This window comes from Microbacterium foliorum, assembly GCF_003367705.1.
Lineage (GTDB): Bacteria > Actinomycetota > Actinomycetes > Actinomycetales > Microbacteriaceae > Microbacterium > Microbacterium foliorum.
The window spans coordinates 2774461-2830803 of the sequence record NZ_CP031425.1 but is presented as its reverse complement, the minus strand read 5'-3'; the positions used below and the strand labels follow the sequence as shown (position 1 = coordinate 2830803).

General features: G+C 67.5%; 57 protein-coding genes (1 of these 57 only partly in view). 46 read left to right on the top strand and 11 right to left on the bottom strand.

Annotation, left to right across the window (positions count from 1 at the left end; translation table 11 throughout):
* Positions 1-9 precede the first annotated feature (9 nt).
* Entirely contained in the window at positions 10-2091 is a 2082-nt protein-coding gene (locus DXT68_RS13465; RefSeq protein ID WP_045253930.1) for a bifunctional lysylphosphatidylglycerol flippase/synthetase MprF, read from the bottom strand.
* 85 nt (positions 2092-2176) lie between these two features.
* Here DXT68_RS13465 and DXT68_RS13460 point away from each other — a divergent pair, with 85 nt between their 5' ends.
* Positions 2177-3274, top strand: coding sequence for a PQQ-dependent sugar dehydrogenase (locus tag DXT68_RS13460; RefSeq protein ID WP_045253879.1), 1098 nt, complete (start codon positions 2177-2179; stop codon positions 3272-3274).
* Positions 3275-3296: 22 nt separating this feature from the next.
* Here the strand turns inward: DXT68_RS13460 and DXT68_RS13455 are convergent, their stop codons facing one another.
* The gene (locus DXT68_RS13455) at positions 3297-4277 is read right to left on the bottom strand and encodes an oxidoreductase (protein ID WP_115760504.1); all 981 of its coding nucleotides are present in this window, start codon (positions 4275-4277) and stop codon (positions 3297-3299) included.
* 191 nt (positions 4278-4468) lie between these two features.
* On the opposite strand from DXT68_RS13455, the gene DXT68_RS13450 reads away from it, so the two are divergent.
* The 3 genes from DXT68_RS13450 to DXT68_RS13440 are packed head-to-tail and all read left to right on the top strand — an operon-like array spanning position 4469 to position 7395.
* A complete protein-coding gene (locus tag DXT68_RS13450; protein WP_045253878.1) occupies positions 4469-4837 on the top strand; it encodes a PLD nuclease N-terminal domain-containing protein in 369 nt (122 codons plus the stop codon).
* A gap of 14 nt (positions 4838-4851) precedes the next feature.
* Positions 4852-6510, top strand: a complete 1659-nt coding sequence (gene menD, locus DXT68_RS13445; RefSeq protein WP_052677692.1) for a 2-succinyl-5-enolpyruvyl-6-hydroxy-3-cyclohexene-1-carboxylic-acid synthase — start codon at positions 4852-4854, stop codon at positions 6508-6510.
* Positions 6511-6552: 42 nt separating this feature from the next.
* Positions 6553-7395, top strand: a complete 843-nt coding sequence (locus DXT68_RS13440) for a polyphosphate kinase 2 family protein (protein WP_045253876.1) — start codon at positions 6553-6555, stop codon at positions 7393-7395.
* A 115-nt stretch (positions 7396-7510) separates the two neighbouring features.
* Here the strand turns inward: DXT68_RS13440 and DXT68_RS13435 are convergent, their stop codons facing one another.
* On the bottom strand, positions 7511-8767 hold the full coding sequence (locus DXT68_RS13435) for an isochorismate synthase (RefSeq protein WP_045253875.1): 1257 nt from the start codon (positions 8765-8767) through the stop codon (positions 7511-7513).
* A gap of 59 nt (positions 8768-8826) precedes the next feature.
* Between DXT68_RS13435 and DXT68_RS13430 the strand changes: the two genes are divergently transcribed.
* The 6 genes from DXT68_RS13430 (at position 8827) to DXT68_RS13405 (ending at position 14777) form a co-directional block, all read left to right on the top strand.
* The gene (locus DXT68_RS13430; RefSeq protein WP_045253874.1) at positions 8827-9390 is read left to right on the top strand and encodes a DUF402 domain-containing protein; all 564 of its coding nucleotides are present in this window, start codon (positions 8827-8829) and stop codon (positions 9388-9390) included.
* A 56-nt stretch (positions 9391-9446) separates the two neighbouring features.
* Positions 9447-10106 carry a class I SAM-dependent methyltransferase gene (locus DXT68_RS13425; protein ID WP_244268170.1) on the top strand — a complete coding sequence of 220 codons (660 nt, stop codon included), beginning with the start codon at positions 9447-9449 and terminating at the stop codon, positions 10104-10106.
* Positions 10107-10151: 45 nt separating this feature from the next.
* On the top strand, positions 10152-11213 hold the full coding sequence (locus tag DXT68_RS13420) for a polyprenyl synthetase family protein (protein ID WP_045253872.1): 1062 nt from the start codon (positions 10152-10154) through the stop codon (positions 11211-11213).
* 55 nt (positions 11214-11268) lie between these two features.
* Positions 11269-12642: an FAD-dependent oxidoreductase gene (locus DXT68_RS13415; protein WP_045253871.1), complete on the top strand. Its 1374-nt coding sequence runs from the start codon at positions 11269-11271 to the stop codon at positions 12640-12642.
* Between the two features lie 62 nt (positions 12643-12704).
* Positions 12705-13742, top strand: coding sequence for a hypothetical protein (locus DXT68_RS16985; protein ID WP_045253870.1), 1038 nt, complete (start codon positions 12705-12707; stop codon positions 13740-13742).
* A gap of 27 nt (positions 13743-13769) precedes the next feature.
* A complete protein-coding gene (locus DXT68_RS13405; RefSeq protein WP_045253869.1) occupies positions 13770-14777 on the top strand; it encodes an alpha/beta hydrolase in 1008 nt (335 codons plus the stop codon).
* 43 nt (positions 14778-14820) lie between these two features.
* Here DXT68_RS13405 and DXT68_RS13400 read toward each other — a convergent pair whose 3' ends face one another.
* The 3 genes from DXT68_RS13400 to DXT68_RS13390 all read right to left on the bottom strand — a co-directional run bounded on the left by DXT68_RS13400 (position 14821) and on the right by DXT68_RS13390 (position 17257).
* On the bottom strand, positions 14821-15435 hold the full coding sequence (locus DXT68_RS13400; protein ID WP_235564187.1) for a GntR family transcriptional regulator: 615 nt from the start codon (positions 15433-15435) through the stop codon (positions 14821-14823).
* A 767-nt stretch (positions 15436-16202) separates the two neighbouring features.
* Positions 16203-16835 (bottom strand): hypothetical protein, encoded by a 633-nt coding sequence (locus tag DXT68_RS13395; RefSeq protein WP_045253867.1) that lies wholly within the window; start codon positions 16833-16835, stop codon positions 16203-16205.
* Positions 16836-16972: 137 nt separating this feature from the next.
* Positions 16973-17257 (bottom strand): helix-turn-helix domain-containing protein, encoded by a 285-nt coding sequence (locus DXT68_RS13390; RefSeq protein ID WP_156149283.1) that lies wholly within the window; start codon positions 17255-17257, stop codon positions 16973-16975.
* Between the two features lie 579 nt (positions 17258-17836).
* Here DXT68_RS13390 and DXT68_RS13385 point away from each other — a divergent pair.
* On the top strand, positions 17837-18472 hold the full coding sequence (locus DXT68_RS13385) for a hypothetical protein (protein WP_045253865.1): 636 nt from the start codon (positions 17837-17839) through the stop codon (positions 18470-18472).
* Positions 18473-18494: 22 nt separating this feature from the next.
* Here the strand turns inward: DXT68_RS13385 and DXT68_RS13380 are convergent, their stop codons facing one another.
* Entirely contained in the window at positions 18495-18800 is a 306-nt protein-coding gene (locus DXT68_RS13380; RefSeq protein WP_052677691.1) for a BRO-N domain-containing protein, read from the bottom strand.
* A 33-nt stretch (positions 18801-18833) separates the two neighbouring features.
* Between DXT68_RS13380 and DXT68_RS13375 the strand changes: the two genes are divergently transcribed.
* From DXT68_RS13375 to DXT68_RS13365, 5 genes are all read left to right on the top strand, one after another.
* A complete protein-coding gene (locus DXT68_RS13375) occupies positions 18834-19157 on the top strand; it encodes a hypothetical protein (RefSeq protein WP_045253864.1) in 324 nt (107 codons plus the stop codon).
* Positions 19158-19233: 76 nt separating this feature from the next.
* A complete protein-coding gene (locus DXT68_RS16980) occupies positions 19234-19398 on the top strand; it encodes a hypothetical protein (protein ID WP_156149282.1) in 165 nt (54 codons plus the stop codon).
* Between the two features lie 9 nt (positions 19399-19407).
* Positions 19408-19893, top strand: coding sequence for a hypothetical protein (locus DXT68_RS13370; protein WP_052677690.1), 486 nt, complete (start codon positions 19408-19410; stop codon positions 19891-19893).
* A gap of 133 nt (positions 19894-20026) precedes the next feature.
* On the top strand, positions 20027-20191 hold the full coding sequence (locus DXT68_RS16975) for a hypothetical protein (RefSeq protein WP_156149281.1): 165 nt from the start codon (positions 20027-20029) through the stop codon (positions 20189-20191).
* Positions 20192-20267: 76 nt separating this feature from the next.
* Positions 20268-20969, top strand: coding sequence for a hypothetical protein (locus tag DXT68_RS13365; RefSeq protein WP_156149280.1), 702 nt, complete (start codon positions 20268-20270; stop codon positions 20967-20969).
* A gap of 445 nt (positions 20970-21414) precedes the next feature.
* On the opposite strand, the gene DXT68_RS13360 is transcribed toward DXT68_RS13365, so the two are convergent.
* The gene (locus DXT68_RS13360) at positions 21415-21903 is read right to left on the bottom strand and encodes a YajQ family cyclic di-GMP-binding protein (protein WP_045253862.1); all 489 of its coding nucleotides are present in this window, start codon (positions 21901-21903) and stop codon (positions 21415-21417) included.
* Between the two features lie 78 nt (positions 21904-21981).
* Between DXT68_RS13360 and DXT68_RS17090 the strand changes: the two genes are divergently transcribed.
* The 15 genes from DXT68_RS17090 (at position 21982) to DXT68_RS13290 (ending at position 39281) form a co-directional block, all read left to right on the top strand.
* On the top strand, positions 21982-22134 hold the full coding sequence (locus DXT68_RS17090) for a hypothetical protein (protein ID WP_167541591.1): 153 nt from the start codon (positions 21982-21984) through the stop codon (positions 22132-22134).
* A gap of 133 nt (positions 22135-22267) precedes the next feature.
* Positions 22268-23290 carry an ABC transporter gene (locus tag DXT68_RS13355; RefSeq protein ID WP_045253861.1) on the top strand — a complete coding sequence of 341 codons (1023 nt, stop codon included), beginning with the start codon at positions 22268-22270 and terminating at the stop codon, positions 23288-23290.
* A gap of 8 nt (positions 23291-23298) precedes the next feature.
* Positions 23299-23790 (top strand): DUF6121 family protein, encoded by a 492-nt coding sequence (locus DXT68_RS13350; protein WP_045253860.1) that lies wholly within the window; start codon positions 23299-23301, stop codon positions 23788-23790.
* 59 nt (positions 23791-23849) lie between these two features.
* Positions 23850-24497, top strand: a complete 648-nt coding sequence (locus DXT68_RS13345; protein ID WP_045253859.1) for a hypothetical protein — start codon at positions 23850-23852, stop codon at positions 24495-24497.
* Positions 24498-24648: 151 nt separating this feature from the next.
* Positions 24649-25125 (top strand): DUF2975 domain-containing protein, encoded by a 477-nt coding sequence (locus DXT68_RS13340; protein WP_045253858.1) that lies wholly within the window; start codon positions 24649-24651, stop codon positions 25123-25125.
* Positions 25125-25346, top strand: coding sequence for a helix-turn-helix domain-containing protein (locus tag DXT68_RS13335; RefSeq protein WP_045253857.1), 222 nt, complete (start codon positions 25125-25127; stop codon positions 25344-25346). The genes DXT68_RS13340 and DXT68_RS13335 overlap by 1 nt, the downstream gene beginning before the upstream one ends.
* Positions 25343-29047 carry an SCO7613 C-terminal domain-containing membrane protein gene (locus tag DXT68_RS13330; RefSeq protein ID WP_045253856.1) on the top strand — a complete coding sequence of 1235 codons (3705 nt, stop codon included), beginning with the start codon at positions 25343-25345 and terminating at the stop codon, positions 29045-29047. Before DXT68_RS13335 ends, DXT68_RS13330 begins: the two co-directional genes overlap by 4 nt.
* Positions 29048-29269: 222 nt before the next feature.
* Entirely contained in the window at positions 29270-29638 is a 369-nt protein-coding gene (gene rpsL, locus DXT68_RS13325; protein ID WP_017201609.1) for a 30S ribosomal protein S12, read from the top strand.
* Between the two features lie 5 nt (positions 29639-29643).
* A complete protein-coding gene (gene rpsG / locus DXT68_RS13320) occupies positions 29644-30114 on the top strand; it encodes a 30S ribosomal protein S7 (RefSeq protein WP_042538706.1) in 471 nt (156 codons plus the stop codon).
* An 84-nt stretch (positions 30115-30198) separates the two neighbouring features.
* Entirely contained in the window at positions 30199-32316 is a 2118-nt protein-coding gene (fusA, locus tag DXT68_RS13315) for an elongation factor G (protein ID WP_045253855.1), read from the top strand.
* A gap of 147 nt (positions 32317-32463) precedes the next feature.
* Complete coding sequence (gene tuf / locus DXT68_RS13310) at positions 32464-33654, top strand: elongation factor Tu (RefSeq protein WP_045253854.1); 1191 nt, start codon at positions 32464-32466, stop codon at positions 33652-33654.
* Between the two features lie 108 nt (positions 33655-33762).
* Positions 33763-34431, top strand: coding sequence for a VanZ family protein (locus tag DXT68_RS13305; RefSeq protein WP_052677689.1), 669 nt, complete (start codon positions 33763-33765; stop codon positions 34429-34431).
* A 49-nt stretch (positions 34432-34480) separates the two neighbouring features.
* A complete protein-coding gene (locus tag DXT68_RS13300; protein ID WP_162829125.1) occupies positions 34481-36679 on the top strand; it encodes a glycosyl hydrolase in 2199 nt (732 codons plus the stop codon).
* 116 nt (positions 36680-36795) lie between these two features.
* Positions 36796-37971 carry a glycosyltransferase WbsX family protein gene (locus DXT68_RS13295; RefSeq protein WP_052677688.1) on the top strand — a complete coding sequence of 392 codons (1176 nt, stop codon included), beginning with the start codon at positions 36796-36798 and terminating at the stop codon, positions 37969-37971.
* Between the two features lie 59 nt (positions 37972-38030).
* Positions 38031-39281 (top strand): hypothetical protein, encoded by a 1251-nt coding sequence (locus DXT68_RS13290; protein ID WP_156149279.1) that lies wholly within the window; start codon positions 38031-38033, stop codon positions 39279-39281.
* On the opposite strand, the gene DXT68_RS13285 is transcribed toward DXT68_RS13290, so the two are convergent.
* A complete protein-coding gene (locus DXT68_RS13285) occupies positions 39235-40434 on the bottom strand; it encodes a hypothetical protein (protein ID WP_156149278.1) in 1200 nt (399 codons plus the stop codon). The genes DXT68_RS13290 and DXT68_RS13285 overlap by 47 nt on opposite strands.
* 196 nt (positions 40435-40630) lie before the next feature.
* Here DXT68_RS13285 and DXT68_RS13280 point away from each other — a divergent pair, with 196 nt between their 5' ends.
* Positions 40631-41821, top strand: coding sequence for a polysaccharide pyruvyl transferase family protein (locus DXT68_RS13280; RefSeq protein WP_045253850.1), 1191 nt, complete (start codon positions 40631-40633; stop codon positions 41819-41821).
* A gap of 54 nt (positions 41822-41875) precedes the next feature.
* On the opposite strand, the gene DXT68_RS13275 is transcribed toward DXT68_RS13280, so the two are convergent.
* Positions 41876-42688, bottom strand: a complete 813-nt coding sequence (locus DXT68_RS13275) for a glycosyltransferase (RefSeq protein WP_045253924.1) — start codon at positions 42686-42688, stop codon at positions 41876-41878.
* Positions 42689-42736: 48 nt separating this feature from the next.
* Between DXT68_RS13275 and DXT68_RS13270 the strand changes: the two genes are divergently transcribed.
* From DXT68_RS13270 to DXT68_RS13245, 6 genes are all read left to right on the top strand, one after another.
* Complete coding sequence (locus DXT68_RS13270; protein ID WP_052677687.1) at positions 42737-43717, top strand: glycosyltransferase; 981 nt, start codon at positions 42737-42739, stop codon at positions 43715-43717.
* A 51-nt stretch (positions 43718-43768) separates the two neighbouring features.
* Entirely contained in the window at positions 43769-45556 is a 1788-nt protein-coding gene (locus DXT68_RS13265; RefSeq protein WP_045253849.1) for a DUF4012 domain-containing protein, read from the top strand.
* A 158-nt stretch (positions 45557-45714) separates the two neighbouring features.
* Complete coding sequence (locus DXT68_RS13260) at positions 45715-47178, top strand: sugar transferase (protein WP_045253848.1); 1464 nt, start codon at positions 45715-45717, stop codon at positions 47176-47178.
* A 78-nt stretch (positions 47179-47256) separates the two neighbouring features.
* Positions 47257-47769 carry a hypothetical protein gene (locus DXT68_RS13255; protein ID WP_156149277.1) on the top strand — a complete coding sequence of 171 codons (513 nt, stop codon included), beginning with the start codon at positions 47257-47259 and terminating at the stop codon, positions 47767-47769.
* A 68-nt stretch (positions 47770-47837) separates the two neighbouring features.
* Positions 47838-48788, top strand: a complete 951-nt coding sequence (locus DXT68_RS13250) for a M23 family metallopeptidase (RefSeq protein ID WP_162829124.1) — start codon at positions 47838-47840, stop codon at positions 48786-48788.
* A 99-nt stretch (positions 48789-48887) separates the two neighbouring features.
* Complete coding sequence (locus DXT68_RS13245) at positions 48888-49100, top strand: hypothetical protein (RefSeq protein ID WP_045253846.1); 213 nt, start codon at positions 48888-48890, stop codon at positions 49098-49100.
* A gap of 101 nt (positions 49101-49201) precedes the next feature.
* On the opposite strand, the gene DXT68_RS13240 is transcribed toward DXT68_RS13245, so the two are convergent.
* A complete protein-coding gene (locus tag DXT68_RS13240; RefSeq protein ID WP_045253845.1) occupies positions 49202-51283 on the bottom strand; it encodes an acyltransferase family protein in 2082 nt (693 codons plus the stop codon).
* Positions 51284-52187: 904 nt separating this feature from the next.
* Here DXT68_RS13240 and rpsJ point away from each other — a divergent pair.
* The 8 genes in view from rpsJ to rpsC are tightly spaced (at most 20 nt apart) and all read left to right on the top strand, a layout consistent with a single transcriptional unit that may run on beyond the window.
* The gene (gene rpsJ / locus DXT68_RS13235) at positions 52188-52496 is read left to right on the top strand and encodes a 30S ribosomal protein S10 (protein WP_030147986.1); all 309 of its coding nucleotides are present in this window, start codon (positions 52188-52190) and stop codon (positions 52494-52496) included.
* A gap of 8 nt (positions 52497-52504) precedes the next feature.
* Positions 52505-53164 carry a 50S ribosomal protein L3 gene (gene rplC, locus DXT68_RS13230; RefSeq protein WP_045253844.1) on the top strand — a complete coding sequence of 220 codons (660 nt, stop codon included), beginning with the start codon at positions 52505-52507 and terminating at the stop codon, positions 53162-53164.
* Between the two features lie 2 nt (positions 53165-53166).
* Entirely contained in the window at positions 53167-53829 is a 663-nt protein-coding gene (gene rplD, locus DXT68_RS13225) for a 50S ribosomal protein L4 (RefSeq protein WP_045253843.1), read from the top strand.
* Positions 53826-54149 carry a 50S ribosomal protein L23 gene (rplW, locus tag DXT68_RS13220; protein ID WP_017829206.1) on the top strand — a complete coding sequence of 108 codons (324 nt, stop codon included), beginning with the start codon at positions 53826-53828 and terminating at the stop codon, positions 54147-54149. Before rplD ends, rplW begins: the two co-directional genes overlap by 4 nt.
* A 20-nt stretch (positions 54150-54169) precedes the next feature.
* Entirely contained in the window at positions 54170-55009 is an 840-nt protein-coding gene (gene rplB, locus DXT68_RS13215) for a 50S ribosomal protein L2 (protein ID WP_045253842.1), read from the top strand.
* A gap of 12 nt (positions 55010-55021) precedes the next feature.
* A complete protein-coding gene (gene rpsS / locus DXT68_RS13210) occupies positions 55022-55303 on the top strand; it encodes a 30S ribosomal protein S19 (protein ID WP_017829205.1) in 282 nt (93 codons plus the stop codon).
* Positions 55303-55701 carry a 50S ribosomal protein L22 gene (gene rplV / locus DXT68_RS13205; protein ID WP_045253841.1) on the top strand — a complete coding sequence of 133 codons (399 nt, stop codon included), beginning with the start codon at positions 55303-55305 and terminating at the stop codon, positions 55699-55701. Before rpsS ends, rplV begins: the two co-directional genes overlap by 1 nt.
* Positions 55701-56343: the 5' portion of a 30S ribosomal protein S3 gene (rpsC, locus tag DXT68_RS13200; RefSeq protein WP_017201587.1), read on the top strand. It continues 113 nt past the right edge of the window; only the first 643 of its 756 coding nucleotides appear in the window; the start codon lies at positions 55701-55703; its stop codon lies beyond the right edge, outside the window. The genes rplV and rpsC overlap by 1 nt, the downstream gene beginning before the upstream one ends.

Below are 56343 nucleotides of genomic sequence, written 5' to 3'. Positions count from 1 at the left end.
CCGCGGGGGTCAGTCCTTGTCGTCGCCGGTGCCGCGCACCAGCTCGAGCCCTGCGCCGGCGAACTGGCGCAGAGTCGCATCGGGCAGGAATGCTCGGGTGAGGCCGCGGCCGATCGCAGCGAGGTCGACCTCGTCGCGATACAGCAGGTACATGGTCTCGTAGCGCGGGTGGAACTTCTGCTTGAAGCGGTGCAGCGAGCCGAAGCCGTACACGGGTTCGAGCGCCTCGGCCAGACGGTCGCTGAGAGCCGCGATCATGCCCGCGTCCGGCGGATAGTCGTGGGCGAGCGGGGCACCCGAGAGCGACATGATCTCGGCGCCCTCCTCCGAGAACTGCCGCGCCGACGACCCGATCAGGTACTCCATCACAGGGCCGAAGCCGCCCTCGCGGCGGCGCATGAGATCGAGCGTCCATCCGCGCACGGCACCGCCCTCGCCGTACACCGGCAGCCACGACAGGAACCCGTCGACGTCGCCGTTCGGTGCGAGGGCGAGTGCGAGGCGCACCGCGGGATCCTCCGCCTCATCGAGCGTGCCGAGGGTGAACCGCATCTCCGGGAGGTCCTTGTCGCCGACCCAGGCCTCGGAGATCGCCCGCAGCTGCTGCTGCACGCCCCACGACTCGGCCTTGAGGTGCGTCATCCGGAACGTCATCTCATCGCGGCCCGCCCTGTTCAGCGAGGTCCGCACGGAGTTCCAGCGCTTGCCGGTGAACTCCAGGCCGGGCAGATCGACGATCGTGTCGTCGGCGACCACCATGCTGCGCCAGGTCGGGGGTACCGCCCTGCGGGTGGCGTCGTCGGCGCTGAAGAAGCACGGCACGAGCCCGGCGTTCTCGGCCGCACGGATGAAGGAGGCGACGGCCCCGGCGCGCGCCTGCGCCGGGCCGATCGGATCCGCGAGCGCGAGGGCGACCCCGGCCCGACGCTGATAGGCGACAAGCCCGCCGGGGACGCGGGCGTAGCTGTTGCCCTCCCACGTCGACATCCACGACAGGGTGCCGCCGCCGTGCTCCCGCAGCGCCGCCTTCACCTCGTCGACGGTCGGAGCGGGCTGCGTCCCCAGCAGCGATCTCCGCTTCGCGCGGAACGCCCGACGCACCGCGACCAGATACGCGAGCATGATCACCCAGAGCACGGCGTTCGCGAGAGCGAGCTCGGTGTCGCCGTCCCAGCGCAGGTCGATGTCAGCCTGCGAGAACACCGTGATGAGCACGAGCACGAGGGCTCCGACCAGGATGTTGAAGAGCCCGAGCAGCATCACGAGCACCCACGCCCAGCGTCGCCCGCGGCGCAGGCCGGTGACCAGCACCATGATCACGACGAGGTCGAGCGCGAGGTCGATGAATCCGCCCGACGCGGGATCGGTCTGACCGAACGGACCGTCGGTGGCCACCAGGGTGGTGATGATCTCGACCGCGCCGAGGATCAGCAGGGAGACGACGGCGACGAGGCGCTGCTCCCGCACGGTCGTGCGCTGGACGCGCAGGGTGCGGTCGGCGAACAGGATCAGCAGCACTGCGAGCAGGTGCTCGAGGTCGGCGACCTTGCCCCAGAACAGCATCGAGATGAACACGAACCCCAGCAGCACGAGCCAGCCCCGCACCCGCCACGGCGGGCGGAAGAGTCCCACAGCGGCGGCGATGCACGCCATCGTCCCGCCGGATGCTCCGACGTCGAGCGCCTGCGCCTGGGTGGCGGCCCACGCCCAGGGCAGCTGCGAGGCGAGCAGCAGCACGAGGGCGGTCCCGAACATCGCGAACAGCTGGCCGATCCAGTAGTAGGCGAGAGCGACCCGGCTGCCCCGGCGGAACTCGAGGTACGCCATGCCCCAGAAGCCCGAGATGGTGAAGAGATAGACCCAGGGGGCGTTGACGAAGAACGTCCCGGTCAGCGGCGTCCACCACTTGCCGGCGAGGAAGTTCGGCAGCCCGTAGGCCACGCTCTCGAACAACGGGGTGCTCTCGAAGGGGCGCCACAGTCCCTGCCAGGCCACGCCGACGAGGAGGATCAGCAGCACCATCGTCAGGGTCGCCGGGATCCGCCTCACCACGGCGAGCACGGGATGCGCGGCGGATCGCGTCTCGGTCATGCGCTCAGCGTACCGACGGCCGCGGTGCGGTGACAGCATCCGATCCGACCTGTCGCCGGCCGCCGCCACCGCGTTGAATGGAGTCATGCCCCTGCATCCTGTGGACACCTCGCCGCACTCGCCGACCTCCGGACACCGTCGAGCGTCGGCGCTCGCCGCCGCATCCGTGTCGGCGGTCCTGCTGCTGACGGCCTGCACGTCGGAGTCGGCGACGGAGACCGCACCGGCCTCGGCGCCGGCCCCCGAGTCGTTCACCGAGGGGCTCGAGGCACCCTGGTCGATCGCCTTCCACGGCGAGGTCGCGCTGGTGAGCGAGCGCGACAGCGGGCGGGTTCTCGAGATCGCCGACGACGGCACGGCGCGCGAGGTGGCCGTGATCGACGGCGTCTCGGCGCGGGGCGAGGGAGGTCTGCTGGGGCTGGCCGTGCACGAGGACCAGCTCTTCACCTACATCACCGCGGCGGACGAGAACCGTGTCGAGCGGCGGGACATCCGCGGTGAGCCGGGTGACCTGTCCCTCGGGCTGCCGACGACGGTGATCGACGGCATCCCCGCCGCGGGCAACCACAACGGCGGGCGCCTCGGATTCGGACCCGACGGGATGCTGTACATCACGACCGGGGATGCGGGAGATCGCGATGCGGCCCAGGATCTCGACGCGCTCGCGGGCAAGATCCTGCGGCTCACGCCAGAGGGAGAGGTGCCGGACGACAACCCGTTCGACGGGTCGCCGGTATACAGCTACGGGCACCGCAATCCGCAGGGGATCGCGTGGGATGCCGACGGGGCGATGTACGCGAGCGAATTCGGACAGGACACCTGGGACGAACTCAACGTGATCGAACCAGGGGGCAACTACGGCTGGCCCGAGGCCGAGGGGATCGCCGGAGACGACGACTACATCGACCCCGTGCAGCAGTGGGCGCCGGACTCGGCGAGTCCGAGCGGGATCGCGGTCACCGGATCCGACATCGTCATCGCCAACCTGCGGGGCGAACGCCTGCGGCTCGTGCCGCTCGACGACCTGAGCCGCAGCACCGAGCAGTACGTCGGCGAGTTCGGCCGCCTGCGCGACATCGTCGTCGGCGAGGGCGGCACGTTCTGGATGCTCACCGCCAACACCGACGGCCGCGGGAGTCCGGCGCAGGGCGACGACCGCATCCTCCGGCTGGGCAGGGATTGAGTCGCCACCCCGACCGTCGTTCTCAGGCGAACGCGTCGATGCCGGTCGCCGCCACCGACAGCGCCCACAGGCGCTCGGCGGCATCCGTGTCGATCGCCCACTCCTTCACACCGCCGGTGGTCATGTCGGTGTGATCCGCCGGCACGATGCCCTTGATCGCGCAGTCCTCGCAGTACGCGCCGCTGCGGGAGACGAGCTCCGTCGCGGTCGCCGCCCACAGCCCGGTCGACGCGCCCTGGGCGGGGGTCTTGAACCGCGGGTTGGGTGTGCCGTCGGCGTCGATCCAGCCGCGCGAGAGCAGCTCCTCGCGCGGTACGTGCCGCTGCAGCTCGGTCATGATGCCGCCCGGGTGCACGGAGAACGCGAGGATGCCGCGGTCGGCGCCCCGACGCGCCAGCCCGACCGCGAACAGCGCGTTCGCGGACTTCGACTGCCCGTAGGCGATCCAGGGGTCATAGGGCGTCGTCTCGAAGTCGAGGTCGTCGAAGCGCACCGGCGAGCGGTAGTGGCCCCCCGAGGAATACGAGATGACCCGCGCGCGGTCCGTCAGCAGATCGGCCACACCGCCCACGAGGGCGAAGTGACCCAGGTGGTTGGTGCCGAACTGCGACTCGAAGCCCTGAGCGGTGTGCTCGAAGGGCGTCGCCATGATCCCGGCCACGTCGAGCACCAGATCGATGGGCCGGCCGTCGCGCCGAACAGACTCCGTGAACGCGGCGACCGAGTCGAGGTCGCCCAGGTCGGCCGCGCGCACCTCGGTGCCACCGACCCCGTCGAGGGCCTGTCGAGCAGCGTCGGGACGACGCGCCGGGACGATCACGTGCACACCGGCGTCCGACAGGGCGCGCACCGTCTCGAGGCCCAGCCCGGAATACCCGCCGCTGACGATCGCCGTGCGGCCGGAGAGGTCGATGCCGGCGATCACCTCGGCCGCAGTGGAGCGGTAGCCGAACTCCGAGTCGAGCGGCTGCTGGCGGGCGATCATGTCGAGGGGATCTGTCATGAGACGACCGTACGCCTGTGTGCTCGCTGCGGGCTGTGCGGCTCTCAGCGTCGTCCGCCGAGCCGCCGTCCGCCGAGCCGTCGTCCGCCGAGCCGTCGTCCGGACTGCGCGATCTCACGATCCGGCATCGGTGAGGGCGAGGACCGGGGCAGGGCAGAGCCGCCGCCCGTATGCCCGCCTAGACTGAAGGGGTGGCGAGACTGTTGATCGTGGGCGGGTTCCTGGCAGCCATCTTCTGGGTGTACAGCATCGTCGACTGCGCCGTCCAGCCGCAGACACGGCACCGTGGCGTGAGCAAGGGCATCTGGATCGCGATCGTGGCCCTGGTCCCGGTGATCGGCGGCATCCTGTGGTTCACGCTCGGCCGACGCCGCGCGAACGACGACGGCGGCGCCATCCGCATCGTCGCTCCGGATGATGACCCCCAGTTCCTCCGCAGCATCAGCAAGAGCGAGCAGGATGCCCGCATCCGCCGTCTCGAGGAGGAGCTCGCGCGGCTCGACGACGAGACCGACGACGGCCCCGCATCGGACAGCACGGCGCCGGACGCGCGTCCGTGACCTCGTCGCCTGCCATGGACGCGGCCGCGTCCCTCATCGCCGAGCTCATCGGCCACGGAGTGCGCGACCTCGTGCTCTCGCCAGGCTCCCGATCGCAGGCGCTCGCGCTCGCCGCGGTGCGCGCCGCCAACGACGGACACCTGCGTCTGCACGTGCGCATCGACGAGCGGGTGGCGGGGTTCACCGCCCTCGGGCTCTCCCGCGAGACGGGGGTGCCCGCCGCCGTCCTGTGCACCTCGGGCACGGCCGTCGCGAATCTGCTGCCCGCGACCATGGAGGCGTTCCACTCGGGCGTGCCGCTGCTGCTGCTCACGGCCGACCGCCCGCCGGAGCTGCGGGGCGTCGGCGCGAATCAGGCGACTCTCCAACCGGGGATGTTCGCCGCCTGGGCGCGGGAGCAGATCGATGCCCCGGTGCCGGGCCGCGGCGACGGTGACGGCGACTGGTCGGGACTCGCGGCGCATGCCGTCGCGGTCGCGATGGGAGCGGATGCCGCGCACGGCCTCCCCGGCGTCGCCGGCCCCGTGCACCTGAACCTGCCCGCGCGCGAGCCCCTCTCGGGAGAGCAGCCGTCACTCGAGATCACACCGGGCGAGGCCCCGCGTCCTCCGCGGGCCGAACCGCTCGTCCTCGAGCGGGGTCCTCGTACCGTCGTCATCGCCGGTGCCGACGCGGGGCCCGATGCCGAGGAGCTGGCGCACGCCGGATCCTGGCCGCTCATCGCCGAGATCGTCAGCGGCACCCGCTTCGGACGTCAGGTCGTGCACGGGTACCGCGCGCTGCTGAGCGACGCCGAGCTCGGCGGCCGCATCGAGCGCGCGGTGGTCTTCGGGCACCCGACCCTGAGCCGCGAGGTCGTGCGGCTGCTGGCGCGGAACGATATCGAGGCGATCGCCGTGCGTCGCGGCGGGGAAGACCTCGACCTCAACGGGCGCACGACGGCGACGGCCTCGGTGGCGGTGGCCCCGGGATCGGCGGATCGCGAGTGGCTGGGCGCCTGGCTCGCGGCATCCGCACGGCGCGCCGTCGACCTCAGCGAGCGCGCCCCCGATCAGCAGGGACTCGCCTCGGCCGACCCCGGGGCGCGTCGTGAGGCGGTCGCGGCGGAGCTCGCCGCCGTGCGGCGTCCGCTCGATCGCGAGCTCCTCGTCGACGCGGTCTGGCGCGCGACCTGGCCGCACGACCGGCTGATGTTCGGATCGTCGCGGCTCGTGCGCGTGGCCGACGCGGTGCTGGGCGGCAAGAAGGTGCCGGTGCACGCCAACCGCGGTCTCGCCGGGATCGACGGCACCATCGCGACGGCGACGGGCATCGCGCTCGCCAGCCAGGCCGGCGGTGCACCCGGGGTGACGCGCGTGCTGCTCGGCGACCTCGCCTTCCTGCACGATGTCGGTGCGCTGCTGCTTCCGCCGGACGAAGACGAACCCCGACTGCAGGTGATCGTCGGCAACGACGGGGGAGGCACGATCTTCGACGGGCTGGAGGTCGCGGCGACGGCCGATCGGGCCGATCTCGACCGGGCCTTCTACACGCCCCACACGGTGCGACTCGAGAACCTCGCCCTCGCCTACGGCTGGGAGTATCAGCGGATCACCACGCGCACGGCTCTCGATCAGGCCCTCACCACCCCCGCCGGCGGACGGCAGCTGATCGAAGTGCCGCTCGCGCGCTGAACTCGCCGCGACAGCCCTCGTCCGCGGTGGCAGGATGAACGCATGACAGCGCATGAGTGGGCGAAGGCCCTGCAGGTCGGCGACGGATTCCGTCTCGCAGACGTCGATCCGCGGAGCACCCCGGGGTATCGCGGCGGCAAGGCCGACGGCAGGCGGGACCTCGCGGCGGGGCTCGAGGAGCTCAACACCCTGCAGGAGCGGCTCTTCGCCGAGAGTCGTGTGGGGGTGGCCGAAGACTCCGTGCTGCTGATCCTGCAGGCGATGGACTCCGCGGGCAAGGGCGGGATCGTGCGTCACGTCGTCGGCGGTGTCGATCCGCAGGGTGTCGCGCTCACGGCGTTCAAGGCGCCGACGCCCGAGGAGCTGCAGCACGACTTCCTCTGGCGCATCTCGACGCGGCTGCCCGAGCCCGGGTTCATCGGCGTCTTCGACCGGTCGCATTACGAGGACGTCCTGATCGGGCGCGTGCGCTCGCTCGCTCCCGCCGCCGAGATCGAGCGACGATATGACGCGATCAACGACTTCGAGGCCCAGGTCGCCGCCTCCGGGACACGCATCGTCAAGGTGATGCTCCACATCTCGCCCGAGGAGCAGAAGTCCCGACTCATGGAGCGACTGGAACGGCCGGACAAGCACTGGAAGTACAACCCCGGCGACGTCGACGAGCGACTGCTGTGGGACGACTACATGGCGGCGTATCAGACGGTGTTCGACCGCACGTCGACCGACGTCGCGCCGTGGCACGTCATCCCGGCCGACCACAAGTGGTTCGCCCGCCTCGCCGTGCAGGAGCTGCTTCTCGACGCGCTGCAGCGGATCGATCCGCAGTGGCCGGCCGCGGACTTCGACGTCGAGGCCGAGAAGAAGCGCCTCGCCGCGAGCTGACTCCTCGCGGAGCGTTCACGATTCAGCATGGGCGGCGTCAGGGCGGCCGCGACGGTCACTCCGGGGCCTCCGCTGCGGCATCCCTGCTGAATCGTGAACGCGTCGGGGAGAGGAATCAGGCGAGGGCGTCGACCAGGGGGCGGAACTTGACCCGCGTCTCCAGCAGCTCGGACTCGGGATCGGAGCCCGCGACGATCCCGGCACCCGCATAGGCGGTGACGTCGATGCGGTCATCGCCGGGAGTGAACTGCGCGCAGCGCAGCGCGATCGCCCACTCGCCGTTGCCGGCGGCGTCGACCCAGCCGACCGGACCGGCATAGCGCCCGCGGTCGAACGGCTCGAGCTCGCGGATCGCCGCGATCGCCGCGGTGGTCGGCGTGCCCGCGACCGCCGCCGTGGGATGCAGGGCGCCGACGAGGTCGAGCGACGAGCCGCCGTCGGCGAGCTCTCCCTCGACGTCGGTCGCCAGGTGGAACAGGTTCGGCAGCTTCAGCAGGAAGGGCTGCTCGCTCGCCGCGAGAGCCCGGGTGTGCGGGCGCAGCGACGCGAGCACGCTCTGCACGGCGTACTGATGCTCGTCGAGGTCCTTCGTGCTGGACGCCAGATGAGCGGATGCCGCGGTGTCGGCGTCCGCATCGGCGCCGCGGCCGATGGTTCCGGCCAGCACCCGTGCCGTCACGGTTCGCTGCTGCACGGTGACGAGGGTCTCGGGGCTCGCTCCGATCAGCCCGTCGACGGCGAAGGCCCACGTGTCGGGGTATCCGGTCGACAGCGCCCGCACGAGGCGCCGCAGATCGGAACCCGCCGGGATGCTGCCGGTGAGGTCGCGCGCGAGCACCACCTTGCTGAGCTCGCCGCCCGCGATGCGCCCGAGGGCCTGACGCACGGAATCCTGATAGCCCTGCGGGCTCTGGGCGCCGGGCCCCACGGTTCCCGCCCAGTGCGGTCCGTACTCGTGCGTCGCGGCGCCTTCCGCCGCACCGGCGGGCGAAGAGGAGAGGCGAATGCGAGTGATCCAGGTGCGCCCGCTGTGACGCCCGATCACGAGCGAGGGGACGATCAGCACGCTGTCGGCGGCGGAGTCCTCGTCGAACGTCAGTGCTCCGAACGCGACGAGTCCGGAGCCGGGGAGCCCGAGTTCGTCGTCGATCTCGGCGTCCTGTGCGAGCTCGCGCCAGGCGTCGGCGATCGCGGCCGATCGCAGCGGCGCCGCGCCTGCCGGCACCCGGACGGTGTCGACGACCACGTCGCCCACGGCGACGATCCCGTCTCCGCGCCGGAGCCACGCGAGGGGCCGCGCCGGGTCGGCGAACGCCAGGAGATCCTCGACCGGATCGATCTCACGGGTCTCCACGACCAGCCTGCTGCTCACCCCTCCAGCCTAGTTCTTCGCCCAGGGGAAAGGTCGGGGGCGCGGCCTACGCTGAGCGCATGAGCGATGCGCGACCCGCCCCCGGTGCCGAGATGATCTTCCAGTGGCGCAAGTGGGACGGCTCCCCGCACTGGCGGCACGAGTGCGTGTACCTCGGCGCCGACGAGTGGGGCGACTGGATCGGACAGCCGGTGGGGTGGCGAAGCGCGCGTCCTGGCGCGTCGTTCGTCGCCGAGGGGCCGAACGTCACACTCGTCCCGCGCCGGACCGACTTCGCCCTGACCGTGACTCGCGATCACCCGAAGGGCATGCGCATCTACATCGATCTCGGATGGGAGGTGCGCTGGACCGACGATCCGCTGCTGGCGACCGGCATCGACATGGACCTCGACGTCGTGCGCGTCGAGGGGGAGCGGGGCACCTGGGTCGACGACCGCGACGAGTGGGCCGAGCACAGTGCGCGGTACGGGTACCCGGCCGAGGTCGTGACCCGGCTCGAAGACCTCGCGCTCGAGCTGGAGCAGCAGGTGCTCGCGCGCGTCGCGCCGTATGACGATGCCACGGCAGATCGCTGGCTCGACCGCCTCGAGGGCCTCGCCCTCGCGCCTAGACTGGACCCGTGACCCCGAACGAAGCAAACCGCGCCGATCTCGGCAAGGACCCCGCCCGCGTCAGCGGCATGTTCGACCAGGTCGCCGCAGGTTACGACCGCACGAACACGGCGATGACGGTCGGCAACGACGTGCTCTGGCGCGCGGCCACGACCCGCGCCGTGGCGCCGAAGCCGGGGGAGAAGATCCTCGACCTCGGGGCGGGCACGGCATCGTCGTCGGCCTCTCTCGCCCGCAGCGGTGCACAGGTCGTCGCGGCCGACTTCTCGCCGGGCATGCTCGCCGAGGGCCAGCGCCGTCACGGCAGCATCCGCAATCTCTCGTTCGTGCAGGCGGATGCCACAGACCTCCCGTTCGCCGACGCCGAGTTCGACGCGGTCACGATGTCGTACGCGCTGCGCAACGTGAACGATCCGAAGAAGGCGCTCCGCGAGCTCCTGCGTGTCACCAAGCCGGGCGGTCGCCTGGTGATCAACGAGTTCTCCACGCCGCCGGGTTCGGTGTTCCGTGCCGCCTACCGCTTCTACAACTCGCAGGTGCTCCCGCGCGTGGCCCGGGTCGCCGGCACCAACGGCGACGCCTACGACTATCTGAACGAGTCGATCCGCGACTGGCCCGATCAGAAGAAGCTCGCGGCGTGGATCCGCGAAGCCGGCTGGTCCGAGGTCGAGTACCGCAACCTCTCGTTCGGGATCGTCGCCCTGCACCGGGCGTTCAAGCCCGCGTGAACACCGGGCGCGGACCCGCACCCCTGACGAAGGTAGGCTGAGATCGTGACTTCGAGCCGCGTTGCCCCGGGTTCGCGACTGGCGAGCCGTCTCGGCTTCAGCGACCGTGTCTTCATCGGCACGGCCGGACGCCGCGTCGCCCAGGCGATCGAGGAGGGGCTCGAGCGGGTCGAGACCGGCCTCGCCGACGACGTGCGCGTCGCCGACCCGCTGGCCGATGCCGCCAGCCGCTACCTCTACGAGGCCGGAGGCAAGCGCATCCGGCCCGTGCTGACGCTTCTCGCGGCGCAGCTGGGCGACGGCAACATCGACGCCGTGATCGATGTGGCGAAGGCCCTCGAGATCACCCACCTCGGCTCGCTGTACCACGACGATGTGATGGACGGCGCCGACCGCCGCCGGGGCGTGCCCGCCGCGCAGACCGTGTGGGGCAACAACATCGCCATCCTCACCGGCGACATCCTGTTCTCCCGCGCGAGTCAGCTGATGTCGCGTCTCGGTGAGCGCGCGATCCGGCTGCAGGCCGACACCTTCGAGCGGCTCGTGCTCGGACAGATGCACGAGACCCTCGGTGCGCAGCCCGGCGACGATCCGATCGAGTTCTACCTGCAGGTGCTCGCCGACAAGACCGGCTCCCTGATCGCCGCGGCGACGCAGGGCGGCGTCATCTTCTCCAACGCCTCGTCCGCATACGAGGAGCCGCTGCGCGTGTACGGCGAGAAGATCGGCGTCGCATTCCAGCTGCTCGACGACGTGATCGATCTGTCCGCCAAACCCGAGGACACGGGCAAGGTGCCGGGCACCGACCTGCGCGCCGGCGTGCCGACGATGCCGTACCTGCTGCTGAAGGCCGAGACCGACGACGCGTCGATCGACCTCGCCGCCCGTATCGACGACGGCGTCGCGCGCATCGCCGACGGCGCAGATCCGTCGATCCTCGACGGGCCTCTCGCCGAGCTGCGCGACCACGTCGGAACCAGCAAGACTCGCGCGCTCGCGCACTCCTGGACGAAGGATGCGATCGCCGCCCTCACCGCGCTCCCGCGCGGCACGGTGCGCGAGGCGCTCACCCGTTTCGCAGAGACCCTCGTCGAACGCTCCAGCTGAGGCGCCGCGGCCGCGGCCGCGCACTCCGGACGTGACGGCATACGAAAGGACCCTTATGACCAAGCTCAGACTGGCCATCGTCGGAGCGGGCCCCGCCGGCATCTACGCCGCCGACATCCTGCTGAAGGCCGAGCGCAAGTTCGACGTCTCGATCGACCTGTTCGAGCAGCTCCCCGCACCCTACGGTCTCGTGCGGTACGGAGTGGCCCCCGACCACCCGCGCATCAAGGGCATCATCACGGCTCTGCGCGACGTGCTCGATCGTGGCGACATCCGGCTGTTCGGCAACGTCCGGTTCGGCGAGGACGTCACCATCGACGACCTGAAGAAGCACTACAACGCGGTCATCTTCGCCACCGGTGCGATCCGCGACACCGAGCTCGACATCCCCGGCATCGATGCGATCGCCTCGTACGGAGCAGCCGACTACGTCAGCTGGTTCGACGGCCACCCCGACGTCCCCCGCGAGTGGCCGCTCGATGCGGCATCCGTCGGAGTGCTCGGCAACGGCAACGTGGCACTCGACGTCGCCCGGATGCTGGCGAAGCACGCCGAGGACCTGCTGGTCACCGAGGTCCCCGAGAACGTGTACCAGGGGCTGAAGGCCAGCGAGGTCACCGATGTCCACGTGTTCGGCCGCCGTGGTCCCGCGCAGGTCAAGTTCACCCCACTCGAGCTGCGCGAGCTCGGCGAGCTGCGTGACGTCGACATGGTGGTCTACGACGAGGACTTCGACTACGACGAGGCCTCGAAGGACGCCGTCGCCAGCAACAAGCAGGTGATGGTCATCGACCGCGTCCTGCAGTCATGGCGCAAGAGGGATTCCGTCAACAATGCCGGAGGCACCGCCTCGCGCCGGCTGCACCTGCACTTCTGGGCGCGGCCCGTGGAGGTGCGCACCGACGAGGCCGGTCGCGTCGCCGCCCTCGTCTACGAGCGCACCCGCCCCGACGGCCAGGGCGGAGCGGTCGGAACCGGCGAGATGCGCGAAGTGCCGCTGCAGGCCCTGTACCGTGCGATCGGCTACTTCGGTTCGCCGCTGCCCGGGGTGCCCTTCGACAAGAAGCACGGCGTGATCCCGAACCGCGAGGGACAGGTGCTCGCCAAGGACTCCAACCAGCAGATGACGGGCATCTACGCCACCGGCTGGATCAAGCGCGGCCCGGTGGGCCTGATCGGCCACACGAAGTCCGACGCGATGGAGACCGTTCGCCACATCATCAACGACCAGGGCTCCTGGTGGCACCCGGAGGACCCGTCCGAAGAGGCGATCCCCGCTCTGCTTCGGGAACGCGGTGTGAAGTGGACGGATCTCGACGGCTGGCACCGGCTCGACGAGCACGAGGTCGCCCTCGGCGCACCGCACGAGCGCGCCCGCGTCAAGGTCGTGCCGCGCGACGAGATGGTGCGCGTCTCCCGCGGCGAGTGACCGTCATCTGATCGTTGTCGGCACCTCGCGTGTCGGGGCGAGGGCGTCTTTAGGCTGGACGCATGCGACTGCGTTCCTTCCTCGTGCTCGGCACGGCCGCTCTGCTTCTGATCTCCGGATGCACGGCGGCGCCGACTCCGACGCCGCGGCCGTCGGGATCGCCGTCGGCATCGGAGACGACCACGCCCACACCCGAGCCGATCGTCGAGCCGGAGGCCGCGTTCGACGTGACGTGCGACGACGTCGCCGCCGAGATGAGAGACCTCGTGGGGGAGCCGTCCAGCCCCGTCGAGCCCGCGCTGTCTGTGGTGTCGACGATGAGCTGGATCCCCGGGCCCGCCCAGTACATGTTCCAGCGTGCGGGCGGCATCGCGTGCTCTGCGGGCGACGCGGGGCGTTATTGGGAGGTGACGATCCTCCCCGATGCCGAGGCAGCGATCGCCGGTGCGACCGAACGGGAGGGCTACTGGGGTGAAAGAGGCGGGTGCGGCGAGGGCAGCTGCGAGTTCGAGTTCCCCGACGGCGACGTGCTGCTCTCCGCGAGCGTGACGGACCCGGGGCTCGACGACGGCGACACTGCGCGCGCGGAGGAGGCGATGCGTCGACTCGCGTCGTCTGCGGCCGCGAGCAGCAGCGAGGTCGAGTACATCGCCAGCGACATCATCGGTGTCCCGTGTGAGCGGTTCATCAGCGAGCAGGAACTGAGCGGAATCGTCGGTGCAGACGCTGTCCTCTTCACCGATTTCGGCGGGTGGGGGATTCCCGCCGAGGTCTATCACTACGTGAACGGCTCTCGGATCTGCTACTACACCTCGGCGACCGGCGACCTGGGGGACATCTCCAGTCACCTGAGGATCACGACGCTCCCGGCGGGGGCATGGGCGTTCGAGAAACTCGACGGTGCCCCGGTCGACGTCGAGGGGGCGGACGCCGCGAAGGCGAGTTCTGGCGAATACGGCGAGAGCATCCTCGACGTGCGGCTGGGCATCGACTGGATCCGATTCGTCACGTTCGATAACGGGGCCGGCGCGGCGGATCCGTCTCCTCTGGCGACGGCGGCCGTGCGCAACCTGACGGTCGGGCCCACGGCTCCGCAGTAGACGTGGACGTTCGGCTAGCCTGGCGGCATGGCTGAGTGGAGACCGGACGTCCTCGGAGACGAGTTCGAGCAGCTCGCACTCGAACTCGGCGAGGACGACGAGGGGCCCGTCTCCGCGACCCTGGTGCGGAGTCTGCCGCCGGAGCAGCGCTGGTGGGATCAGGTCCGCGGGCACCGTCGACGGCTGGAGGACGTCGACGTGCTGTACATCCACGGCTGGTCCGACTATTTCTTCCAGAAGCGTCTCGCGCGGTTCTGGACCACGCGCGGGGCGCGCTTCTTCGCGCTCGATCTGCGCAAATACGGACGCAGCCTGCGCGACGGTCAGACGCCGGGCTACATCGCCGACCTCGCCACGTACGACGAGGACATCGGGGCCGCACTGGCGGCGATGGGGCGAGGGGCCGACGGGGCTGCCTCCTCGCGACGGCTGGTGCTCTTCGGACACTCCACCGGTGGCCTGGTCCTCAGCCTCTGGGCGTCACGGCATCCCGACACCGTGGATGCCGTGATCTTGAACAGCCCGTGGCTCGAGTTCCAGGTCGCCTCCGTGCGCCCGCTGATCGCGACGGTGGCGGAGCTCCAGGCACGCTGGGCCCCGAGGGAGGTCGCGCCGCAGGTCGATCTGGGTTTCTACACGCGCGCGCAGCAGGAGGTCGCCGACCCCGATGACCCGGTCGAGGTCAATCCGCTGTGGCGCCCGGCGCAGTCCATGGCCGTTCACGCCGGATGGTTCCATGCGATTCTGACCGGGCACGCCGCGGTGGCGGCGGGGTTGGCGATCGACGCCCCTGTCTGCGTCATGCTGTCGTCGCGGTCCGCGCGGCCGACGCGCTGGTCCGACGACCTCACCCGCGCAGATTCCGTGCTCGTGGTCGATGACATCGCGCGGGCTGCGCTGAAGCTCGGCCCTTCGGTCACCGTGGAGCGCATCGAGGGAGCGCTCCACGACATCTTCCTGTCCCGCCGGGAGGCGAGAGAAGAAGCGTACGGTCGCCTCGATCGGTGGGTCGGCGGCTGGTCGTCGGCTCACTGAGCTCCGCCGGCCAGCCGACCCGCCGGTCATACGATGGATGTATTCAGACGTAGTGCATCTGCCTGGCGAACTGCTCTGCGGCGTCGGCATCCGCGCGCAGCACCGCCTCGCGGAAGTCCCGGTACACCTGCACCATGCGCTCGCGATCGTCCTCGGGCACGATCCAGCCGCGGAGGTTGCGGAACAGTGCCATGCTCGCGGCGTTGGTCATCGTCTGGTGCTGCAGGTTGCGGCTGTGCTCGGTGAGGAAGGAGAAGACCGCCCACCGCGTCCGCGAGATCTCCTCGCCGTCATCCAGGGCGGTGTGCATCTCCCCGATCAGGTCCGCGAGATGCTCGCGGTCCGGACGGCTCATCCGGGCGACCCCCATACGCGCCCCCGCGCCGGCCAGATACCCGGCGAACTCGAGGGTCTGCTGCACCGTCTCGGGCGTCACCTCGGTGACCTCGGTGTATCTGCTCGGGTACATGATCACGAGGCCGAGACGCTCGAGTCGCTGCAGTGCCTCTCGCACCGGTGTCCGCGACACGTGCAGTTCCGCGGCCACCTCGATATCGCGGATGCGGTGCCCCGGCTGCAGCACCCCCTCGATGATCTGCGCCCCGATGTGCTGGAAGACCTCCTCCGCCAGCAGCTGTTTGCTCCCTCGAGTACTCATCATCGAACTGTTGCTGGTCATGGATCGCCCCCAGTTGCTTCCCAGATCCGGGCCCCCATGATGTGCCCGGACGGCAACTACATCATGAAGTCGAGCGCGATGCCAACAATCCACAGGGTGATTTTCATCACCCTGATCATGCGCCGCGATGCCGCTTCCTGACTGGGATCTCCGGGTCGCGGACCATGGTCGGCGGGCGCGTCGGCACCCGCCGGTCACCGTCGGCCGTGACTATATATCGGAATGGAATCGCGGCCGCGTGTCCGACGAAGGGGCGGATGTCGCGCATCTGCCCCTTTCGTCCTTCGGCCCTCGGCGGTAGTTGATGAATCGCGTTCAGGGTGGTGGGGGATGCTGGCAGGTCGCGGGGCTCCCTTGATTCCGCGGGCGGGCCGGTGGCCGTTGTTGGCTAACCGTTTCGGTTTGTGGGAATTTTGCGCACTCTCTGCGGACTAGCCTGCGAGTCATGACGCACGCAAGCGAGGGTCTACCTGATCACGCACCGACCAATGTCCGCCACGGGCCGGTTCTCACTACCAAGCAGGCGGCGGACTATGTCGGCCTCAAGCCGCACACTCTGCAGGTCATGAGTGGAACGGAACTGGGCCGGTCGTGTTCACGCAAGGGCGCCTGAATGTCTACTACCCGGCCGACCTCGATGCCTGGCTCAACACCCGGCTGCGCGAAGGATAGGCGGCGATGCCGCCCCGGCTGGCTGCACTGGGCCGGAGGTAGACCGAGCTCGTCTTAGCGTCGACTCTGGAGGCTCACTCCTCTTCGATCGACAGCTGTATGTCGTAGATTGACAGGTCTCTGATCGCATGGATGAGTGCTCGCGAGATGCCGTTGGATGCGACTGCGCCGGGGCCTTTAAACGGCTCCAGACGTGCGGCGGCGGCTTCGAATCCGTGATCTGCGAGAGCCTTGGATAGAGCCGCCCGCAACTCTCTGTCCAGATCGTGCGTCTCAAGCGCTCGGCGACGTTCCTCAATCTGCACGCGGAGCAACTCAGTCTCGGCTTCGGTCTTCTCCGCGTTCGCGTTGCGCTCACGAACCTCCGCAGTATGGAACCCGCCCATCGACAGCTGAAGGTTCGCGGACTCTGTCATCTCCCGGACTACCTTCGCGAGCGACAAGAGGATACCGGTGATCCCCCCGGATATCGACAGGATCAATACCCAATCGGAACCATACTGCGCGCGGACCAACCTTGCCTCGGGCAGACGCGGGGCTACAACCGCATCGAACATGAGCGGATTGATCGCCCAGCTAGCCCCGCGATGCAGAGCTCTGATCATGTCGACAAGGTCCCCGTACTCGGTCAACGACAAGTCATCAGGGAGCTTCCGAGTCGCCACTAGGTGCGCCTCTTCGGTGCGGTTGAGGGTCGCCACATTCATGCGCTCAACCTAGCGTGTGACCGGATGATGGGCGACGCGTGGGCGAACAGCCGTCTTATGCTCTTCGGAGTTGCAGGGGTTAGCTGCCACGACGAGAAGGTGCTCCGCAAGCTCGACCAGACACTCCTCTCGGTTGGTCACGACAGTCGTTCCTTTAGCCAGGCGTCGAGGTCGGCCGGATAGCAGGCGTTCAGGCGGCCGTGTTTGAGGACGACGGAGCCTTCGCCCGCGTGTTTCAGCAGGCGCATCGTCTGCGGCCTGAGTCCGACGTACTCAGCGGCCTGTTTTGTCGTGAGTACGGGGTCAGTCCGTCCATCTATGGGGCTCATGCAGGTCGTCTGCCTGACCATGATGAAGACACGAGAGCAAGCACTTAGAGAATTCGGGTTGGTGATCGCTGAGTGGTGGGCGGTGGCGAGCATACTCCCGCCTCGCGAAGTAGCTGAGAAAGCTTGGTCCCTCGGGCATCCGCTGAGCCTCGATGAGCTTACCGAGCGCGTCAGTCGCTTCAAGCACGGAAGTCTGCCAGCTCTTGATCCGTCAAGCACCAGCCAAGACTCGTTCCCAGGCACTGCGCGACCTTGGCCTCGTGATCGCAGAAATCGCGGAGAAAGCAGCACCCCTCTCACCGCGAGCTGCCGCTGAGCGTGCCTGGCACCCGGTCCACCCTCTCACCGTGGACGAGATGCAGGGGGTGGTAGCGGTGGACCGGGCCGGCGTCAGCACCCGGCGCGGACTCGGTCGCCGCCTACGCTGGCTGGCATGGCTGACATCAGCGTCGGAGTGCAGCCGCAATGCCCGAACGATGACGTCGTGATGTGCGACGTCGTCGGGGTTGGGCATGCCCTGAGTGCGGCCACCTGCATCAAACGCAGGACGTCGAGATGCCACCGGCAATTGATGGTCCCGACGTTCACGACTGCTGGCGTAGCTGACCGGCCACAAGCCGGCTGGTTCATAGGCCAGACGTGCATCAGGTCACCCCAGATAGAGTGCGGAGCGTGACCTGCGACCCCAACACCCTCCGATGCCAGATTGAGCGCATCGCCAACGAGCTCTCAGCCTTCGACTTGGAAGGTGTTCTCGCTACGTTCGCGGCGACTCTTGTCGGTGCTGGCCTCGCCGGGCTCGCGGCGTGGTTAGTATTCCGGGGCGAAAGCAACGAGCGATATGAGCAAGGGCTGACGGATGCAGTCGAGGCGCTATCCACAGCGATGACTCGCACGGCACGCGATTTCGTCGCCTGGAAAGCGCGACTGATAGAGCACTTCGCTGCCCAAGAAACCGCACAGAAACCTTCGGAGGCGCCGGAGGAACCTGACCGAGTGGCACTCGATGTTGGCCTCGATATGCTCATCGCCCGGGCGCGCAAGGATGATCGGGTGATTGCGATACAGATCAGGGAGGTGGCGTACCAGTTGTCGTTCGTCGAGGACGCGAAGTGGGCAAACGCTGAGTACGCAACACTCCGAAGAGTGATCGTCGCGTGGCGCGCTGGCCGCCGCTCGGACAAGGTTACGAGAGCGAACTTGGCGATCGTGAATGAGCGGCGGAAGCTTAAGAAAGCGAACCCTGCCATCAAGCCTGAGAATCTCCCGAAGGCGCCAGAAACGCACGAAGCACCTGTTATTGGATAGAGCATCATGCTGCGGGCCGTCTCTATCGTGCCGAGCCAGTGCGGCGGATACTCGGGAGCACCTCGTGCATCACCCAGCGCTTGAACGCGCGGGCCTCCGGCTTATCTGACCGCAGCACGACCTGGTACATGCCGGACTCGTTCACGATCGTCACCGACTGGATGCCGCCGCGGGTGTCCAGCGGGCGGACACCCTTCTCGTCCTCGTCGAGGCACGCCGCAACGTTGTACGGGTTCACGATGTCGAGCACGGCGCAGATGTCAGCGAGTACGAACGACGGCTCGTCGTCGACGGTGACCGTGCAAACCGTCTGGTCGTCGGCGTACACTCGACAGGTCTCGGCCGGAGAAAGGCATCGGCCATGTCCAGACTCTCCGCCGATACGCTCCTGAGCATCGAGCTCGGAGCGATCCGCTCCCGCAACCGGTACACCACCGACCTGGCCCCGGTCGTCGAGCAGCTGCTCGCCACCGCGGGCGACCGCGTCGAGGTGCTGCGCGAAGCGGTCGGCTCGTGGATCGGGTTCTACGAGGGCGCCTACACGATCACCCTTGCGACCACGCTACGCGACCTCCCCGGCCTCGAGCCGTGGATCGCCGTCGGCGCCGCCCGGCGCGCACAAGCCGATCATCGTACACTGGAGGCGCACACGGGCGTATCCTGGCCGCGCCGGACATCGCGGTAGTCGGACCGCCACGTGCGACGGGAGACGCGCTCTCTACCCCCTGCCCTGCTCTGCGGCACGGTGTTAACCTTGTTCCATGAACGAGACGCAGAAGCGCGAGGTGGAGCACGAGATCGTGCAGATCGTCGCGCGCGCTCGAGACGAGGGCTGGTACGAAGACAATCCCGGGTGGGCTCGGCTAGATCAGAGCCTTATTGCCCTCGGATACGCTCCACGGCACGCGGAGGCGATGAGCCGCTAGAGTCGCCATGTGATTGGTGAGCTGACTACGGAGATCAAACGAGCGCTAGACGCCGAACTATGGACTGTCGCCCTCGCGTCAGCCTTGGCCTTGCCCGATATCTGTGGAGCGCTCGCGTCTGATAACGGCGAGTCGACAGGTCTACGTTACAGAGCCTGGTTCGAGGACAATCTCGGTCACCGCTACCGGTGGCTCCTCCCAGAGGATGTCTGGAAATTGCGCTGCAGCGTCCTCCACCAGGGACGCTCACGGGCGAAGCAGTACTCACGCATCGTCTTCACCATTCCGGGCGTGGTAACGGCCCACAACAATCTGATGGGTGACGTCCTGAATCTCGACATCCGAGAGTTTTCCATGGACATAGTCACCGCTGCGCGTAAGTGGTACGTCGCGCACCTTAGCGACCCCAACGTCAAACGGAATCGCGAGTCGATGATGCAGTGGCACAAAGATGGCCTCGCACCCTACTTCGTAGGCGTTCCTGTGCTCAGCTAGACGCATAAACGCGCCAAGACCCCCACCGGGCCCGAAGGCTAGATGGGGATCTTCGGGACTGCTTTGATGTCGGATGCCGCTCGTAAGCTGGCCGATACCCGTGCGCTGGGTGCGGCGAGAGAAAGGACTGCCAATGGCGAACTACGTGATCAACGAGGGGTACGACAACAGTGAGAAGGTCGAGGGGGCAGTGAAGTTCCGTCATGCCGATGGGTATTTCTACTTCACCAGTTCCCAGGACGTGACTGTCTACGCGATTTCCGCGGACCACGTCCAGTCCATCAAGCGGGTCGAGTAAGCGCCGCCGAGCTCATATGCGAAGCCCCGGTGTCCTCGTGGTGAGGGTCGGGGTTTCGATCTGGAATGCTGTGGGGATGGGTTGGTCTCGCGCCGTGGGTGCGCTCTGGAATGTTGGCTTTCCGTTCATCGTCCTCAATGGTGTGCCGGTGCCGGCGGCTCGGGACCACGACCTATTCGAGTGGTTCGCGGAGATCATCCTTCCGGGAATCGTCGGTCTAGCGACGGTCGCTGTTACTTGGGCGGCTGTCTTTGCTGCGACCAGCGCAAATCGGTTGGCGAAAGATGTCGAGACGCAGCGCACAAAGGCGGCAGAGGAAAGGGCGAGCGAGGCTTCGAAGCTTCGCATGCAGGACATGGCGATAGATGATGCGCGCGTCCTACATCGCTGGGTGGTCGAGTCACTGAAGCCTCGCTATCTTCGAGTAGGTAGCGAGGAGTCGCCAAGTCGCAGCCAGCTGGAGCAAGCAGAAATCGACGCACGCGTGGCTCTCGAGCAGAGCCTGGTTCCAGGCGCCGACGAGTTGCTGGCGATGACGAGGTTCGACCTCAAGCACCTCTCAAAATGGCTCATCCCACGTGATGATGATTCCGTGCTAACCAAGGCCAAGAAGTCGATGATTCGACGAAAGCGGCTCGACCGGATGAACGGACGAATCAGATCCTGGGCCCTCGACCCCCAAAGCGAGACCACACGAATCAGAAATGATCGACAGCTAGCAGACGATGACAGCGTCGCCTATCTGATGTGCGGCGAGGGAATGATCCGGGAGACCTAGTCTGACGAAGCCCCGGTCTCCTTCTCGGAGGGACCGGGGCTTCGTGCGACAGTGTGGCGACTCTTTCACAGTACCCCGGTCACATTGGACACATTCAAACTCTCGGGGAAAGTTCCCTACCGAACGTCGGGGCGACTGTATACGCGTGCTTCCACCTCTCGACCCTGAGCAGGTCTTGGGTGTTGATGACGCGGACGCCGTCGTGATTTTCGGTGCTGATCCTGAGGTCCGGGTCGGCGAGCCACCGACGGATGGTTCGCTTCGATCGTCCCGTGAGGACAGCGGCTGCATTCATCGAGAGCCAGGGTTCCATATGCGTCATAGAGCAGCCACTAACCCGTTGGGCTCTCCGTGTTCCGCCCGGAGGCGGTCAGCGAGCGCTCGGAGCGCGGGCGCGTCTTGGAACCATGCCCGCTGTCCGTCGATTCCAGGTCAGACGGCGCTCTTACCGGTAGTTGATGAACTGCAGATCGAGGTCGAGGTCGGCGCCCTTGAGCAGCGCGATCACGGACTGCAGGTCGTCGCGGCTCTTGGACTGCACGCGCAGCTCGCCACCCTGGATCTGGCTCTTCACGCCCTTGGGGCCCTCGTCGCGGATCAGCTTGTTGATCTTCTTCGCGTTCTCCGACGAGATGCCGTCCTTGAGCGTCGAGACGATGCGGAATTCCTTGCCGCTCGCGAACGCCTCGCCCGACTCGAGGCTCTTGAGCGAGATGCCGCGCTTGATGAGCTTGCTCTGGAAGACGTCGAGCACGGCCTTCGCGCGCTCCTCGGTGCCGGCGATGATCAGGATCTGTTCGCCGCTCCAGGCGATGGAGGCGCCGGTGCCCTTGAAGTCATAGCGCTGCTCGATCTCCTTGCGAGCCTGGTTCAGGGCGTTCTCGGCCTCCTGGTGATCCACTTTCGAGACGATGTCAAAGGAACTGTCAGCCATACCCAAAGTGTATCGATACCGCCGTCGTCGTCGGCGTTGCGTCCCGGTACAGGACCCCCGCAGTCGTACCGTGAGCACATGGCACGAGTCTCGGGACGCAACATGGTGGTCAGCTGGATCGCCGCGGTGCTGTGCACCGGCGTGATCGCGGCTCTCGTCTGGTTCGCGATCCCCCTGGTGCCCGCGATCGCCACCCTCGTCGGAGACACGCTGCGCGCCACCTCCCCCTGATCACGATCCCCGAGGCGGTGCGGGAGGATCCGCGCCGCGCGTCGGCTCTGCGACACGTCGGCACGCCTCCGTCGGCGGGCGTGCGCGCGGCGGTAATCTCGCACTGCACACATCCGATGAGAGGCGCACCCCCATGAGTGACCCCGAGGTTCCCCAGCCCGAGCGGCCGAAGGACGTCGATGACGTCGTCGACAGCGCGAACGAGGGACTCGATGCCGCCGCCGCGGCTGGTGCGGGAGTTCCCGGTGCGTCCGCGGACGAGTCCCGGGTGCGTCCTGCGGTCGATCCCGACGTCGCAGCCTTCGAGGCCGCCGAGAACGACCACCCCGGCACCTTCTCGACGCCCGAGCTCAACGACCCTCGGTACCTGGATCCCGAGCCCGACGTGACGTCCGACGCGTCGAGCACCGACCACGCTGCGGCATACGTGCCGCCCGTCGCCCCGGAGCGCTCCTCGATCGCCGGCGACGCGTACTCGTCGAACAGCGACGCGTACTCGTCGAACAGCGACATCGCCACGCGCGTCGTGCCTGCCGAGCCGGTCGCGTCCGAGCCTGTGGTCGCCGAGCCCGCGGTCGTACCCGTGCAGCAGCAGCCGATCTTCGTCCAGGCCCCCGAGGCGCCGCGCGAGCGTGGCAACCGTGGCACTGCCGGCGCCATCGGCCTGCTCGCGACCGTGGCGTTCGCCGTGCTGTACCTCGCCGCGACCCTCGGGCTCGGTGCGGTCGCGGGTGACGTGACCACTGCGAACCTCGGCGACTCCGCGCTCGCACCGCTGACCACCTGGGGCTTCTGGGTTCCCGTCGTCGCGTTCTTCCTCGGATTCTGGCTGCTCGGCGCGTTCATCAACCGCGGCCGCTGGGGTCTGTGGGTCGTCTTCGGCATCATCGTCGGCGTGATCGCCTACGGCGGTCACATCCTCGGTGCTCTCCTCGGTGCGCCGTTCTGGCAGCTCACCGCCAGCGAGGGCAACGAGCTGGTGTCGTCGCAGCTCTTCCACCCGCTCGCGATCGCGGCGTTCGTGTTCGCGCGGGAGCTGACGATCTGGTTCGGTGCCTGGGTGGCCCGCAGCGGTGCACGAAAGACCGAGCTCAACGCCGAGGCGCAGCGCGAGTACGAGCGCACCCTCGAAGCCGGCCCGACGCTCTCGCGATAGTCTCTGCCATGTCATCGCCGAACCCCCGTGGACCCGAGTCCGCGGGGGTTTCGGCCGTCTTGGCGCTGGTGCTCGCGACGATCGGCTTCTTCGCGCTGGCCGTCTTCGGGCTCGGCGCCGTCAGCATCGTGACCGATCGCGACATCATCGCGGTCCCCGGACTCGGGCCGGTGCCCGGGGTCGTCGGCATGATCATCGCGCTGCTGGTCTTCGCGATGTCGCTGCGCGGTGCGCTGCAGAGGTCGCGCCCGTCGTTCATCTCCGCCCCGGCCGTCGCGCTCGCGACCGCGCTGGCGCATCTGGCTGCAGTGTGGGGCGGGGTGGCGGTCGCAGGCGGGGATCTGATCGTGGCGACGGTGGTCGCGGGAGACCTCGTGCGCGGAGGCGCGAGCGCGGTGCTTCTTCTGGCCGCTGCGATCGCCGCGTGGAGCGGCGTGGCCCTCCGACGCACCCGGGCGGAGCGCCCGCAGTGGCCCTGGGAGCGCGACGACGAGGAGTGACGCCCCGCCGTGGGGTGCGAATCGCCGCGAGCAGGCCGTGCGCGCCGTACGCTCTAGGTGTGGAGCGCTCGTTGGAGACGCAGGTAGACCAGGCCGTCGAGGCCTGGATCCGCTGGGTGCCGCGCTGGGAGCCGGCCACCCACCGTGGCCGCGTCGCGCCCTGCCGGCGCTGTCTCGGATCCCCGATCCTCTCTGCCGCGGGGATCGGCTCGAACACCCCGCACGGCGTGCAGCACGGCCTCTCGACCCGCATCAAGACGATCGTCGATCATGCGGTCGCCGATTACACGTCGAAGAACCTGCCGATGCTGCAGCGCGAACTCGACCAGCAGGCGGCCCGTAACCGCGCGCGCACCTACCGGCCCACAGAGAATCTCGATCCGGAGTTCGACGGCCTGCCGCTCGACCCCGAGCCCGTCGCCGGCGCGCCCTTCCTCTTCACCATCGCCGGCATGGCCGACGAGGCGGTCGCCGATCTGCCTCCGCTTCCGCCGCTGAGCGAGGAGGCGAAGGCGGCGCTGCGGCAGGAGGTGTCGCTGGCCGACGAGTACGCCAACATGGTGGGACGTGAGATCTGCCGCATCCTGCTGCGCCACCGCATCTACATCCAGGCGGCGATCTCGCAGCATGTCGAGCCGCAGATCGAGGCGCTCCTCGCGGAGCTCACCGAGTCGCTGGACTCGCCGTTCGACCCCGACCAGGCCTGAGCGGCGCGCTTCCGGCCGCAGGGCTCCCCAGACTCCGGCGGCCTCGCGTGTGTCTGCATATCTGCTGGGAGACGCGGCGGTGACTGGCGACGTCGACGCCCGATAGGTATCGTTTTTCGATAGATACCCATTGGCGATCGATAGGCGAACCATGCAACCCCGTATCTCTCGCGCTCTCAAGGCGCTCATCGTGCTCCTCCTCGGTCTGCTGGTCGCCAGCCAGACGCTCGTGATCCCCGCCGTCGCCCGCATCACCGCGATCCGCAACCCCGATGTCGACCAGCTCGAGGTTCCCGGAATCATCGGCGCGGTGATCTTCATCGGTCTCATCGAGGTGACGCTCGTCTGCGTCTGGTTCCTCCTGTCGCTGGTGCAGACCGATCGCATCTTCCGCGTCGAGGCGTTCCGGTACGTCGACATCATCCTCGGCGCGCTCGTCGCGGCGGGGGTGCTGATCCTCGTCTCGTACGTCGTCATCGTCGGCAGTCGCGCCGTGTCGCTGTCCCTCACGCTGCTCGCCGTGCTCGGCATCGTGGTGAGCGCGGCGCTCGCCCTGCTCGTCGTGGTGCTGCGCGGGCTCCTGCGCAAGGCGCTGGAACTCGAGCAGGACCTCTCGGAAGTCGTCTGATGCCCATCGTGATCGACCTCGACGTGCAGCTCGCGATGAAGAAGATGAGTGTGCAGGACTTCGCGGATGCCATCGGGATCACCCCCGCGAACGTCGCCGTGCTCAAGAACGGCAGGGCCAAGGCCGTGCGCTTCACGACGCTCGAGGCCATCTGCCGGGTGCTGGAGTGCCAGCCGGGCGACATCCTGCGCTGGGTGCCCGAGACAGAGGAGCAGTCATGACCCCCACGTCTCTGGAGTCCTCGCCGCCGTCGACCGATGCGCTCACCTGGGGTGAGGCCGTCGCCCGGCACCTGCTCGACCTCGGAACGTGCCCGGTGTGTCAGGCCGAGCTGGCGGACGGATGGTGCCGTACCTGCGGTGCGGATCTCCGCGGCCCCGTCGGATCGGAGCTGTGGAGGGCGTCTCTGACCGCCGCAGGTGCCATGCGCGCACGGGATGCGGTGCTGCAGCGCATCCCGCCGGTCGCTGCCGAACCTGCCACCGCACCGCCGGCACCGGCGCCCCGCGCAGCGGCGGCGCGTGCGAATCCCACGGCCGCGTCGACGACGGTCTCCGCGCCGCAGAGCAGTGCGACGCTGCAGTCCGTGCTCGCGACGGCGGGGGCCGGGCTCGTCGCCGTCGCCGCCGTGGTGTTCACGTACCTGAACCCGGATCTCGCCGACCGTGCCCTGCGCAGCGTGATCGTCGGTCTCATCACCCTGCTGTTCCTCGGCGGGGCGTGGCTGCTCGCGCGCCGAGGACTGCGGTTCTCAGCCGAGGCCGTCGGTGCGCTGGGGCTGGTGTTCGCCGGACTCGACGTCCACGCGGTCGCCCAGCTCGCGGCGCCGGAGGTGCATCCGTGGCTCACCGCCGCCGTCGTCACGGCGGTCGTCGCCCCGGCCGTGCGGAGCGCGGGGCGGCGTCGCGCCATCCGGGTCTGGCAGTGGGTGGCTGTCGTGGCGCTGACGCTGACGCCGGCGATGCTCGGCCTGGCGGGGGCGACGGCGCTCTCGGCCACGGCAGGCGCCCTCGGCGTCGCGTTCGCGGGTGCCGCGGCCATCGGGTTCCTGCGGCCGCCCGCGCCCGAACGGGTCGCCCTCGTCGGGGCGCAGGTGATCGCGATCGCGTCACCGCTGATCCTGGTGTGGCGGGTCGAGATCGACGACGTCTCGCTGTTCCTGCTCGCGACGGGCGGGATGCTCGTACTGGTCGCCGCGCATGCCGTCATCGCCGCGCGTCAGGCGCTGACGCCGCTGTGGGCGTTCCTCGCCGGGGTGACGGGGGCGACGGCGATCCTGCTCGGGGTCTATGCGGTCCCCGCGGTACGCGAAGTCGACGCCTCCTGGCAGCTGGCGATCGCGCCCACCGCGGCATCCGTGGCCCTGGTGGCGGTCGGCGCGCTCCTTCCGCTGCCGCGCCGCGTGCCGCGGGGCCCTGTCGCGGGTGGGGCGCTGACCGTGTTCGCCCTGCCGGCGGTCGCACTGCTCGCATCCGCCGCGGTCACCGGTGCGCTCACGGTCGCCGCCTTCGTCGGCGAAGCGGAGTGGGTCGACGGCTCCGGAGTCGTCGGAGGGGGCACGCCCCTCGGTCTCGCAGTGCTGAGCGCCGGTCTCGGTGCCTTGCACCTCGTCGCCCGCACCCGGGTCGGCATCGCGCGGCTCGCGACCCCTGCCGCCCGGCTGTCTCTCGTCGCCCTCGCCCTCGCCCTGCTCGTGCTGGGCTGCGGCGGTCTGCTCGTGCTGCCCGCCGCGATCGCCGTGCTGACGGGAACGGCGGCCGCCGTCGCCGCGGTGATCCGGTGGATGCCGGGGCGCGTGGCGGGCAGGGGAGTGCGGACGATGCTGGTCGTCGCCGCCTATCTCGCACTCCTCACGGCGGTCATGGTCGCCTGGCGCGACATCGATGCCGTGCCCGTCGCGGGAGTGGCGACGCTGATCGGCCTCGCCGCTCTCGGCGCGGTGCAGCCGTCGCGATGGCGCTTCCTCTCCGTCGGGGCCGGTTTCTCGTACGCGCTGCTCGTCGTCGCGACGGCGCTGGGGGAGGGTGGGGTCGACGGGATCGCTCGGCTGTGCCTCACCGCATCCGCCGGTCTCGTCGTCGCGATCCTCGCCACCTACCTGCCCTTCGTCGGCGCGCGGAGCTGGCAGGCGGTGCTCGTCGTCTCGACCGTTCCGTTCGGGATCGGGGTGCTGCAGGTGATCGTGGAGCGCAGCGGATGGACCGCCCTGTCGACCGGGCTGATGTCCGTGCTCGCGCTGACGCTGCTGCTGACCCGCCGGCCGGGACTCACCGTGCCGGTGCGCACGGCGGCTGCGGCGATGCTCGTGCCCACGCTCGCCGTCGTCGTCGTCTGCCTCGGCGCCCAGTTGCTCGACTCGAGCGGTTCGCCCGTGGCCCTGCCGATCGTCGCGGTGCTCGTCGGCCTGGCGCTGCCCGCATCAGCCCTCGTCCGTGATGCGCTGCTGCACCGGGGGCGTTCGGCGTTCGCCGCGGATGCCGCGCGGGTGGCGATCGAGGCATCCGCGGTGCTCACCGGAATGATCGCGGTCGGTCTCTCCGTGGGGCGCGAAGCCGCAGGGCTCGGCACGACCCTGATCGTTCTCGTGGTGATCGGCCTCGGCGCCGTCGCCGCAGGACTCTTCAGCGGCCGGCGTTACGCGTGGTCCGTCGCGGGGGCGTCATTCACCGGCGCGCTGTGGTGCGTGTGGGGGATGGCCGGTGTCGACCTGTTCGAGGCCTATCTGCTCCCGCCGGCGCTGGGGGCGGCGGTCGTCGCGGTGCTGCTCACGATCCGAGGGCGGCGGGCGACCGCCCTGTACTCCGCCGGACTTCTGATCGCGCTCTTGCCGATCCTCGCGCTCATCTCTCTCGCGGAGCCCGAGACGGCAGACGGGCCGTCGCCCGTCATCTGGCGCGTCGTGGGCCTCCTCGGGGCAGCCTGGATGCTGCTCGCCCTCGAGAAGTCGATCGGCGACGGTCGTGCCGGACTCCGGCGGCGGCTGCGCGCGCTCCGCATGCCGACCCTGGTCGCCGCGGGGCTGGCGGCGGCGGCGGGGCCCATCCAGGGCATCAGGTTCGGGCTGGGCGGCGAGCTGCCGTCGCTGCACGGCGCGGGACTGTTCACGCTGTGCCTCGGGGTCAGCGCCGTCGGAGCTGCCGCCCTCGCCGTCGCGGCCGCGGGCATCCGCCGAGCGGCCGGGAGCGCGTCGACGCTGCGGCGCACACGCTGGCTGGGTGCGCCGGCCGCGCTCGCCCTCGCTGCAGGAACCTGGTTCGCGATCGAACGCGACTGGTCCTCGATCTGGCCGATGTGGATGCTCATGATCGCCTACCTGGTCGCGACGGTGGCGGTCGCCGCCCGCACGGTTGTCGGCACGACCACCGCCCCACCGGCGTGGTTCCTGTTCGCGATCGCGTTCGTGACCGCCGTCGTGGCGTGGAGTCCGCGCGACCTGAGGGTCGAGTGGTTCTCGCTGCCGTTGGGAGCGTTCCTCCTCGTCGCCGGCGCGATCGCCCTCCGGCGGAGGCCGGATCCGCACCCCGACACCCGGCGCGCGTCGCTTGACAGCTGGCCGGGGCGCTGGACCGGCTCGTGGGCGCTGCTCGCCCCGGGCATCGCGACGATGATGCTGGCCTCGGTCGTCTCCACGTTCACGGATCCGCTCACCTGGCGGGCGATCCTGGTCATGGTGCTGGCCCTCGCCGCCATCCTGCTCGGGTCGAGGAACCGCCTGGCGGCGCCCTTCCTGCTCGGCCTGATCGTGCTGCCGATCGAGAACGTCTTCGTGTTCTCGGTGCAGATCGGTCGCGGCATCGAGTCGATGCCGTGGTGGATCACGCTCGCGGTCATGGGCGCGGTGCTCCTGATCATCGCGGTGACCGCCGAGCGCAGGACGGGGGAGGCCGGAACGGTCGCAGCGCGGATGCGCGATCTGCGCTGAGGGAGGACGCCGGGGCCACCGCTCATTTGACCGCCACGTTACGCGGCATTACACTTGATCAGGTGTGTGCACGTCTCGACGTGCGTGCTGGGCGTCGGCTCCGTGGCCGATCCGCCCCCACGGCATACCCACCACTGCAAAAGCACGTCGATTCCGGCGTGCCGGTGGGTCATGATGTGAAACCCATCACGCTGTCACCGTGCAGCACTATGAGGAGAGAACGTGCCAACCATTCAGCAGTTGGTTCGCAAGGGTCGCTCGCCCAAGGTCACCAAGACCAAGGCGCCGGCGCTCAAGTCGAACCCCCAGCAGGCCGGGGTCTGCACCCGCGTCTACACCACCACCCCGAAGAAGCCGAACTCGGCGATGCGCAAGGTCGCTCGTGTGAAGCTCCGCAACGGGACCGAGGTCACCGCGTACATCCCGGGTGAGGGTCACAACCTTCAGGAGCACTCCCTGGTGCTCGTCCGCGGCGGTCGTGTCAAGGACCTCCCCGGTGTTCGTTACAAGATCGTCCGTGGCGCCCTGGACACCCAGGCCGTCAAGAACCGTAAGCAGGCTCGCAGCCGCTACGGCGCGAAGAAGGGCTGAGTCCAATGCCTCGTAAGGGTCCCGCCCCCAAGCGTCCCGTCGTCAACGACCCGGTATACGGCGCTCCGATCGTCAGCCAGCTGGTCAACAAGATCCTGGTCGACGGCAAGAAGTCGCTGGCCGAGTCGATCGTCTACAACGCCCTCAAGGGCGTCGAGGCGAAGAACGGTCAGGATGCCGTCGCCACTCTGAAGAAGGCGCTCGACAACGTGCGCCCCACTCTCGAGGTCAAGAGCCGCCGCGTCGGTGGCTCGACCTACCAGGTTCCGGTCGAGGTCAAGCCGCACCGCGCGAACACCCTCGCGCTGCGCTGGCTCGTCAGCTACGCCAAGGGCCGTCGCGAGAAGACGATGACCGAGCGTCTCCAGAACGAGATCCTCGACGCGTCGAACGGTCTCGGCGCCGCCGTCAAGCGTCGTGAAGACACGCACAAGATGGCCGAGTCGAACCGCGCGTTCGCTCACTACCGCTGGTAAACAGCTTCGCCGGCCCTCGGCCACACGCCGAGGGCCGGCACCCCCTCTTCGCAGTACGACTGCCAAAAAGATAAGGACACTCCTGTGGCACAAGACGTGCTCACCGACCTGAGCAAGGTTCGGAACATCGGCATCATGGCTCACATCGATGCTGGCAAGACCACCACGACCGAGCGCATCCTGTTCTACACGGGCGTCAACCACAAGCTGGGCGAGACCCACGACGGTGCCTCGACCACCGACTGGATGGAGCAGGAGAAGGAGCGCGGCATCACGATCACGTCTGCCGCCGTGACCTGCTACTGGAACAAGAACCAGATCAACATCATCGACACCCCCGGTCACGTGGACTTCACGGTCGAGGTGGAGCGCTCGCTCCGCGTCCTCGACGGCGCTGTCGCCGTGTTCGACGGCAAGGAGGGCGTCGAGCCCCAGTCCGAGACCGTGTGGCGTCAGGCCGACAAGTACAACGTCCCCCGCATCTGCTTCGTCAACAAGATGGACAAGCTCGGCGCGGACTTCTACTTCACCGTCGACACCATCATCAACCGCCTCGGCGCCAAGCCGCTGGTCATCCAGCTGCCGATCGGTGCGGAGAACGACTTCATCGGCGTCATCGACCTCGTCGAGATGCGTGCGCTCGTCTGGGCGGGTGACTCCAAGGGTGACGTCACCATGGGCGCCTCCTACGAGATCCAGGAGATCCCGGCCGACCTCAAGGAGAAGGCCGACGAGTACCGTCAGCAGCTCCTCGAGACCGTCGCCGAGACCGACGACGCTCTGCTCGAGAAGTTCTTCGGTGGCGAAGAGCTGACCGTCGCCGAGATCAAGGGCGCGATCCGCAAGCTCACCGTGGCTTCCGAGATCTACCCGGTGCTCTGCGGCTCGGCGTTCAAGAACCGCGGTGTGCAGCCCATGCTCGACGCGGTCGTCGACTACCTCCCGAACCCGCTCGACGTGGGCTCGATCGAGGCGCACGACCCGAAGGACTACGACACGATCATCGAGCGTCACCCCGACGCGAAGGACCCGTTCGCAGCCCTCGCGTTCAAGGTCGCGGTGCACCCGTTCTTCGGTCGCCTCACCTACGTGCGCGTCTACTCGGGTCAGCTGGACTCCGGTGCTGCGGTCATCAACTCGACCAAGGGCAAGAAGGAGCGCATCGGGAAGATCTTCCAGATGCACGCCAACAAGGAGATCCCTGTCCCCTCGGTCACGGCGGGCAACATCTACGCCGTCATCGGTCTGAAGGACACCACCACCGGTGACACCCTGACCGACCCGGCCTCGCCGGTCGTCCTCGAGTCGATGACGTTCCCCGAGCCGGTCATCGAGGTCGCCATCGAGCCGAAGACCAAGGCCGACCAGGAGAAGCTGGGTGTCGCCATCCAGAAGCTCGCTGAGGAGGACCCGACCTTCCGCACGGAGCTCAACCCCGAGACCGGTCAGACGACCATCAAGGGCATGGGCGAGCTGCACCTCGACATCCTCGTGGATCGCATGAAGCGCGAGTTCAACGTCGAGGCCAACGTCGGCAAGCCGCAGGTCGCGTACCGCGAGACGATCCGCAAGGGCGTCGAGAAGTACGACTACACGCACAAGAAGCAGACCGGTGGATCGGGGCAGTTCGCGAAGATCCAGTTCAACATCGAGCCGCTCGACCTCGACGACGAGAAGACGTACGAGTTCGTCAACGCGGTCACCGGTGGTCGCATCCCGCGTGAGTACATCGGCTCGATCGATGCCGGCTTCCAGGACGCGATGAACGTCGGCGTGCTCGCCGGCTACCCGATCGTGGGCGTCAAGGCGACCATCGTCGACGGTGCGGCGCACGACGTCGACTCCTCGGAGATGGCGTTCAAGATCGCCGGATCCATGGGTATGAAGGAAGCCCTGCGTCGGGCGAGCCCGGCACTCCTCGAGCCGCTCATGGCGGTCGAGGTGCGTACTCCCGAGGAGTACATGGGCGACGTCATCGGCGACCTGAACTCACGTCGTGGCCAGATCCAGTCGATGGAAGACGCCGCAGGCGTCAAGGTCGTCCGGGCACACGTCCCGCTGTCCGAGATGTTCGGCTACATCGGCGACCTGCGCTCGAAGACCTCGGGCCGCGCCGTCTACTCGATGGAGTTCAACAGCTACGCTGAGGTTCCCCGCGCTGTGGCCGACGAGATCGTCCAGAAGAACAACGGCGGCGAGTGACACTTCCTGGGAGTCGGGCCCCGGCCCGACTCCCAGGTCCCCTACAACTTCACATTCCCTCTCTACTAAACTGAGAAACTAACCCGTAGAGAACCGGTCGCAATCCAGTGCCCGGTCACCTCTACACGACGTCCTGAGGAGGACCCAGTGGCTAAGGCCAAGTTCGAGCGGACCAAGCCGCACGTCAACATCGGAACGATCGGTCACGTTGACCACGGCAAGACCACGCTCTCCGCAGCGATCTCGAAGGTGCTTGCTGACAAGTTCCCGTCTGACACCAACGTGCAGCGCGACTTCGCTTCCATCGACTCGGCGCCGGAAGAGCGCCAGCGTGGTATCACCATCAACATCTCGCACATCGAGTACGAGACCCCGAAGCGCCACTACGCGCACGTCGACGCCCCCGGCCACGCCGACTACGTCAAGAACATGATCACCGGTGCTGCGCAGATGGACGGCGCGATCCTCGTGGTCGCGGCCACCGACGGCCCGATGGCTCAGACCCGTGAGCACGTTCTGCTCGCCAAGCAGGTCGGCGTGCCGTACCTGCTCGTCGCGCTGAACAAGGCCGACATGGTCGACGACGAGGAGATCCTGGAGCTCGTCGAGCTCGAGGTCTCCGAGCTGCTCGCCTCGCAGGGCTTCGCCGAGGACGCTCCTGTCGTCCGCGTCTCCGCTCTGAAGGCACTCGAGGGTGACGAGAAGTGGACCCAGTCCATCCTCGACCTCATGGAGGCCGTCGACAACAACGTCCCCGACCCCGTGCGCGACAAGGACAAGCCGTTCCTGATGCCCGTCGAGGACGTCTTCACGATCACCGGTCGTGGAACCGTCGTCACCGGCCGCGCCGAGCGTGGCACGCTGGCCATCAACTCCGAGGTCGAGATCGTCGGACTGCGTCCGACCGTCAAGACCACGGTCACGGGTATCGAGATGTTCCACAAGCAGCTCGACGAGGCATGGGCCGGCGAGAACTGCGGTCTTCTGCTCCGTGGCACCAAGCGCGAGGACGTCGAGCGCGGCCAGGTCATCGTCAAGCCGGGTTCGGTCACGCCGCACACCGACTTCGCCGGTACCGCGTACATCCTTTCCAAGGATGAGGGTGGGCGTCACAACCCGTTCTACACGAACTACCGCCCGCAGTTCTACTTCCGCACCACCGACGTCACCGGCGTCATCACGCTGCCTGAGGGCACCGAGATGGTCATGCCCGGTGACACCACCGACGTGACGGTCGAGCTGATCCAGCCGATCGCCATGGAGGAGGGCCTCGGCTTCGCCATCCGTGAGGGTGGACGCACCGTCGGCGCCGGTACGGTCACGAAGATCATCAAGTAAGCTTCTGCTTCCTGACAAAGGGGTCGGACCTTCGGGTCCGGCCCCTTTGTCGTACATCCCTTTTCCGTCATCGCCGTCGCCCGACCAGGGCAGAGGAGGAACGCCGTCATGACGCAGATCCAGGTGGGTCCGCCGCCGCCGCGCAGCTACGCGCGGCTGTGGGTCTCGACGCTGCTGCTGGTCGTCTACGCCTCCTTCGTGCTGCTCGTCACCATGTGGCCGCAGCCCGAGCAGCTCGAGTTCGACAGCATCGCCGGGCGCATGCTGCGCGCTCTGCACAACATCGGCGTGCCGGAGTGGTTCGGGTACGACAAGCTCGAATTCACCGCCAACATCGGCATGTTCGTCCCCCTCGGCTTCCTGCTCGGACTCGCGCTCGCCCGTTCCGCATGGTGGGTGGCGATCTTCCTGTTGCCCGCGTTCTCAGGTGCCATCGAGTTCACCCAGGGCATCGCGCTCGATGAGCGGGTGTCGACGGTGCTCGACGTGCTGTCGAACACCATCGGCGGCTACCTCGGTCTGCTGCTCGCGATGATCCTGCGCGCGATGATCCATGCCAGGGACCGCACCAAGATCGAACGTGAGCTGTGGGAGCGTCGCGCCGCGGCGGCCGAGCTCCAGAGGCAGAACGCGGCGCGCGCGCAGGTGGCGGCCTCCTCGCACCAGGCGCCGGCGCCGGCCGCCGCCCGCATCGCCGAGCCCGACCCGGTCACCCGCGTGCTGGATGCGGACTTCTGGGAGACCGGCGACGCCCCGACTGTCCGCCTCCCGCTGTGACGCGCACCTCGGCACGGCGCCCCTCCGCCGACGACATAGGCTGGGCATGATGAACGAGCCGACGACTCCCCCAGAAGCCTCGCCGACCGTTGCAGCGCACGCTGCGCGTACGCTGTCCACCCGCAAGATCATCCTGCTGTCCATCGCGGGCGTGCTGGTCGTGGCGCTCGTCGCGACTCTGCTGGTGTTCCGTCCCTGGGAGGCGCGCTCGGAGGAGGCGCGGCCGGCGCCGACCGTCTCGGTCACGCCGACTGCCACGCCGACGCCGTTCGCGACACCTGCCGATCAGCCTCTGGTCGCGCTCGCGACCGACCTGCCGATCTCCGACACCTTCGCCGGCTGGCGAACCAGGACGACTTCTCCCGCGGTCTCTCTGCTCGCCACTGACGAGGCGCACGGCGGCGACTACGCGCTCCGGATCAAGAGCAGTGCGGGATCCGGCGCGATCGCGGCCCAGTACGAGCATCCGGTCGAGCTCGAAGCGGGTCGTCCTTACACGGTCTCGATGTGGGTGAAGTCGATCGGGACTGCGAACGGAGCCGTCGAGGTCAGGCCATCCACCGGATGGGAGCCCGCTCTCAAGATCCCCGGGGGGACGTACGACTGGCGCGAGGTGAGTGTGCCGATAGTCCCCGCCGGCGCAGGATCTGTGCGTCTGGTGGTGCAGGGGCAGGTCGATGGGCTCCTCATCGACGACATCACGATCACCGCTGACGACGGAGCGGCGGCCTTCCTGAGCAACGGCGGCTTCGAGGCCAACTCCGCCGACCTCGCCATCACCACGCCCTCGCTGCTGCTTCCGCAGTTCTCCTCCGTGTCCTTCACGACCCGTCGCGCACCGGACGGATGGATGAGCTGGGCGCTGTCCTCCGAGGACGAAGAAGTCGCACGTGGTGACGTGCTCTTCGCCGGCACCGAGGCGGCGATCTCCTTCCCCAAGGTCCCGCATGGGTACTACACGCTGAGTGTGTCCGCCCACATCGGCGGGAAGGTGATCGAGCGGAGTGCCAGCGTGGGGATCGTGCCCGAGGTTCCCGCAGAGCAGCGGGGCCAGGCGTCGAGATTCGGCGTCCATCTGCATGACCTCACGACGCCTGAGCGCACGGGGAACATGATCGATCAGCTGGCGGTCATGGGCTTCGGCCATGTTCGCGCCGACACGGTCTGGTCCAGTGCCGAGCCGAAACCCGGCCAGTACGCGTTTCCGACCCAGTTCACCGACAACATGAACCGGCTCGCGCAGAACGGTCTGACCGCCCTGCAGGTTCCGGTGTACTCGAACAAGAACTACGACGGCGGCGTCACACCCAGCAGCCCTGCCGGACTCGCCGCGTACGGCGCGTTCACACGGACCGTCCTGCAGCAGTTCCCGCAGGTCGGATCCGATGTCGAGGTGTACAACGAGTTCGATCACTTCTACAACACGGGCGCATGCGGAAAGGCCCCCGAGTGTTACATCGCGATGTTGGATGCGGTGAACGGTGCGGTCGATCCCGCCGTTCCGGGCGCCACGATCGTCGGACCCAGCCTCTCGGGGATGGGCTTCAAATGGGACTGGCTGCAGGATTTCTTCGCCCAGGGAGGACTCGACCGGCTGGACGTGGTCACCGCCCACCCCTACACCCAGCCGCTCGCCGCCCCGACGATGGGCGAGGACATCGAGCGTCTTCGGAGCATGATGCGTGACGCCAACGGTGGACAGGAGAAGCCGATCTGGATCACCGAGATGGGCTGGGCGACCATGGACGACTGGGTGAGCGACGAGGAACAGGCCAAGTACCTGGTGCAGGTGACCGCAGCCGCCCTCGGACACGGCGCCGAGCGGATGTATTGGTACGAGGCCGCGGATCAGCGGAGCGATCCCGTGCAGGGTGAAGTGAACATGGGCCTGTTCCGGAGCGACATCGGCGTACTGCCCGGTGGCAATGAGCCCAAGCCCGCTGCCGTCGCCCAGGTCACGCTCGCCGCCCGGCTCGGCGGTATGGACTCGGCATCGGTCGACGACATCGGCTCGGGCATCGAGTCCTATGTGTTCACGGGGCCGGGGACATCCTCGCGGGTTCTCTGGGCTCCGGACCCGGAGAAGCCGCGAAAGATCGTCGTCACCTCGCGCAACGCGATCACCGTCACAGACATCTACGGAGGAGAGACCACGAAGCGTCCGAAGGACGGCAAGATCACCCTCACGCTGACCGACACCCCCGTGTATCTCGATGCGGACGTCGAGGTCGAGGCGTCGGGCAAGTAGCGGCAGACGGGTCCTGCGATGCGGAGTCGTGGTCGGTATCAAGTAACATCGGGGAAGCATAGGTCGGCCGTCCGCCACCTTGATCCGTTTCAAGAGCCGTCGGAGATCATACGGTGATGCGCACAATCGCTTACTACCTGCCACAGTTCCACCGCATCCCCGAGAACGACGAGTGGTGGGGCGAGGGGTTCACAGAGTGGGTCAACGTCCGCAGGGCGTCACCGCTGTTCTCCTCCCACGCTCATCCGCGTGTGCCCGGGACTCTCGGCGAATACGACCTGCTCGACCGAGACGTGCATCGAGCGCAGTCCGATCTCGCGCGGCAGGCAGGCGTCGACGCGTTCTGCATGTACTTCTACTGGTTCGGCGGTTCGCGTCTGCTCGAGCAGCCCATCGACGCGTGGCGAGACGACCCGACGCTGCTCCCGTACTGTCTGAGCTGGGCCAACGAGAGCTGGACCCGTCGCTGGGACGGTAAAGAGCGCAGCGTCCTCATGGCGCAGGAGTACGACGAGGGGTACGAGGAGCAGGTCTTCCAGGACCTGCTGCCGCACTTCCTCGCGCCGCACTACATCCGGCAGGACGGAAAGCCGATTCTGCTCGTGCACCGCGCACAGGTGATCCCCGACCCGCCCGCGTTCGCCGAGCGCCTGCAGGTGCTGGCCCGCGCCGCGGGTCTCCCCGGGGTGCACGTCATCGGCTCGGAGACGACGCCCGAGCTCGATCCGCGTGCGCTGGGCTTCGACGCGGTCGCGGAGTTTCCTCCCGTCGGTGCGAACACCCTCGCATCCGCACAGCTGCGACCGCTCGAGGGCGTGCAGCGCGGATTCCGCGGTCGGCTGATGTCGTATCCGCGCATGGCCTCGCGGTTCGAGAAGCGCCGCGAGGCGTCGTACACGCGTCACCACGGCGTCACGCCCGGCTGGGACAACACCGCGCGTCGTCGGATGTCGGCCACGGTGTACGTCGGGTCGACCCCGCAGCGTTACGCGACCTGGCTCTCCGTCGCCCGCAGTCGCGAACAGGCGCGGCGCGGTGCGCGCGGGCTCGTCTTCATCAACGCCTGGAACGAGTGGGCAGAGGGCGCGTATCTCGAGCCTGATGAGATCCATGGGCACGACCACATCGCGGCGACGGCGGATCCTGACTCCTTCACGCCCAGTCGGAACGCGGGGGAGCCCGTCTACGGCAAGTTCTGGTCGTGGGGTCAACTTCGCAGCATCGCCCTCGCCACAGCGGGAAGTGTGCTCGCGGTCGCCCGCCGGATGAGGAATCGCAGCCGGAACCGATGATGTCGCGCGCCGCCACCCGGGATCGCGGGACGGGTCTCGAAACAGGGCCGCTTCCCGGCATGTTTCCGCAGGCATCCGCGGTGCTGCGGTCTCCGTTCGCCCTGATGCCGCTGTGGATCCTCGCTGCAGGAGTGCTCTACCTTCTCGGCTGGTCCGATCTGCTCACCCCGCTGCGAGCGGACACGGGGCTGTTCCTCGGAGTCGTCGCGGTGGCCTTCGCAATCCTTGCGCAACGCCATCCCGGGGACCAGCAGCCCCGGTCCGCGCTTCCGCTGAACTCCGGTGCCGTCGCGCTGATCACCGCGTACTTCATCGGTGCGTACGTCAAAAACGGCGGCGTGCCGATCCTGCAGCTGCTGAGCGGGGCGGAGTACGACGTCTACGCGTTCGGGATCGACGGGCTGCACATCGCCATGCTGTGCTTCACCGGGTATTACGGTGTGCGGGCTTTCCGCGTCTTCCTCGATACCCGGCGCCTGCGCGATCTCGCTGTCTTCGGCTGGGTCATCGTGCTTCTGGCGACGATCGCCAACCGCAGCGCGGTGTCGTTCCTCGTCGTCGCGTGCATGATCGTCTACCTCCGGGTGCGGCGCCTGAGCGCGACGTGGATCGTGATGCTCGTCGTGGTCGGAGTGGTGTTCGTCTATGGATTCGGTGTCTTCGGTGATCTGCGCCTCGCCCACCAGATCGAGGCGGCCACCGGAGTGCCGGCGGCGCGCGATGCCGTGCTGCGGTTCTCAAGAGCGAGCGAGGGTTTCGTCGCCAGCGGACTCAGTCCTTCATGGCTGTGGTCGTACACCTACTTCACGACGCCGGTGGCGAATCTCAACGCCGCGTTCGGCCATGCCGCGGGCCAGCTCTGCTCACAGACATGCGGACTGCCGACGGTCGTGCTCTACGACTTCATTCCCGATGTGATCGGAGAGCGCCTCGGGGGAGTGCTGGGGGTCGAGGACTTCGACAAGAGCGTGTTCCTCGTCGCCCCCGACGTGACCGCATCGACGCTCTTCGGGTCTGCGGTCGGTGCGGCCGGGCTCGTGGGGGGCCTCGGGATGGCCTGTGTGCTCGCGGTGGTCGCGATCGTGGCGCTCAGACTGCTCGCCGGTTCGCGGCTCTACGTCGAGGGCGTCGCTCTGCTCGGCACGATCATCTTCTTCTCGTTCTTCGAGAACATGGTGGCGTACACGTCGCTGTTCGGGCAGCTCGTCATCGTGGTCGTTCGCGCGCAGCTCGATCTGTGGTCCGAACGGCGGTCCGGATCCCTCAGGTCCTCGACGCGAGCGTTCGTCTGGCTTCCAGAGCGAGGATGATCGCGAGAAGCGCGATTCTGGCCAGTGCGACCGCCGCGACGACGGCGAGGCTGCCGCTCACGCTGGCGATCAGGAGTCCGCCGGCGAAGGGCAGGGCCAGGGCGAGCTGCCATACGGCGACGACCTTCTGTCGATCGAAGCCCTGCAGCACGGCGATGTAGACCTGGGAGATCCAGTTGAGTCCGGTGGCGACGACCAGGAGGACGATGGCCGACATCCCGTCCCGGTCACCCGCTATCGGAAGGATGACGGCGACGAGATCGCTCGGCACGAGGAATCCGAGCGCGGTGACCAGGCCGGCGCCGGCGAACGCCGCCAGGGGGAGCCCGCGACTCACCAGCTTCCGCAACAGAGGGAGATGTGCAGAGGCGCGCGTCGCAAGCCAGGGGAAGACCACGGCGAGGACTGCGCTGGGTATCACGTAGGACTTGAGCAGCAGTTCCGACAGTGCGGTGTAGTCGACCCACTCGCCGTCTGAGAACGCTCCGAGGCTCACGGCGAGTCGGTCGGCATAGAGGAACGCGGGGCCGACGATGCTCGAAAGGCCCACCCAGAAGACGAGATGTGCCTGGGATCCTGCCTTGCGATCGAAAGTCGCGCCCAGTGTCGCGCGCAGCGGCACGGCCAGGTGAGCGAACAGATACCAGAAAAGGACCACCCGTCCCAGAAGCAGTACGCCGAATCCCACGGGGATCCCCTGGGCGGGGTCGAGCAGCGCGATGGCCAGCGGAGGGAGCAGGTAGACCGTGAGCGCATTGATCAGCCGCTGACCCGCCAACACGGCGAACTGCCCGCTCGCCTCGAGGGCGCCCGCGACCGGGAACTGCAGTGCCGTCAGCAAGGGCACGGGAACGAGGAGCAACAACCACGGAGAGACGAGGAGACCCACCACCAGGGTGAGAGCGGAGAGCGCGATGCCGAGAGGGAGCGCCGTGCGCCAGAGCGTGCCGACGGCGGTGGTCGGCGCGGTCCCGGCGGAGACGAGCTTCGACGCCGACCGGGTGAGGCCGAGGTCCGACAGCACCATGTAGCCGAGAAGCGTCCATGCCGTCAGTACGGTGACGGATGCGTCGCCCGAGGATGAGCGCAGAAGAAGGATCGTGCCCGCCACGCCGACGAGAGCGGGAAGGATGCTTCCCGACAGAGACAGCACCACATTCTGGCCGAACCGTCTCGGGGCGTGCATCTGATCGTCAACTTCCGGGTGGTCCAGGTGCGGCTTCTGACCTGCGGCGGACTGGAGCGCGTGCGCGGTCGGGGCGCGTGAGAGGCGGCGCCGAGCTTTATACTACGGGAGGTCGCGGCCCTTCCGTTGCGGTCGTCGAGGCCGCGAGAGGGCGCAGAAACCAATGGCACAACCGCGACGGATCACCGTTGTCAACCAGCACACGAACAACTACGGAGACGATGCCGCCGGCATCGCACTGGTGGAGCGCTGTTTCTCCGAGCTGGACGCGACCCGGGTCGATGTCTTCTACATCTGGGATGGCGGACGCGGGGGGCTCCCCACCGATGACGAGCGCGTGCACCACCACCACCTCCCGGTGCTCGCCGGTACCTCGGACGCGAGACCCACACTCGCTCGCGCCGCCGCGCGTCAGATGCTCATGCGCCGGGCTGCGCACGCCGGTCTGCGAGGACTGGTCAGGGCGGCGCGTGAGTCGGACTTCGTGTTGGTCTCCCCGGCGGGTTCGAACATCGGAATCTACAAGGACTGGACCTACCTGCTCGTACTCGTCGCCCTCGTGCTCAGCGGGGTTCGACCCATCTTCTTCCAGAACACGATCGGCAAGAGCAATTCGAGAGTCTTCGACCGGGTCGCCCGCTACGTGCTGAGACGCTCCGAGCTGTTCGTGCGCGAATCCGCCTCTCAGCGCTGGCTGGCATCCGAGGGGCTCAGCGCCTATCTCGGTGTCGACACGGGCCTTCTGCTCGACATCGCGGCGGCCGAGTCCACCGAACCGGTGATCGCCGTCGTGCCCACGAACCTGTCGAGTTGGCACCGCGACTTCAAGGGGGACGACGACGGCGTGCTCTGGCGCGATGCGCTCGCAGAGGGGCTCGCGACGAGCGCCGCGGAATCGGGCCTGACGGTGCGGATCATCCCGCATCTCTACGGCACCCAGGCGGAACCCGCCGAGCTCCAGCGCTTCGCCGAGGCGCTGCGCTCCCGTGGCTGCGTCGCGGAGATCGCGCCGGTCGCGACGCTCTCGGACTATGTCGCCGAACTCGGCCGCGCGACGGTCGTGGTCTCGATGCGCTACCACGGCCTCATTCTGTCGGCCGGCCAGGGGGTGCCATGCGTCTCCCTCGCCTACGAGAACAAGATGGTCGAGGCCGCGGCGTATCTCGGACAGTCCGATCTGTCGATGCATGTCAGGGACACCTCGACGGCGTCGCTCGCCGGGTACATCTCGCGGGCACTGGAGAACCGAGATGCCATCGGCGCAGCGTCCCGCGAGCGGATGTCGATCCTCGAGGACATCGCTCGCGGTCCGCTTCTCGCGATGCGCTCCGAGCTCCTTCGGCGACAGGGCTGACGTCAGGGTGCCGGCGTACGGCCGTTTCGCTCGGGCTCCTCGTGGCGAGGTGCGTCAGCGTCGAGCGGGTGAGACCCGGCCGGATGCCGCGGATGCGCGGGGGTGCTTCCGCCGCACCGCGGCGCCGGGGCCGAAAAGAAGCTCGGGGTAGAGCGAATAGAACCTGGCCATGGACTGGAACTCACGTACCCACGGCATGACCTTGAATCCGGAGGTCTCCCTGGCCCATCCGTGGGTCCACCGGGCGCCGCCGTCGAGAGTCACGGGCAGTCCGCTGCGCCAGGCACGGATGCAGATGTCCTTGTCTTCGTAGTAGAGGAAGAAGCGCTCGTTCCAGCCGTCGATCGAGCGCACCGCGTCGGCGGACCCGAGGACCGCGGCGCCGATCACCCAGAAGACCTCGCGCCGTTCGTCGCCGTCGGTGAGGATCTGGTAGCCGTTGCGCCGCGGCTGGCTGGACAGCCGATTGAGGACCTTGTGCGCCAGGAGAGGTGCGCCACGACCGTTGGGCTGCAGGGTGCCGTCGGAATTGAGCAGCTGGGGTGCGACGAGCCCTCCCGTCTGGTCGATGGTCGCCTGCAGCGCGGGCAGCGACTCCCAATCGACCGCCACATCAGGGTTCGTGAATGCGATGTAACGCCCCTCCGATTCGACGAGGCCGCGGTTGTTCGCTGCGGAGAACCCGGCATTCTCGTCGAGCCGTATGACCCGCGCTCCCAGACTCTCGGCGGTCTCGACACTGTCATCGGTCGACGCATTGTCGACGACGATCCATTCGACGTCGCCAGGTCGATCTCCCTTCCAGAAGTGGCGGAGGGTGCGTGCACTGTTGTACGTGACGGTGATGAACGACCATGTCGATGGCATGATGTCGAGGATACCCAACACCACAACGGCGAACGGCGACAGCACGCAATGAACCACGCATCCACCGTCGGCCAGATCTGCATGGCGGTCTACCGACCCGACCCTCGCCTGCTGCGCGACCAGATCGAGTCGCTGCGCTCGCAGACGCTCGAGGACTGGCGATGCCTCATCGGCATCGATGGGGAGGATCCCGACGCGCTCGCGCACGTGCGGTCGTGCGTCGGAGATGATCGGCGGTTCGAGATCGTCGAGTTTCCGGACAACGTCGGGTTCTATCGGAACTTCGAACGGATCCTCGAGCTCGTGCCCCGCGCGGCGCCCTGGGTGGCGCTCGCCGATCAGGACGATCGCTGGTTCGACGAGAAGCTCGCGACGCTGACGCCCGCGTTGGCGCACGCCTCGCTCGCTTTCTGCCAGGTCGTCGTCGCGGCACCCGGGCAAGGGCGTGAGGGCGAAGTCACGCAGCGACGAGCGGTGGGGCTCGCGGCCGACATCATCGACAACCAGGTGACGGGGAGCGCCTGCGTGTTCCGCGGCGAGCTGCTCGAGACCGCTCTCCCGTTCCCGGACCCGACGGACCTCGCCTTCCACGACCACTGGCTGGGGGTGTGCGCGCTCGTCTCGGACGGCGTCTTCGAGGAGCCGGAGCCGCTGCAGGTGTATGTCCAGCACCAGGGGAACGTGATCGGCGAGGAGCGACGTCGTTCACTCCCCGGTCGGGTCGTCGACATGGTGACCAGGGCGCGCGGTCGTTCCTCGGGAGCGCTCTCCTACCTCAGCGATCACCGCTGGGGATGGCGGGTGAACATGGCGCGACGACTGCTGTCGCACCCCTCCGCGGTGAGGGGCGACGATGCCGCTGTTCTTCGCGCCTTCAGTCGGGGACGCATCTCGACCGCGTTGATTCGCATCGTCGCGAAGGCCGTCGCCGTGCGGGACGCCCCTCCGGCCCGCGCCGTCGGCCTCATCCTGGGCTCTCTGCGATCCCCGCGACCCCGGGCCGGCTCGGTGGTCCAGGTCGTGGACTGACGCACGGAGCCGCGCACGGATCTCCCAGCGGGCTGTCTGTAAACTGCCCTCGTGCCCCACGAGTCCCGTCGAGCAGCGCGTGAAGCTGCGCAGAAGCAGCATGCCGCGCGAGAGGCCGACGCCGAACGCGCCGACGCGCGAGAGCGGAAGCAGCGCCGCGCCCGGCGCGTCCGAATCACCTGGATCACTGTCGCCGTCCTCTTCATCCTCGGGCTCGCTGCTGCCTGCTGGGTGGGCTTTCGGGCGCTCGCGGTGAAGGACGGTCTCGAACAGAGCCAGCAGCTGATCGGCGAGCTGCAGAGCGGCGCCGACGTCACAGCGACGGTCGAGAAGATCTCCGGACATGCCGAAAGCGCAGCGGACGCCGCCGCCGACCCCGTGTGGGCAGTGCTGGAATGGGTCCCCGCCATCGGAGACAACCTCCGGGGAGTCCGCCTCGCTGCGCAGTCCCTCGACGTGCTGGTCAATGACGTGGGGATGCCGGTCCTCGCCGACGGAGGCTCTGACGGCGGCTCGCTCATAACCAAGGTCCTCGAGGTGACGAAGCGCCAGTCCGCTCGTGTCGCGCAGCTCGCAGACGAGATCAGCGCCGTCAAGGAGTCCTCCGCGCTGATCGGTCCCGTGCGCAGCGGAGTGGACCAGGTCGCCGAGGTCATGGGGGCCGCTGCACCGGCGGTCGAACTGCTCCCCGTCCTGCTCGGCGCGGAAGGGCCACGCAACTACCTTCTCGTGTTCCAGAACAACGCGGAGACGCTCGCACTCGGAGGCAGCGCGGCAGCGCAGACCCTCGTGCACGTCGACAACGGTGCGATCACGATGGGAAGCCAGGGCAGCAGCGCGAGCTACCAGAACGGCGTCGCCGTCGACATTCCCGTGGATCAGAGCGCCCTCGACCTCTACTCCAGCTACCTCGTCGACCACCTCAACACCAGCATGAGTCGTCCGGACTTCCCGACCGCCGCGAAGATCATGCGCGCGTGGTGGCAGCGCGACATCGCACCGGACGATATCGACGCGGTCATCTCCATCGACCCGCTGGCGCTCTCGCGGATGCTCGTGGCCACCGGCCCGATCACCCTCGCCACCGGTGACGTGCTGAGCGCCGACAACGCGACCGCTCTTCTGCTGAGCGACGTCTACCGGCGGTGGGACAGCTACGCACACCCCGAGCTCGTCGACGGGTTCTTCGCCGCAGCCGCCGGAGCCGTGTTCCAGCAGGTCGCCTCGGGGCAGTTCGATCTGAAGAACATGGCCATCGCGCTGTCGGAGAGCGCAGCGCAGGGCAGTGTGCTCGTGTGGAGCGAGGATGAGAAGGTCACCGAGGCCATCGCGGGACAGCGCATCAGCGGCATCCTTCCGACGGACAACTCGGAGGCGACCACGATCGGCGTCTACTTCAACAACAGCAACGGCTCCAAGATCGACTACTACACGCGCGGATCGATCACAGCGGATGCCGTCTGTGAGGCAGGCACCGGGACGTTCACCGTGAACGCGGGGCTGAGTCTCCCTCTCACGCAGGAAGAGACCGAGGCGCTTCCCCGCTACGTCCAGAGCATGACGTTCGGCACGACCTTCCGCGACTGGATCTACATCTACGGCCCCCCGGGAACCACTGTGTCGAACGTGGCCGTCAACGGAGAGCGCGTCGACGTCCTCCAGCAGGGTATTGACGATCTCGGTCGCCCCACAGTGCGCTTCGAGGCGTGGTTCGAGGCGGGGGATCAGGTGGACGTGACCGCGTCCTTCACCGGTGCAGGGGACTTTGGCCCCCTGGCTGTGCAGACGAATCCGATGATCCATCCCACGGTGCCCGCGATCACAAACACCTGCCGCTGACGAGCGGCGTCTGTCGAATCGTCGACGTAGGAGTATGCTGAACGACGATTCGATGCATTGGCTGAGAGTCGAGCGCGGAATCAGCCGCGTGCACGCAGGGGGTGGTTGTAATCGTCGCGGAGGGCGCTTCTTCGCATTCCCGGAATGCTGGAAGATCGGTGACGCAGGCGCGAGCGCGCGTCACGTCGACGTCTCGGCGACGTCGCGCAGACTGGCCGCGACGATACGCGAGCCGTCTCGTATACAGCGATCTTCTCGTCCTGATCAGCACGCTCGTCGGCGCGTGGTTCCTCACCAGCCCGGGCGTTCGGGGCGAGGTCACCTGGCCCGGAGGGCCCACGATCAGTTATACCGCGGTGCTCGCCGTGATTGGGGTGGTCTGGTTCATCGGCCTCGACGCGATCGACACCCGTGACCATCGTCAGGTCGGACACGGCATCGCCGAGTACCGCAGGATAGTGGACGCGACGATCGCCGTCTTCGCCCTCACCATCGCCGTCGCGTTCTTCCTCGGTATGGACATGTCGCGACTTCTGCTGGCCGTCGTCTTCCCGACCGGACTCGGCCTCCTCGTGGTCTCGAGGTGGATGTGGAGGCAGTGGCTGCGTGCTCGTCAGCGCAAAGGCGAGTACACGCATCGGGCCGTCATCATCGGCGAGCGCAGCAATGTCAAGCACGTCGCCCAACAGATCCGCCGCACTGACGGCACCGGCTACACGATCGTGGGGGTCATCACCGACGGCGTCCCGTCAGAGGGCATCCCCCAGATCGAGGTTCTCGGCGACATCCGCAGCGCGGAGCGGGCACTCGACGCCGCGAACATCGATGCTCTGATCATCGTGGGATCCGACGACATCGGACCTGAGACGATGCGGCGGCTCGGCTATGCCGTCGCCGACCGCGACATCCAGATGATCATGGCGCCTGCTCTGACAGACGTCGCAGGGCCCCGACTGCATGCGACACCGGTCGCGGGACTGCCGCTCGTTCATGTCGACTTCCCCCGGATGGAGTCCGGCAAGAGATTCCTCAAGCGGACATTCGATCTGGTGGGGTCTCTGCTGCTCCTGCTGCTGCTGTCGCCTGTCTTCCTGATCACGGCGATCGCGATCCGCATCGACGGACCTGGGCCGATCTTCTACCACCAGGAGCGCATCGGTCGGCGCGGTAGGACCTTCGGTATGCGCAAATTCCGGTCGATGGTCGCGAACGCGGACGATCAGCTGGCGACGCTTCTCGATCTCCAGGGGTCGAGCGAGACCCCCCTGTTCAAGATCTCCGACGATCCACGCATCACGTCGGTCGGACGCTTCCTCCGTCGTCACTCGGTCGACGAGCTCCCTCAGCTGATCAACGTGGTCCGCGGAGAGATGAGTCTGGTGGGACCCCGTCCGCAGCGCGCCGCTGAGGTCGCGCTCTACGATGACATCGCTCTCCGTCGGCTCGCGGTCAAGCCCGGGATGAGCGGGCTGTGGCAGGTGAGCGGACGATCCAGCCTGTCGTGGGAGGAGACCATCCGTCTCGACCTCTACTACGTCGAGAACTGGTCTCTCACGCAGGACATCGTGATCCTGTTCCGCACGGTGCGTGCGGTCGTCGCGCCGGGCGCCAGCGCCCACTGAGTCATCTCGGTAACAATCCTCGCGACTGTCCCCAGCAGTGACGGCGTTCGCGGCGACTCGGTGGGTAGATTCAAAGTCATGAGATCCTCCCGTGCGACGCGTCTTGCTGCGACTGCTCTGGCCATCGTCCTTCTCGGATCGGCGACAGCGTGTGCAGCGACGGATTCGGGTGCGCCCGCATCCGTCCCCACGTCCACGTCCACGTCGACGCCGGAGCCCGCCCCCTCGGCGTCCGTGCCGACCGCAGAGCCGACGCCGAGCCAGTCGCCGGTCGAATCACCGGCTCCGGAATTCGGAGCCTTCACCGCGGAGCAGCTGACGCAGATCTGCATCGACGCAACGGTCTCGACCTTCGGTCCGGACGTCGTCTTCGACAACGAGAACACCCGGATCGAGAAGCGCACGGTCACGCCGGAGTGGCTCGTCCTCGTTCCCGCGGCGACCATGGGATACGAGGCGCAGTCCGTCTGCACGATCGGCGGTACGCCGGCCGAGCCCAAGATGGAGCTCGGTTCGGGATCGATCGAGCGGTTGCCCGAAGAGCAGATCCAGAACCTCATCCGCGGTGAGAATGAGGGAGGCGACCGCTAGTGTGCGGTCCGGCAGACCAAGACCGCTCGACCGCACCCACAGCCCGCGCTGTTTCTCGGCGTTCGGTGTTGATCGCTGCAGGTGCCACCCTCGGGGCCGCGGCGGTGGGGCGCAGTCTGTTCGGACCGACCGATCACGCCGCCGCAGCCGGCACCTACCTCCGACCGTGCGGCGACGTCCGTATCTCGAGCAGCTGGCAGGGGCATAAGAACCGCAATCCGCCCTCAGGTGAACCGGGGACGGACTACGCGGTCCCCACGGGCACCCCGATCCAAGCCGCCACCGACGGGGTGATCGTCGATCGGAAGGACTCGACCGGAACGGCGACGGGCCGTTACCTGGCATTGCGCGCGACGGATGGCAACTACATCCGATACCTCCACCTGCAGTCCAGCGCCGTCCGTCTAGGGGAGCGCGTCGCACGAGGGCAGGTCATCGCATACTCCGGTGCGTCGGGGTTCGGGAGCGAGACCGGTTACGGCGCACATGTCCATGTCTCGCTCTGGATCGGCGGTACGCCGTCGCAGTTGGGCTTCACCAATTCCGTCGACTTCGAGAACTACGTCGTACCGTCCACCCCCCCGCCCCCTGACTCGGAGGATCCCGTGCCCACTCATCAATCATCGGCATATTGGTGGAACACCGCAGTCCCGATGGGCGTCTGGGCACGAATCCCCATCGCCCCCGGCTCGTTCTATCTCGCCCAGACCGGGGTCGGCTCCAAGGAGACAGGTGATCTCACGCTCTACCTGAGGGCGATCGGAGTCACCACGGGGCTTCAGGTCCGAGTGGTGGCAGAAACGCTCGACTCCATCGGCAACATCGTGAGCAGCACGATGCAGCCTGTGATCGAGATACCTGCCACGACGGCGGCGTCGGCGACCGCAGCGACCCTCGGACACTACTCCCTGCCGTACTTCCTGTCCGGGCCGCTTCGCCTCTACGCTGAACTGCGCGTGCTCAATGCGGGAATCACTGTGCAACAGGTCGACTTCAAGAAGAACTTCTGGCGTTCGTAAGACGCCGCGTAGCCTGGCCTTCCCCTCGCACGGTCCGACATGCAGAATGTAGCTGCGTCGCACACTCGGCGCTTTCGTTCGCAATGAAGGGGGCCCGCAATGGGTATCGAGGAAACGGTCAACAAGGGCAAGGATCTGTACGAGCAGAACAAGGACAAGATCGCCGAGGCGGTCAAGAGCGAGCAGGCGGAGGACATCAGCGACAAGGTCCTCGATGGCGTCGCAGACTTCGCCAAGAAGATCGCGCCGGGCGCCTCCGACAAGATCGATGAGATCCGCGACCAGGCCGATAAGGCTGTCGGTAACGAGTGATGCGCTGTCGCGGGCCGAGAACCTCGCACCGTCGGGGATCGGGGTCCGCGAGCGAGTTCGTTCAGCTGTGAAACGGGGCTGACTCCCTCTCGACAAGGGGGTCAGCCCTCGAACGCCTCCGCAGGGAACATGAACTCTCCGAAGGAGCGAGCGAATACCGAGGTCAGGTGATTGGAGTCGATGTAGACGGGGATCCCCCCGATGACGGTATGGCATTTCTGGTCGTCGCAGTAGACATCCCGGTGATCGACGAAGTGGAAATCAGGGTCGTCGATCTGCTGCGCAGCCGTCCACAGTGGACCCTCGGTCGACAGCGCATCGGCATCCATGGCGCAGGGGTCCTCTAGTGTCGACGCCGACATGATGCACTCGGGCACGGACTGGGGGAACCGCGGCACATCGTTGATCACGATCACCGTCTTTCCTGCGAGCAGCCACTCCTCCCACGCTCTGACATAACCGTCGCCGGAGTCTCTGACACTCGGATTCGCTGTCTCGTAGTATGCGGTGTCGAAGCTCGTTGTCACGATCGTGTCGATCAGGGGTGATTCGGTCAATTCGTCGATGACCTTAACGCGCCAAGCGTTGCACTGGTCGCTCCGCTGCTGCTCCGTGCTTCCGGCGACCGCGATCGAGTCATCATCGAGCGCGGCACATGCCTCAGCAAGGTAGGTATGCACACGGAGGCCGTGAGCGGCTGACACGGCGTCGAGCGGGAACACCATCATCGCCGCATGCGAGTCGCCGACCAGCGCGACATCACGTCGCTGCGACCCTTCCGGGACGCCGAACGAACACGGGGCGAGTTCGGCCGCGCCCCACTTGTAGGAACAGTAAGTGCCGTTGCTCACTGTGCGATCGAGGAGTTCCCAGCTGTTGAGCGCATAGTCGAGGTCGCCGAGCGTGTGGCTGTCTTCACAGTCGGCGAATGCGGCTCGGGCGCCGAAACACGGGGTGTCCTGCCGCACATCCGCGTTGAGTTCGGCGACGGCCGCCTCAGCTCTGCCCTCAACATCCGGCGCGACCATCAGCGTCCCACCCCATAGAAGAGCTATCGAGGCTGCGGTGGCGATCAGGACGTTTCGCGGTCGGGCGAGTCCGGAGAGCTTAGTGAGCCGGACAGGATCTTCGACGAGTCGTTTGGTGAGCCATGCGAGCAGCACGGCGCCGATGACGATTCCGGCCTTGACGCCGCCGCTGAGAGTACCCCCCAGCGCATAGGTCACGGCGACGATGAGCGGCCAGTGCCACAGGTACAGCGAATAGGAAATATCGCCCACGAATGTGACCGGACGTATTGCGAGTACACGCTGGGGTGCCCACTTGCAATCGTCCGTCCTCAGCCAAAGAAGGGCCGCTGTCGCCGTGACGGGCACCAGTGCCAGCGGACCGGGGAACCCTGATGCCGGACTGTAGAGGAATGCGCATCCCACCAGCGCTCCCCACATGAGCCAGGAAGTCGCCGCCGCCGCACGCCGGTCGATCGATGGAAGAGACGGGGCGAATGCGAGAAGAGCGCCTGCGGCGAATTCCCATGCGCGTCCTGTGGTGGCGAAATAGGCCCCCGCGGCACCCCGGGCCGTACTGAAGATCGCCCAAGCCAGCGAGGCGACGAGGATCAGGGTCATCGCGACGACGAGAGCAGTCTTTCGGACCCGTGCCGGCGTGGCCTTGGTGAGCAGGAGAACACCGAGGATCACGAGCGGCCACACGACATAGAACTGCTCCTCCACCGAGAGCGACCAGTAGTGGGTCACCGGGGAGAGGGCGTCGGTCTGAGCGAAGTAGTCCGCCGACTCGGCGAACAGGAGCCAGTTGAGGAAGTAGGCGCCAGCGGCGGCGATCTGACGCAGTGCGCTCTGCTGGTACAGCAGCGGAACCAGGGTCAAAGCGATGATGCCACTGGCGATCAGCACCACCAACGCGGCGGGGAGCAGTCGCTTGGCGCGACGTGCCCAGAAGCTCCCGAGCTTCACCCCACCAGTGGCGTTCACCTCGCGCACGAGATGCGACGTAATCAGGTATCCGCTGATCACGAAGAAGATGTCCACCCCGATGTACCCGCCCGGCAGGTCGCCGGGCCAGAGGTGGTTGAGGACCACCAGGCCGACAGCGAGGGCGCGCAGGGACTGGATGTCGGCTCGGACGCCCCTGGTCTGGGCGGACGGATCGGCGGGCTTCACCGTCGTAGCATATTGCCTCGCTGAAACCAGACGAGCGGGCGAGGGGAATGGGTATCGTTCCGCGGCGGCTTCCCTCCGGGGGAGCCGCCGCTCCTCTGTATCGGGGACCAAGTATTCCGCGTGGTGGTATCGCGTTTCAGAGCGTCGTTCGGTTACACTGAATCTCGATCGCCTGGGGAACTTGCGATCAGGGATGTCGAAGGGGTTCGACATTCCGACTTCACGCGGTTGACCGCGTCAAACTGGGGATAACGATTTTGGGGATCATCGTGCGACGTGCGCACTCTGTGCGCTCTGACGTCATCCCGCCTGCGCGGCGGTCTCATCGCCGCGCCCTCGGTCGAGGATTCCGGCGTCCCTTCACGTCGGTGTCCTCGCGTTCGGTGTGCCCCCTCGCACTGAACGCCCTCCCCAAGCGGGGCGAGGCATGGGGATGCCTCGCCCCGCTCTCCTCAGCGCGCTGAGGAGGCCGTCGGCGGTGTCGATCAGAGGCTCCGGACCGACGGTTGGGCGTGCCCTCAGGAGATGCACAGCGACCGCGACACGCCCGGGTTTGCACAAGTGAAATCGGCCGTGGCAGAATAGACAGGTTCGACATTCCGGCGCGCTCAGCGTGTACCGGATCACCATCACGGCAGTGCATAGGCGGCGCGGAAGCGCAGGGACCTAGGCCGCGGGTGGCAGGACGGCCCCGACACTCCCTCCACGACGGCTCTGCCGTGTGCGGCGGGTGGGGCACATCCGCTCGCTGCGAGGCGTGCGGGATGACAGCAGAACAGTGGTGCAGCAGATCGGTTCGTGAGAGTCGTTCGAGTGCCGAGGCGCGAACAGCGCCGACGTGCGTCCAATGCCCCAGGGTCATCCGGCCCAGGACGGTAAGACGCTTAAAGAGAGTGAGCAGACAATGGCGGGACAGAAAATCCGCATTCGCCTGAAGTCGTATGACCACGAGGTCATCGACTCGTCGGCACGCAAGATCGTCGACACCGTGACCCGTGCGGGCGCGACCGTCGTCGGCCCCGTGCCGCTTCCGACCGAGAAGAACGTCGTGTGCGTCATCCGGTCGCCCCACAAGTACAAGGACAGCCGCGAGCACTTCGAGATGCGCACCCACAAGCGTCTGATCGACATCGTCGACCCGACGCCCAAGGCCGTCGACTCGCTGATGCGTCTCGACCTGCCCGCCGATGTCAACATCGAGATCAAGCTCTGAGGTCCGCCATGGTTGACATCAACTCCAAGATTTCCAAGGGCATGCTGGGCACGAAGCTCGGTATGACCCAGGTGTGGAACGAGAACGGCAAGCTCGTTCCCGTCACCGTCATCGAGCTCGCCGCGAACGTGGTCACCCAGATCCGTACCCCCGAGAAGGACGGCTACAACGCCGTGCAGATCGCCTACGGTCAGATCGACCCGCGCAAGGTGAACAAGCCCCTGACCGCCCACTTCGAGGCTGCAGGCGTCACGCCTCGCCGTCACGTCACCGAGATCCGCACCGCGGATGCCGCTGACTACTCGCTGGGCCAGGAGCTCACCGTCGACGGAACCTTCGAAGCAGGCCAGCTCGTCGACGTCGTCGGCACGAGCAAGGGCAAGGGCTTCGCCGGTGTCATGAAGCGTCACAACTTCAAGGGCGTCTCGGCGTCGCACGGTTCGCACCGCAACCACCGCAAGCCCGGCTCGATCGGCGCATCGTCGACCCCGAGCCGCGTCTTCAAGGGAATGCGCATGGCCGGCCGTATGGGTGGCGAGCGCGTGACCGTCCTCAACCTCACGGTGCACGCCGTCGACATCGAGAAGGGTCTGCTGCTCGTCAAGGGCGCCGTCCCCGGTGCTCGTGGCCGCATCGTCTACGTCCGCAACGCAGTGAAGGGTGCCTGATCATGGCTGACTCCACTCTCGCGCTTGACGTCCTCAAGGCAGACGGCAAGAAGGCTGGCTCGATCGAGCTTCCCGCCGAACTGTTCGACGCCAAGACGAACATCCCGCTCATCCACCAGGTCGTCGTCGCGCAGCTCGCGGCGGCTCGCCAGGGAACCCACTCGACCAAGCGTCGTGGTGAGGTCTCGGGTGCCGGCCGCAAGCCCTTCAAGCAGAAGGGCACGGGTAACGCCCGTCAGGGCTCCATCCGCGCGCCGCACATGACCGGCGGTGGAATCGTGCACGGCCCCAAGCCGCGCGACTACTCGCAGCGCACCCCCAAGAAGATGATCGCCGCCGCCCTCCGTGGTGCACTGAGCGACCGCTTCCGCGGGGACCGCATCCACGCCATCGAGTCCTTCGGCATCGACGGCACTCCTTCGACCAAGACCGCGGTGAACTTCCTCACCAACGTCGTCTCGTCGAAGAACGTGCTCGTCGTGATCGAGCGCAACGACGACGTGACGCTGAAGAGCATCCGCAACCTGTCGAACCTGCACGTGCTGACGTTCGACCAGCTCAACGCCTACGACGTGCTCGTCTCCGACGACATCGTCTTCACCCAGGCCGCGCTCGAGGGCTTCATCGCCTCGAAGTCCGGCGCCAACCAGGAGGTCTCCGCATGAGCGAGCAGGCATCTGTTCTCCAGACGGCCCTGAACAAGGACCCGCGCGACATCATCCTGAAGCCGGTCGTGTCCGAGAAGAGCTACGGGCTCATCGACGAGGGTAAGTACACCTTCCTCGTCGACCCGCGCGCTTCGAAGACCGAGATCAAGCTCGCCATCGAGAAGATCTTCGGCGTCAAGGTCGCAGGGGTCAACACCCTCAACCGCGTCGGCAAGGCACGCCGCACCCGCTTCGGCACGGGCAAGCGCAAGGACACCAAGCGCGCCATCGTGACCCTGAAGTCGGGCACCATCGACATCTTCACGGCAATCGGCTGATCCGGGGGATAAGGACAATCATGGCTATTCGCAAGTACAAGCCCACGACCCCGGGCCGTCGCGGCTCGTCGGTGGCTGACTTCGCCGAGATCACTCGATCGACGCCGGAGAAGTCGCTGCTGCGCCCGCTCTCGAAGACCGGTGGTCGCAACAACCAGGGACGCATCACGACCCGTCACATCGGTGGTGGCCACAAGCGCCAGTACCGCGTCATCGACTTCCGTCGCAATGACAAGGACGGCGTGGACGCCAAGGTCGCTCACATCGAGTACGACCCCAACCGCACGGCACGCATCGCGCTGCTGCACTACTTCGACGGCGAGAAGCGCTACATCCTCGCGCCGGCGAAGCTGAAGCAGGGCGACGTCATCGAGTCGGGTGCAGGCGCCGACATCAAGCCGGGCAACAACCTCCCGCTGAAGAACATCCCGACGGGTACCGTCATCCACGCGATCGAGCTCCGTCCCGGTGGCGGCGCGAAGATGGCACGTTCGGCCGGTGCATCCGTCCGTCTCGTCGCCAAGGATGGCAACTTCGCTCAGCTGCGTCTGCCCTCGGGCGAGATCCGCAACGTCGATGCGCGCTGCCGCGCGACCATCGGCGAGGTCGGAAACGCCGAGCAGTCGAACATCAACTGGGGCAAGGCCGGCCGCATGCGCTGGAAGGGCGTCCGCCCGACCGTGCGTGGTGTCGCCATGAACCCGGTCGACCACCCGCACGGTGGTGGTGAGGGCAAGACGTCCGGTGGACGTCACCCCGTCTCCCCGTGGGGCCAGGCTGAGGGTCGCACCCGTCACGCCAACAAGGAAAGCGACAAGTACATCGTGCGTCGTCGTAACGCCGGCAAGAAGCGTAAGTAGGAGTAAGAGAAGATGCCTCGCAGTCTTAAGAAGGGCCCCTTCGTCGACGATCACCTGCTTCGCAAGGTGGTCGTGCAGAACGAAGCCGGCACCAAGAACGTCATCAAGACCTGGTCTCGCCGGTCCATGATCATCCCGGCCATGCTGGGTCACACGATCGCGGTCCACGACGGTCGCAAGCACATCCCCGTGTTTGTCTCCGAGACCATGGTCGGTCACAAGCTGGGCGAGTTCGCGCCCACCCGCACCTTCCGCGGCCACGAGAAGGACGACAAGAAGGGACGGCGTCGCTGATGGTCGAATCGATCGCACGCGTGCGACACATCCGTGTGACCCCTCAGAAGGCTCGTCGTGTCGTCGCGCTCATCAAGGGCAAGCAGGCTCAGGAGGCTCTCGCCATCCTGAAGTTCGCGCAGCAGAGCGCCAGCGAGCCGATCTACAAGCTTGTCGCGTCGGCCATGGCCAACGCGCAGGTCAAGGCGGATCGCGACGGAGAGTTCCTCGACGAGCAGGACCTGTACGTGGCTAACGCCTACGTCGACGAGGGCACGACGCTCAAGCGTTTCCAGCCCCGTGCACAGGGTCGCGCTTTCCAGATCAAGAAGCGCACGAGCCACATCACGGTCGTGCTCTCGACGCCGGAGGCGGCCCCGGCCGCCAAGGGCGACAGCAACAAGAAGGCGAGCAAGTAATGGGACAGAAGGTAAACCCGTACGGCTTCCGTCTCGGTATCACCACGGACCACGTGTCGCGCTGGTTCTCGGACTCGACGAAGCCCGGTCAGCGTTACGCCGACTACGTCGCCGAGGACATCAAGATCCGCAACCTGCTGAAGACGCAGCTGGACCGCGCCGGTGTCTCGAACATCGAGATCGAGCGCACCCGTGACCGCGTCCGCGTCGACATCCACACCGCCCGTCCGGGCATCGTGATCGGTCGTCGTGGAGCCGAGGCCGAGCGCATCCGTGGCGACCTCGAGAAGCTCTCGGGCAAGCAGATCCAGCTGAACATCCTCGAGGTCAAGAACCCCGAGGCCGACGCTCAGCTCGTCGCACAGGGCATCGCCGAGCAGCTCTCTGCTCGTGTGGCGTTCCGTCGTGCGATGCGCAAGGGTCTCCAGGGCGCGCAGCGCGCTGGTGCCAAGGGCATCCGCATCCAGGTCTCCGGCCGTCTCGGCGGCGCCGAGATGAGCCGTTCGGAGTTCTACCGCGAGGGTCGTGTGCCGCTGCACACGCTGCGCGCGAACATCGACTACGGCTTCTATGAGGCCAAGACCACCTTCGGCCGCATCGGTGTGAAGGTCTGGATCTACAAGGGCGACCTGACGGCGAAGG

Excerpts from the sequence above, each read along its gene's own strand:
- rpsS (WP_017829205.1), top strand. The coding sequence starts at position 55,022 with ATGCCTCGCAGTCTTAAGAAGGGCCCCTTCGTCGACGATCACCTGCTT.
- DXT68_RS13390 (WP_156149283.1), bottom strand. The coding sequence starts at position 17,257 with ATGCTCGCCACCGCCCACCACTCAGCGATCACCAACCCGAATTCTCTA.
- DXT68_RS13395 (WP_045253867.1), bottom strand. The coding sequence starts at position 16,835 with ATGAATGTGGCGACCCTCAACCGCACCGAAGAGGCGCACCTAGTGGCG.
- rplW (WP_017829206.1), top strand. The coding sequence starts at position 53,826 with ATGAGCGAGCAGGCATCTGTTCTCCAGACGGCCCTGAACAAGGACCCG.
- DXT68_RS13375 (WP_045253864.1), top strand. The coding sequence starts at position 18,834 with ATGTCCAGACTCTCCGCCGATACGCTCCTGAGCATCGAGCTCGGAGCG.
- DXT68_RS16975 (WP_156149281.1), top strand. The coding sequence starts at position 20,027 with ATGGCGAACTACGTGATCAACGAGGGGTACGACAACAGTGAGAAGGTC.
- DXT68_RS13365 (WP_156149280.1), top strand. The coding sequence starts at position 20,268 with ATGGGTTGGTCTCGCGCCGTGGGTGCGCTCTGGAATGTTGGCTTTCCG.
- DXT68_RS13405 (WP_045253869.1), top strand. The coding sequence starts at position 13,770 with ATGGCTGAGTGGAGACCGGACGTCCTCGGAGACGAGTTCGAGCAGCTC.
- DXT68_RS13355 (WP_045253861.1), top strand. The coding sequence starts at position 22,268 with ATGAGTGACCCCGAGGTTCCCCAGCCCGAGCGGCCGAAGGACGTCGAT.
- DXT68_RS13295 (WP_052677688.1), top strand. The coding sequence starts at position 36,796 with ATGCGCACAATCGCTTACTACCTGCCACAGTTCCACCGCATCCCCGAG.
- rplV (WP_045253841.1), top strand. The coding sequence starts at position 55,303 with ATGGTCGAATCGATCGCACGCGTGCGACACATCCGTGTGACCCCTCAG.
- DXT68_RS13460 (WP_045253879.1), top strand. The coding sequence starts at position 2,177 with ATGCCCCTGCATCCTGTGGACACCTCGCCGCACTCGCCGACCTCCGGA.
- DXT68_RS13400 (WP_235564187.1), bottom strand. The coding sequence starts at position 15,435 with ATGAGTACTCGAGGGAGCAAACAGCTGCTGGCGGAGGAGGTCTTCCAG.
- DXT68_RS13440 (WP_045253876.1), top strand. The coding sequence starts at position 6,553 with ATGACAGCGCATGAGTGGGCGAAGGCCCTGCAGGTCGGCGACGGATTC.
- DXT68_RS13430 (WP_045253874.1), top strand. The coding sequence starts at position 8,827 with ATGAGCGATGCGCGACCCGCCCCCGGTGCCGAGATGATCTTCCAGTGG.
- DXT68_RS13415 (WP_045253871.1), top strand. The coding sequence starts at position 11,269 with ATGACCAAGCTCAGACTGGCCATCGTCGGAGCGGGCCCCGCCGGCATC.
- DXT68_RS13255 (WP_156149277.1), top strand. The coding sequence starts at position 47,257 with ATGAGATCCTCCCGTGCGACGCGTCTTGCTGCGACTGCTCTGGCCATC.
- rplB (WP_045253842.1), top strand. The coding sequence starts at position 54,170 with ATGGCTATTCGCAAGTACAAGCCCACGACCCCGGGCCGTCGCGGCTCG.
- DXT68_RS13455 (WP_115760504.1), bottom strand. The coding sequence starts at position 4,277 with ATGACAGATCCCCTCGACATGATCGCCCGCCAGCAGCCGCTCGACTCG.
- DXT68_RS13275 (WP_045253924.1), bottom strand. The coding sequence starts at position 42,688 with ATGCCATCGACATGGTCGTTCATCACCGTCACGTACAACAGTGCACGC.
- DXT68_RS13245 (WP_045253846.1), top strand. The coding sequence starts at position 48,888 with ATGGGTATCGAGGAAACGGTCAACAAGGGCAAGGATCTGTACGAGCAG.
- rplC (WP_045253844.1), top strand. The coding sequence starts at position 52,505 with ATGGTTGACATCAACTCCAAGATTTCCAAGGGCATGCTGGGCACGAAG.
- DXT68_RS16985 (WP_045253870.1), top strand. The coding sequence starts at position 12,705 with ATGCGACTGCGTTCCTTCCTCGTGCTCGGCACGGCCGCTCTGCTTCTG.
- DXT68_RS13280 (WP_045253850.1), top strand. The coding sequence starts at position 40,631 with ATGGCACAACCGCGACGGATCACCGTTGTCAACCAGCACACGAACAAC.
- DXT68_RS13425 (WP_244268170.1), top strand. The coding sequence starts at position 9,447 with ATGTTCGACCAGGTCGCCGCAGGTTACGACCGCACGAACACGGCGATG.
- DXT68_RS13300 (WP_162829125.1), top strand. The coding sequence starts at position 34,481 with ATGAACGAGCCGACGACTCCCCCAGAAGCCTCGCCGACCGTTGCAGCG.
- rpsJ (WP_030147986.1), top strand. The coding sequence starts at position 52,188 with ATGGCGGGACAGAAAATCCGCATTCGCCTGAAGTCGTATGACCACGAG.
- DXT68_RS13360 (WP_045253862.1), bottom strand. The coding sequence starts at position 21,903 with ATGGCTGACAGTTCCTTTGACATCGTCTCGAAAGTGGATCACCAGGAG.
- menD (WP_052677692.1), top strand. The coding sequence starts at position 4,852 with ATGGACGCGGCCGCGTCCCTCATCGCCGAGCTCATCGGCCACGGAGTG.
- rplD (WP_045253843.1), top strand. The coding sequence starts at position 53,167 with ATGGCTGACTCCACTCTCGCGCTTGACGTCCTCAAGGCAGACGGCAAG.
- DXT68_RS13270 (WP_052677687.1), top strand. The coding sequence starts at position 42,737 with ATGAACCACGCATCCACCGTCGGCCAGATCTGCATGGCGGTCTACCGA.
- DXT68_RS17090 (WP_167541591.1), top strand. The coding sequence starts at position 21,982 with ATGGCACGAGTCTCGGGACGCAACATGGTGGTCAGCTGGATCGCCGCG.
- DXT68_RS13350 (WP_045253860.1), top strand. The coding sequence starts at position 23,299 with ATGTCATCGCCGAACCCCCGTGGACCCGAGTCCGCGGGGGTTTCGGCC.
- DXT68_RS13335 (WP_045253857.1), top strand. The coding sequence starts at position 25,125 with ATGCCCATCGTGATCGACCTCGACGTGCAGCTCGCGATGAAGAAGATG.
- DXT68_RS13305 (WP_052677689.1), top strand. The coding sequence starts at position 33,763 with ATGACGCAGATCCAGGTGGGTCCGCCGCCGCCGCGCAGCTACGCGCGG.
- DXT68_RS13340 (WP_045253858.1), top strand. The coding sequence starts at position 24,649 with ATGCAACCCCGTATCTCTCGCGCTCTCAAGGCGCTCATCGTGCTCCTC.
- DXT68_RS13330 (WP_045253856.1), top strand. The coding sequence starts at position 25,343 with ATGACCCCCACGTCTCTGGAGTCCTCGCCGCCGTCGACCGATGCGCTC.
- DXT68_RS13465 (WP_045253930.1), bottom strand. The coding sequence starts at position 2,091 with ATGACCGAGACGCGATCCGCCGCGCATCCCGTGCTCGCCGTGGTGAGG.
- rpsG (WP_042538706.1), top strand. The coding sequence starts at position 29,644 with ATGCCTCGTAAGGGTCCCGCCCCCAAGCGTCCCGTCGTCAACGACCCG.
- DXT68_RS16980 (WP_156149282.1), top strand. The coding sequence starts at position 19,234 with ATGAACGAGACGCAGAAGCGCGAGGTGGAGCACGAGATCGTGCAGATC.
- DXT68_RS13290 (WP_156149279.1), top strand. The coding sequence starts at position 38,031 with ATGTTTCCGCAGGCATCCGCGGTGCTGCGGTCTCCGTTCGCCCTGATG.